Raw genomic sequence first — 57079 nt, 5'->3', positions numbered from 1 at the left:
ACCATTGCGCTTGCTCTATAAATGCCTTACCGCGCTGTTCCAGTTCTTCTCTGCTGATGTAATCAAATGCTTTTCCATTCCATGTTTTATCGAATACAACAATTGCCCCGGAGAAACGTGCACCAGATGGAACTTGAGTTTCATCGGCGGGGTTAAACCATTCAGGGAGTTCAAACCCAAGACGACCCCGAATAAAGCAAACATGATCTGCATTTTCTGGCCACCACGCTTCGCTCATCGCTGCCTTTAATAAAAAGACGTATCTGCCACCTTTTTCACGCATTGAAAACGCATGATTCATGATGTGTCCTACACCTGTAATGGCTTGTTTTTCATGATAAGTACTACGTGAATATGGAGGGTTTCCATAAGCTGCGCCATCGATCTCTTTCAGCTTTTCTGACCAATCTTGTGTTAATGCATTATCTTCGGCTGTATAGAAATGAGGGCACTTGCTATTCTGTCCATCAGTGAATAGATCGAGCGTAAACGGTCCATAGATAGAGTTAATACCCCAAAATAATTCCTCGGGTGTTCTCCACTGATCCCCAACCTCTTTAAGTTCGTGAGCTGATTGCAGTTTCAGAGTATTAAGCTTTTTAACGTAATCACTTTGCGGAATGGCCTGCGCTACAGCATTGCAAATACGCTCACCAATCCAACGCATAACCGGTACAGCCATTGAATTTCCTAGAGCGCGATAACGGTGACCATCCGGGCAATCATCAATAGATTTATTGTTGAAAGGCACTTTAGTGTGATTGTCAGGAAAGCCCTGTAGGCGTTCGCATTCAATGGGGGTTAATCTGCGTACGATGTTATTAATACTAACGCCATGACGACCTACTTTCGTTAATGTGTATAAGATATCGCTTTCGTTATAGCCATTTCCATTACCGCCATTTTCAGGCTTGCGACCAATTGTATTACCAGCTAATGCGATAGCAGGTTGCTGAGAGGCCTGTAAACAACCTACAGTTTCTGAGCTAGCACCAAGTGTTGATGAAGTTTTTCCACCAGCTTGTGGGTTAAAAACAATTAAATCAGTCGCGCTTTTATCGTCACGGCTTCTTAACGTTGATGCGGAATCGTCTTGGGTATATTGACCAAATGACTGTAAACGGAATGTATCAATGATATGGAAATCACCCGTGAATGCTTCTTGGTTGCCTAGCCAGTGTTTAGCACCGCAATTTGCTAAGATTGTTCCTGTTGTTTGATTGCCACTAGCAAGGCATTCTCCAGCATCGCTGGTAATTGTTTCTTCCTGCGTTCTGCTCGTCTCAATATCCCCTCGCATGCCTGCTTGCTCAAATAGAATTTCGGCGACACTGATGTCTTTTCTAGCAGTTGCGACAACGAAGACACGACGACGGCGTTGGGGTACTCCGAAATATTGAGCGTCGAGGATTCTCCAAGCGATAGTTCTTTGTGGTCCAGACACAACACCAGCGTTTGACCATTTTGCCCCTGGCGGCTTAAGTTCTTCACTTTCTCCGGCAAGTCCAGCAAGAAAGCATCCAAAGGCATTGTCTTTACTGCTGAGGACGCCAGGGACATTTTCCCAGACGATGACTGACGACTCTTTGCCTTCGTTTTTTCTGATTTCATCAATACAATCCGCTAATTCAACAAATGATAAAGTTAATTGCCCACGCTCATCACTTAGACCACCACGTAAACCCGCTACGCTGAACGCTTGGCATGGAGTACCACCCACCAACACGTCTGGCGCGGTTACTTCACTAGCTTTCAATTTTTCAGCAATGGTGGTCATGTCGCCTAGGTTTTTAACGTCTGGCCAGTGGTGATTTAATACCGCGCAAGGGAATGGCTCTATTTCACTAAACCACTCAGGTTTCATGTTTAATGGTTCCCACGCAACGCTTGCCGCCTCAATACCAGAGCACACCGATCCGTATGTTAATTTCATCAGATAGCACCTCGCTGCTGGTGGGATTTAACATACTCGCGCATATGCTTATAACGCTGCTGAACTTGAAAATGGTCAACATAATGGTTTAAGTGGCGAAACTTCCTGCAGGTCACTAAGTCACGACGGGATTGATTCCATCTGTTACGAAGCTTGCGGATAGTGCGCCATTTTCGTAGCTGTTTGAACATGGCAATCATGCTTAGCACGTCAACGCCATAAATTGTTTTAGCTTCACTACGCATCATGCTGTCACCTCACGCGCTGCTTGTTCTGCCGCCTGTTGCCAAATACCAGCCCATGCCTTGCGGCCTACAAAGTCCGTCATGCGACGAACGCCCGATTTACCCGCTAGTTCGCTTGCAATTTCCTCAATGCGATTTTGAGGTTTTGAACGGGAACCGATGATCCGAGTAAATGCCTCATCACGCTCAACAGCGTCGACTTTCACCTTTTGCTCACCAGCAAGGCGCAATGTGAGGTCATCCCACTGGCTACGTAGTGTTCTTGGACACTGAACGTTTTTCTTCCAGAACTCGTCTTGGGTAACACGCTTGTAGAATTGGCAAATTTCTTTGTGGCTATGCCCGTCAACAGTGACCATCAGGCGAACTTCGTTAGCCCAGTCAGTGTAATTAGGCTCCTTAGGTGCTTTGAGCCCTAAGTCTTTGAATACCTCGCACTTGCGGTCAAATAACCATTCGGCACACTTGAGGTCATTAGCTGAGCCCCATTTCTGAAAGTTAGTGCTGTAAATCACTGCTTCTGGGTAACGATTTAAAAAATCAATTTTTGACTGGTCGCTGGATTCGCTAGAATTCTGCGACGAAGAGTTAGTTACTGATGGATCTTGTTTTGAAGTTACTGACGGATCGCCCCCAGATTCTGGCGGGTCAAAACGGTTATTTTTGCTCGATTCTGACGGGACAGAATTTGATGCGTCAGGATTTGACGTATCAGAAACTGGCGGTTGAGAAAGTGCAGCCATTGCCGCTGAAGCTAATTTATCAACATTTAATTGATAGATATTGCTCGCATTGCGGTTACCTTTACGGCGTTTTTCACTTGATAACCACCCTGCTTTTTCTAAGTTTTTAATTGCCGTGCGCACAGTACTTTCCCCTGCCCCAATTTGGCGGGCAATAGTCGGTACCGATGGCCAACAAACACCATCATCATTTGAAAAGTCAGCGAGACGGGCCATAATCGCAACAGCGGTTATTTTTAAACCTGCACTTGCGCAGCCATCCCATACATAACTTGATAGTTTTACGCTCATGCTGCTACCTACTTAACTTCTGTGTAATATTTTTTGAATTGTTCGAGGGGCTCAAAACAGGGGTGCTCATAGTCATCGAGCATGAAAATAACCCGCTGTTTCTGTTTATCCCATTCAACAACATGGACAACACGTCCGCGCCTATCTCGGAAGTAACGATTGAGGTTCTTATGTTTTTCATTGGACATGATCCTCTCTCCCGCAATTAGCATTAAATTCATCTACCAACCACTGCATAAATGGGTAGTTGGTTTCTTGGTAACCGTCTGGTAATTTAATCTCATAGACGAAACGGTTATCACGGATAGATGCACGTACTTGCGTTCTACCCCGTAAATTCGTTACACTGCTCATGCTAGTTACTCCACACAAGTTGTTATTAGCAACCGACGCTCGGGACCGCATATCCTGAGCGTCACCCTTTCTAACGATGCTCATCATGATTTAATCCCATAAACCGTTTTTAATGACTCAATAAACCCTGCAGCGTACCCAAACACCTTTGCTAACTTGCGATCTATTGCCTTAATTTCCTCGTCAGTAAGAACGCCATCAGAAATGCTGTTTTGAATCAGTACAGATAACGCCCCTTGCATAGCACCAAGATTCATGCGTATTTCAAAAAGTTCGACTGTATCTAAATTCTCAGGCTCTATTTTTGTTGCCGGTACAATTGAGTGTCGTTCCATGTGATAGGCCACCAGCAATTGAGTCCCTGATAACTCTTCCATAGCTTCCAACTCATCATGTTCAAAAAATCGACAGCCGTTTTTCTCATATAGCTTGTTATTGAAAGTAGTTTCAGAAATACCCAAAGCACCCGCCATCGCTGAACGCCCACCAGGGAATGCTTTACACATCTCTTTCACGACTTCTTTTAATGTTTGTTTGCACATATCTACAATTCCGTTGTTTTGTTGGTAGTTAACGCAGCTACTTTCCTCTGATAAATTTCATAACAACTTTTAATTGTTATGGGTATAAATCAGGACGTAATTTGCTTCTAGAAACCCCAGATGCTTGCTCAACAACTAGGACTTTGTCCGCTGGAACTCTTTTATTTCTATTTAGCCAATTCCATACTTGTTGCTGCTTAACTGGCTTATTTAGAAGTTCGCTAATGCGTTTTGCTAACTGCGTTTGCCCGCCAGCCGCATCGATTGCTGTTTGCAAGCCTAAAACTGATTCATTGGTTACATGCCCCATAACTCCCCCAAAGTTGTAAATAACAACTTTATCTTAATTCAATACAACAACTTTGACAACTTTTAGATGTTGGAAATATCAACACTTAAAGTTGTAAAATACAATTTCTAGGGAGGGGAACTTATGTCGATAGCTAAACGGTTGTTAGAAGCAAGAATTAAAGCAGGAATGAGCCAAGCGGATCTTGCAGAGAAAGTTGGTGTCAGCCAGCAATCTATTCAAAAAATTGAAGCTGGACAAACAAATGCCCCAAGAAGAATTGCAGATATAGCAAAAGCAGTTAATGTTTCGGCCCATTGGTTGCAATTTGGGGCTAGGGACGAAAATGGCAAAAAAACAGATTATGAAGTAAAGGAATGGGAAGAGATCCCAACTTATAGTGATACTGACTTTGTGGATATTCCCGTGCTTGATATTGAATTAGCCGCTGGTTGTGGCGCAAATGCTGAAGTTGTTGAGGCTGAAGAATATACATACCCATTTCGCAGAGATGAATTACGCAAATATGGCGTCAATGCAAGTAATGCCAGAATTGTTAAAATAGTTGGCAATAGTTTATTCCCAGTATTGAATGGAGGAGATCTGGTTGCAATTGATATTAGCAATAAAAAAATAAAGGATGGCGACCTTTACGCAATAAGAGATGGCGTTTTACTGCGAGTTAAGATCTTGATTTATAGACCTGATGGCGGGCTGATAATACGCAGTTTTAATAGGGATGAATACCCTGATGAGCAACTACCAAGAAGTGAAGCAGTCACCAGGGTTCATGTAATTGGCCGAGTCTTTTGGTCATCAAGAAGCTGGTAAAAATTTCATTAAAATATCTTCTGTAGTTATTTTAATACTAGACTTACCACTATCTCTGTCTTCAATCGCCTTCTCTATTTTTCTTCCGTGGCTGGAGTATCTCCAATCACGGGAGGATAAAGCTCCAATAACAAGGTAGTCAGCCGATTGAGTTACTCTATCTATAACTTTTCCACCAGCATCCTCTATCATTTTTGAAACTAATGACCTTTTTCCCGTTAAAAAATTACCAGTCAAACAAACAGTAACCCCAGACACATCAAAGGTATCAATATCATCGCATGGTAAGTGACATGACAATCCATCAACTACGCCGCTATCTAAATCTGTACCAGAAAAATCGACCAATGCCTTATAAAGCATTTCACTTTCATTTTTATCTATACTGCCATCCTCTTTAATGGCCTTGATTAGTTCATACAATTGTTTGCCAGGATAATTTCTTTTTAGCATTCCATTTTGAGTGAGCCACCAATCAAGATAATTAATCTCATCTAAACCTAGCTGCCTATCTGCAATAATTCCCTTACATAGGCCATTAAGTAGATTAATGTCCGACTCTTTTGAATACAGATCAATATTTGGCATATCCATTATTGATCGCTGAACTTCTAGTAAAGTGCTTTTCAGTTCTGCTCTTTCATCAGCAGTAATCACACCATCCTCCAGTACTCTAGCAATCCTCTCTTGCAAAAGAACCACAAATGGATTGTCTGAAATTTGTTCTGAATCTGAAAGCCATGTGGTTATGTAAAGAATCTCAGAGTCTGATAGCTCATTATCAGACAAGACACCATCAATGATGGAAATTAGGTTTGCGAATAACTTATCTCTATTCTGTTTATAGTTAAAAGCTGGGTTAATTTTCATAGTCTCTCCTATTTACCTATATCCTTTAATTTTCTTTAACTTAAATCAAACAACATAAAGTTGTTGACAAAGGTGTTTTATACAACTAAATTACAACTTAAGGATGTTTAGGGAAAAGCCACTAAATACAACTTTCACAACTTAAGGGTGAATTATGCAAACCAATTCAAATGAACCAATCGTTACTTTTAGTGTGCCAATGTCGCAGGATGATGTGCGCGAATGGATACTATAAAGGCTAAATTGATTAATCGCCTTAAGCAATTACAGGCTGACCGCGATACCAAGCAAGCTGAACTCGAAAAACTCGACGAAGAAATCGCAGAGTACTTGGATATGTGTGCAGTTACTGTTAGTGCTTAACTGAATTCAATCGTGTGGAGTGCTTAGTATGGGAATGCTTATTTTAACTCGCCGAGTCAGTGAAGAAGTCATGATCGGCGATGATATTAAAATTAAAATCTTAGGGGTCAAAGGAAACCAAGTGCGGATTGGTGTCGCTGCTCCTGAAGATGTATCAGTACATCGTGAAGAAATATACCAGCGTGTTTTAGCTGAAAGAAATAATGCCACTGCTAGTGAATGACCTTTGTAGTTTTTGGCGGTGTAGTGCCGCCCTTTTCATAATACATAAGGCCGCTGATTTTATGTCAGTCCATACTAGGTAATATGTCTTTATATATTGTCAGTGGTCTTATTTATTGTGTGGAGTATTGATAATTATGCGGAGATTAACAGATGAAGCGTTTTCCAATTACTAGCTGTGTTATTTTTAAGGCTGAATTACCCAGCGCTGAAGTTTTAGAAGAGCATTTAAAAGAATTACCTTTTGTTGATATTTTAGAGTCGCATTACTTTAGTAATGGTTTTACTCCAAATAAGGTCACGGGCGAATTAGTTACACCGATTGAGGGTGGTTTTATCATACAGTTTCGTATTGATGAAAAAATATTACCTGCTGCTGCCGTTGCTTTTGAAGTAAATAAGCGCATAGCTAAACTGCAAGAGCAAGATATTGAAGAATATTCAGTGATGGATATCAAACATGGCGTAATTGCTGAACTGTTAAAAATTGCATTAACAAAAACAAAAGTAATTACTGCACTTTATCATGTGCAAAAAGGCTTTCTTATTGTGTCCACAACAAATAAAGCGGATAGCCAAGCGCTCGTTGGAGGCCTTATTAAAGCCTGTGGTTCAGTAAAAACAGAAACCATTCATGTTGATGATGTAAAAAATGGAGTCACAACCCGACTAAACAATTACATTAATGACCGTTCACCAGATGAGTGCTTTGGGTACCACTTGTTCCCCGGTAACTTTTATCTCCTTCAGCGTAAAGTTGAGAAAAAGCCAGAGTCTATAAAGTACGATGCTGAGCTAGATTATATTAAAGAAGAATTGACCGAGACGTTATCAAATAATTTTAAAGTGAGTTTAATGGAGTTATACACTCGCGATATTAAATTCAAGTTAAATGAAAATTTCCAATTTAAAAGCATAAAACCAATTCATGACATTGAGTGTGACGGTGATAGCGTTTATCGCTATAGACATATGAATGCTATTTTCATGTTTCATATTACAAATACTATCAGCTTGCTAATTGAATTATTAAAATACAAAGAAAAATCAGAGTAACTATTTAGTCAACACCAAGGAATTTAATTCTCTTTATTAAGAGACGGAATCTTATTATCTAAATTTTGTGTGGAGTATTAATTATGTCTTATATTTCAACCTTTACGGGCAGGCGTTTTGATTTTATCAATATCAGTGCGGATGATATCGATATTAATGATATTGCTCAGGGTTTATCTAATGAATGTCGCTTTGCCGGGCAAATTAGCCAATTCTATTCTGTTGCTCAACATTCTGTTTATGTGAGTCAAATTGTACCGCCTGAATATGCGCTAGAAGCATTACTGCACGATGCTACAGAAGCTTATTGCAAAGATATCCCATCACCTTTGAAATCATTGCTTCCTGAATATAAAACTATTGAAAAACGGATTGATGCGGTAATTCGTCATAAATGGGATTTCCCTGAGTTAATTAGTGAAGTTGTTCATTATACCGATTTGGTTTTACTTGCAACTGAAAGGCGCGATCTGGAAGTTGATGGTGATAATTTCTGGCCTATTTTAGAAGGTGTTCCAGCAACTGATTTAATTACAGTTAGCCCACTATCCCCTATACAAGCGCGAGCAATGTTTATTTATCGCTACAACCAGTTAACAGGAACCATGCCTGAATTCGATGCAGATATAAGATTAAGCACAATCCGTGGTGAATGCGCTTGGGGAGACATTTATTCAGATAAGAAAAAACGCTTTCAAGATGGTGACCCTATTCAAACATCACGAGTTATCAATATCGATACTTATTTAACCGATGGCTATATACAAACAGTTAATTCAGTTTACAGAATTATTGTTTAGGTGGCTGATATGAAAGAGCGCGGAATTATTTTTAATGCTGAAATGGTACGCGCCATCATTGATGGCCGCAAAACTCAAACTCGTAGCGTAGTTAAAGGCGCGACAAGCAATCATATCTTTCATGGTTGGGTAACATCAAGCATACACTCAAAGGATGAAGGTGGGGCCTGCTGGTCTAATAACACCCTGTCCATGCGTGGAAACTCTATTAGATTGCATTGCCCGTTTGGTGAAATTGGTGATCGCCTTTGGGTTCGTGAAACATGGCAAGGGCCATTGATTAATTACACAGATGATGAGCCACCGTTCAAGGGGCATCATATATTCGAGAAATCAGATAATTGCGTTTACAAGGCTGACGGTGTGGCGACACCTGAATTTATTGACAGTGATGATAATTTTCGGCAAGGCTGGAGACCATCAAGCAATATGCCTCGCTGGGCTTCACGTATCACACTAGAAATTACTGATGTTCGAGTGGAGCGCCTACAAGAAGCTAGCGACGATGATTTTAAAGCTGAAGGCTATCCGCTGGAGAGAGAATTAACTGGTGGTAGTACTGATGCGTTTTGTTGGTTTCGTCACTTATGGGATTCAGTTAGTAAACCTGACTGTAATTTTGAAAGTAATCCGTGGGTGTGGGTTATTGAGTTTAAGCGAGTGTGATTATGAATAATGAAATGCTTGAATTAGCCAAAGAATTGAAAGCAGATGCGTTATTAACCCGCAGATATCAAATTGCAAAATGCTCTGTATGGAGTGACCAGTTAATTAATCTGTGTGAGCATGTTGAGAAAATATCTCAAGCAAACGAAGATAGCACTAAATTGATAGAAGCCTTCTGTGCTGATGATGCGGAGTGGCACAAGTTACTTGATACAGTGGAGCAAGAAAACTCAAAACTAATCCGTTTAGTAGTTAAGTTAGCGGATAAGTGCTCTGAAATGAAACAAGAATTAGAGCGTATTAATAAATTGCAGCCTGTAGCTTGGATGTATCCTGTTTTTCATGATGAGAAAATGCAATTCACAACTGATGCGATTGCATCTGAAAATATTGATATCCATTTTCAATCTCATGGTTCGCCACTTAAAGTCACACCACTTTATAAATTAGATAAATAAGGACTAACAATGAAATATAAACACTTAATGGTAGACCTAGAAACTATGAGCAATAAAGGTAATGCCGCTATTGTTTCTATTGGTGCAGTTGCTTTTGAACCCTCAACGGGTGAATTAGGTCCTGAGTTTTACCTAACGGTTGATCTGGTTAGTTGCGAAAAGCTCGGACTGCATATTGATGCCGATACAGTGCTGTGGTGGATGAAGCAAGGTAGTGAAGCTAGAGCTGGTATCGTTGCTGATGGGGTTAATTTACGTAGAGCATTACATGATCTTAACTGCTTTGCTGAAGATACATTAACTAATGATGTTCAGGTGTGGGGTAATGGCGTTGATTTTGACAATGTTATTTTGCATAACGCATATGGCGCGGTCGGTTTAGATCCATTCTGGAAACATTGGAATAATCGCTGCGTTAGAACGATTGTAGAACTTGGTCGCAGTGCTGGTATTGATCCTAAGCGTACACTCGAATTTGAAGGAGAACAACACAACGCATTAGCTGATGCAATCCATCAAGCTAAGTATGTGTCTATTATCCACCAGCATTTAATTAAACCAGTTAACGACGATATCTAATTTGTAAATCTGTATGCGGCAGATGTGGAGATAATTATGAATACAATGTTTTTATTATTAGCTGAATTTGAAACGTCTCAAATACCTTTAGCTGATATAGCTGAGAGATATTTAAAAATGAACCCTACGACAGCAGAAAGAAAGGCTAATGCTGGGGAGTTACCAATACCGACATACCGATTAAATGATAGCCAAAAGTCACCTCGTATAATCCACATCAACGACTTGGCGACATACATAGATAAGCAACGCAACGATGCTATTATTGAATTCAATAGAACCAGATAATAAAAAGGTGCTGATTTTCAGCACCCCTATAGCACCCCTAGTCTTAATAACTAGTTGTTTTTATGTCTCATTCCATCCATTCAGTATGGAAAACGCCTTCTTTATCCGTACGTTTATAAGTGTGAGCACCAAAGTAGTCACGCTGCGCTTGGATTAAATTTGCAGGCAATACCGCCGAACGGTAGCTATCATAGTAAGAAATAGCCGCAGAGAATGTTGGTGTTGGAATACCATTTTGTACACCATAGCAGACAACATCACGCAGCGCTTGCTGGTATTCGTCAGCAATTTGCTTGAAATATGGCGCTAATAACAGGTTGGCGATTTTCGCATCTTGGTTATAAGCATCAGTAATTTTTTGCAAAAACTGTGCACGAATGATACAACCCGCTCGGAAAATTTTCGCAATTTCACCGTAGTTCAGGTCCCAATTGTATTCATCTGACGCTGCTTTCAACTGCTGGAAGCCTTGCGCATAAGAAACAATTTTACCTAAATACAGAGCACGGCGAATTTTTTCGATAAAGTCTTTTTTATCGCCTTCAACCGCTTTCAATACTGGGCCCGTTAATACTTTTGAAGCTGCAACACGTTGATCTTTTAAGAAAGAAATATAACGTGCAAATACTGACTCGGTAATTAAAGTCAAAGGAATGCCTAAGTCCAGAGCGCTCTGGCTAGTCCATTTACCTGTGCCTTTGTTTGCTGCTTCATCCAAAATCACATCAACCAGATATTTACCATCTTCGTCTTTCTTCTTGAAGATATCGGCTGTAATTTCAATCAAATAACTGCTCAGTTCACCTTTATTCCACTCAGCAAAAATGCCAGCTAATTCTTCATTGCTCAGGTTTAGTGAGCCTTTTAGCAGTGAGTAAGCTTCTGCAATTAACTGCATGTCGCCGTATTCAATACCATTGTGAACCATTTTCACATAGTGGCCTGCGCCATCTGCACCAATATAGGTAACACACGGCTCACCTTCTGCTTTCGCTGCAATCTCTTTTAAAATTGGCGCAACCAGTTCATAAGCTTCTTTTTGGCCACCAGGCATAATTGAAGGGCCTTTCAGTGCACCTTCTTCACCACCAGAAACACCTGTTCCGATGAAGTTAAAACCTTGCGCTGATAATTCGCGATTACGACGAATAGTGTCAGTAAATAGCGTGTTACCACCGTCGATTAAAATATCACCTTTGTCCAAATGAGGCGTCAGCGAGGCAATGGTTTTGTCCGTTGCTTCGCCCGCTTTAACCATCAACAAGATACGACGCGGCTTTTCCAGAGAGTCAACAAACTCTTCAATTGTATAGTTAGGAACTAATTTTTTTCCTGGATTTTCAGCAATCACTTCGTCTGTTTTATCTTTAGAACGGTTAAAAATAGACACTGAATAGCCACGGCTTTCAATATTAAGCGCAAGATTACGCCCCATGACAGCCATACCGACAACACCAATCTGCTGCTTTGACATGAACAACTCCTGTCTGATTAGGACCAAGTCAGCCTCGACCGTGCTGACATTCTGTTAACGGGATCACATATTAACCTAGGATTGTGCAGCATGGTAGTTATTGATGCAATCGATGACGTATTCCCCCTTTTTTTGTTAAGAATTATCCAACTAAAGTGAATTTTTATTGATATTTCGTTCAACAAACCGCATTATTCACCAGTCGGCATAAGCCGTCATATCAGAAGGTAAAACAAACTGTATGGAATGGATCGCAGATCCTTCGATTTGGGCGGGCCTCGCTACCCTTATCGTTCTAGAAATCGTTCTTGGTATAGATAACCTCGTCTTCATCGCCATTCTGGCAGATAAGCTCCCGCCAAAGCTGCGTGATAGAGCCCGTGTAACTGGACTTTTATTAGCCTTAGTTATGCGTGTCGTGCTTCTATTCAGCCTGTCATGGCTTATCACCCTAACAAAGCCAATATTAACGCTTTTTGAGCACCCATTTAGTGCCAGAGACTTAATCATGTTGGTCGGGGGGCTTTTCCTCTTGTTCAAAGCCACGATGGAATTGAACGAACGGTTGGAGGGGAAGGACGAACACGCAAATACCCAAAGAAAGACATCAAGCTTCTGGGCCGTTGTTGCGCAAATTATTGTGCTTGATGCGGTATTCTCGTTGGACTCGGTGATCACTGCGGTCGGTATGGTTGATCATATCGGTGTAATGATTGCTGCTGTGACCATTGCAATGGCATTAATGATTTGGGCAAGTAAACCGTTAACTAGCTTTGTTAACCAACACCCAACCATTGTCATACTCTGTTTGAGCTTCTTACTAATGATTGGTTTCAGCTTAGTTGCCGAAGGGTTTGGCTATGCCATACCGAAAGGTTACTTATACGCTGCAATTGGCTTCTCTATCATGATTGAAGTCCTAAACCAATTTGCCCAATTTAACCGTCGTAAATTCCTTAAAGGCTCTCGCCCACTACGTGAACGTACAGCAGAAGCGGTATTACGTATTCTTAGCGGTAATAACGAGCGTGGAGAGTTAGACCCGCATACCTCTGATCTTATCGCTGATAATCAATCTGTTTTTGACCCTCAAGAGCGTTTGATGATTGCTCGAGTGTTAGGTATGGCGCAACGTAACGTCGAAAGTATTATGACTTCACGTCATGATGTGGATTACCTCGACATTAATAAATCTTCTTCAGATTTACTGCAACTAATGGAGAAGAACCCACACTCACGTTTAGTTGTCATTGATGAAACCATCAGTGATGAGCCGGTCGGTGTTGTCCACGTCATGGATTTAGTTAAGCAACAGTTAAGTGGCCAACCACTGAATTTACGAGCGCTAATTACTCAACCATTGATTTTCCCTGAAGGGCTATCACTGTTGAAAGCACTTGAGCAATTCCGTAAAGCACATACACACTTTGCTTTCGTGGTAGATGAATTTGGTTCTATCGAAGGTATCGTCACATTGACTGACGTGATGGAAACCATCGCGGGCAACCTGCCGGTTGGCGATGAAGAAAATGACTCACGCCACGACATTCAAAAATTGGATGATGGCACTTGGATTGCCAACGGCTTTATGCCACTTGAAGATCTGATCATGTTTATTCCTATGGAGTTAGATGATAAACGTGAATATGAAACTATAGCAGGTCTATTAATGGAAAACTTACAAAGGGTTCCTGAAGTGGGTGAGCAAGTCACTATCAATGGTTGCATCTTCCAACCTCTTGAGGTGAACAGCCACCGAGTCAATAAAGTATTAATCACACCTTCCGCGCCTAAAAGTGATGGCTATGATAATGAAGATGACTAGCCGATAGATTCTATCACTTTGCTATTAATACCGGCCCATTGGGTCGGTATTTTTTTATCCAAATAAAACTAAACTCATTCATATTTTTATAAAGCAACCTAAAAATAACTAGGTCATTAATGATAAATAGAGTATCGATTTATTAAAGAAATAATACTTTCATTCATACATAATTTAAATAACAAAAGATAATTAAATTACAGATGAAATATAACCATGAAAACAATCCAAAACATAACCTTAAATCAAAGAATAGTGAAATACATAAACAGTCATAATGATAAAAGTCCTATGACACAAGCCATTAAGAATATTAAATTTTTATCCGATAACCTACCCAAAATAGATAATAATAATAAAATAACCACAAAAACAATCATCTATAAAGATTTAAAAGCGATATTAAAACAAATAGATAGCGTAATTAAAGATACTAAGATATTTCTAGCTAAATCTGACGACAATAACGCAAGCATAAGACCCTCTCAAGAAGAATCTATGAATATGCAGGAAAATTTAAACCTCCTGAAGGAACAAATGATTGACTATAAAACCACTGTATTTTCTATAAGCACTTACGAACATAATACTAATAAAATAAAAGCACTATACAATGCAACAAATAAAATCGAGGATATAACAACAAAAGTCACTCAAAGTAATATTAAAAATAATCAGCTAACAAAACAACCTGAAATAGAAAAGAACAAACGTACGCAAGAATTAAACGAGAGAGCTATTAAAAGAACCGATTACGAAAATAGTCTAAATAATAGATAATTTTTCTAAGATTTATTTAGCCCCCTAAAGTTGTCATCCCATGATAGGGGGCTAATTCAATGATATAACAGCGTTTTTTATAATGCATTCAATAAATCATTGAGCCCTTTATTTTCTTCTTTCTTTAAGAAATTACCAAGGGCCTCTTTAGCTTGAGTTCGTAGCTCATTGCGTAATAATTTTTCTACATCTAGCTGATATTGCAAACTATTCCAACTACCATAAATACGTAGCGGGATAGTCATCGCTTGCAGCTGTTTAACTAAACGGGAATCACCGCCCCAGCCATTCGCAATATTCACACCTAAATTCACATCGATGGTTTCATTAGGGACATTTAAGCGCCCTTGACCACTAATATTAACCAGTGAAGACGTGGCCCGTAGAGTAGAAATATTCAAATTACCTTTATTTAAATTCCCTACGACGGTAAATAAATCCACTTCAGTAAAATTACCCGTATTCACTGGAGCATTAATTTTATTGGTAACCCGAGACACTGACTGCTGAATTAGCTGTGGAATATTCAAGCCCTGTAATTTTGCATTTCTCAATTCAAAATTAACAGGCCCCTGCCATTGGTTTTTCACAGCATAGCCATCATACCCAACACCGGATAATGCCGCATTAAGTGAAATAACCCCACTTAATTTTTGTGGCATATCAAATGCTTTTAATAATGGCGTTAAGTCGATATTTTTAAAATTAGGTTTTGCAGAAACATAAGCGGGTGTTGAACTGTAATTTAAGGTCACAGGAAGTGAGAAATCACCTCCAAACGCTTTACCTTGTAATTTAGCAACAGTTAAACGTGGTGCCTTATTTTGTGCTTCAAATATCACCTCATTAATCTGCATGCCACGGTAAATAAGCTGGTTAATCGTTAAATGAACATTAGCTGTAAATGCACGTAATCCAGATAAATCATATTGCTGAGCATTTGAGCCAGAAATTACAGGTTTTACACCAACACGATTATTGTTAGTGTCAGTTTCCGAATTATGCTTCGATGGTGCCATTCCCAGTAAATTATCTAAATCGAGTTTCTCTGATACTAATTCGATAGACAACTGTGGCGTGTCAGTCAATTGCATTGTTAAACGACCAGATAACGTACTTTCATTCGCTTTAATCTGCAAATTACTCAAACTGACATTTTCTTCTTTCCCTTTCGAATATAAAAAATCGGTCGTAATTTGACCATCAATACCACTTTCAGGCAAATCAACACCACTTAATTTATAGTCAAACTGGGTCAGTTGCCCCCTAATTTGTTGATTAATATTAGATAGGTCGACATCGGCTCGGGAATCAAACACAAGCTCCTGTTGGTTTTTGTTCAAATTTCCACTGAATTTAACAGCAACCTGCTTTTCATCACTTTTTTTCAAAGAGACATTAATATTTCGCAAGTTAAACTCATCTTTGGCTGTTTGCCAAATAACTAAACTATTAGAGATATTGATTTTTTCAATATCTAGCAACCAATTACTTTTATTTGCTGAGGGTGTTGATGTGATAGTTCCTTCAGGGGCAACGGGGGCGCTATGGTGAACCTGTGGATCACTTTCAGGGGTTTTTCGGATCACTGCACCATCAATAACGATTTGTTCGACAGACAGTTTATGGGAAATAAGCGGCCATAACTCAACATCTAAACGCATATTTTCAGCACTGAGAACAGGTTTTGCCGCATTGGGTGCTGTGAGTGAGAATGGTCCGGTAATGATGCTTAATGTCGGCCAAACATGCCACCGCATATCACCATTAAATTCAAGCTGATAACCACTTTTTTTCTCTACTTGTTCAACAATGTAGTGACGAAAATCGTTTGGGTTCACTAACATGACTAATGTTGTTAGCCCCGCCACAATCACTACAAGTAAAATAATCAGTGTCGTCAAAAAACGTTTCATGTTTCCCTCCCCTAACCCCAAACTGTGCCCATTAATAAAATGAACACAACACCATTATTATCCCTTAAAGTAGGCGGAAACTGCTTCTTAGCTCCATTAAAGAATAACAATTTCCGCAAGCTTACCTAAAATTAATCTTCGCTAATTCGGCTACCAACAGCGCCCTGCTGGTTTTTGTATTTCGCATCTTGGCGGCTGTTATAAGGGCGATCAGCACAGCCAGATAGCGGTTCAAAACTCAGCGCGCCAATTACCATACCTGGGCGCAACGCCAAAGGTAATTTGCCTGAATTATAGAATTCTAGCACGATTTGTCCATGCCAACCCGGATCAATTCGGTGGGCTGTAACATGCACCATCAAACCGAGTCTCGCTAATGAAGAACGGCCATCTAACCAACCGACAAGGTTATCAGGGAGCGTAACAGACTCAAGCGTCACTGCAAGTGCTAACTCTCCAGGGTGTAGGAAGAATGGCTCATCTTCATCGAGAACAATTTCATCGCTCATCACGCGGTCTAACGCAGCATTAACCTCATCTTTCGGGCCACTAAGGTCAATAAATGCGGCTGTATGCCCACGAAAAACACGGAATTGATTCCCTAAACGAACATCAGCTGTTGCACCATTGATCCGTTCAATTGGAGGGCGCGGACTAATAACTAACTTACCATCATCCATCCATTGAATAATATCGCGGTCACAAAGACGCATGGTTGTTTCCCCCTTCATTATTATAATTTCTGCGCAATTAACTAATCTTGACAGAACTCACCGATTTTCGCTTTTAAGATATCTATAGCAACACGGTTTTTTCCTCCGCGAGGAACAATAATATCTGCATATTGCTTAGACGGCTCAATAAATTGCAAGAACATTGGGCGAACCGTTTTATTGTATTGATCAATGACTGAATCTAATGTTCTCCCCCTTTCATTTACATCACGTTTAATGCGCCGCATCAAGCAAATATCGAGCGGAGTATCAACAAAAATAGAAAAATCCATTTCTCCACGTAAGCGTTTATCTGTCAGTAGCAAAATACCTTCAATGATAATCACTTTTTTCGGCCTAAACGTGATGGTTTTTTGTTTACGTGTGTGGGCGACATAGTCGTATTGTGGAATTTCTACTGCTTGACCACTTTTCAGTGATTTAAGATGTTCATAAAGTAAGCTATGATCCATAGAGTTAGGATGATCATAGTTCACTTTAAGCCGTTCTTCCATTGGGATATCTGCTTGATCTTTATAATAACAGTCCTCTGGAATAACACCGATATTATGATCACCGACCTGTTCTCTGAGTTCTCGATATAGAGTACTGGCAATTAAGCTTTTGCCAGATGCAGAGGCTCCCGATATACCCACAATGGTACAGTGATGCGCTATGTCAGTCATAAAATGATAACCTGGTTAAATATTTTAGAAGTGAAAATACATAACATCTAAATGTTACGTTGGCGGAATTATAGGAGGTAATGACGTGTTGTTCCAGCGTCCCTAGATAAAGTTCGCTAAAAAAAACGCCAATAGGCGATGAAAAACCGTCAAAGAATACGTTGCGTAATTATTTTTTCCTATTAAAACTGTTTTTTTCCTTCTAAAACCGCAATGCGGTTTTCGATAGAGGGATGAGTAGAGAATACCGAATCGCCCTTATTAAAAATATACGCCGCTTTTCGATAAGCTTGGCCAGTGCTTGTTTCATCGTAATCATGTGTTTCATGTTTCCCTGATATTTTTTTTAATGCACTGATCATCGCTTGGTTATCAGAGGTCAAATCTACCGCCGCCGCATCAGCCATATATTCACGGGTGCGCGACAAATAAAAATACAAAATTTGAGTGATCCACGGTAATACAAAATTCAACACTAATAAAATGACTTGGGCTTTATTTGCGGCATTGTTGCGACTTCTTCCTGCCGTACGAATAAAAATCTGACTAAATATGTTAGTTACCGTTAAAATCACATTCGCTAGAATGCCAACATACAAAGTTAATTTTGAATCGCCATGAATAATATGCCCAACTTCATGAGCCAAAACAGCTTGAACCTCTTGGCGATTAAGGCTTTGAAGTAAACCACGAGTCACGCCCACAAGTGCGTTACGTTTATTCCATCCCGCAGCAAAAGCATTCGGTTCGTCAGTCTCTAAAATATACAAACGAGGAATATAGCCCAAACTTGCGCTTAAACTGAGTTCTTCAATAATATTAAAAAGTTGTTTTTCTTCAGAGCTTGTCGCATTTTCTTGGGTAATTTCCCTTGCATTCATTCCTGCTAACATCATTTTATGACCTCTAAAATGAATATAAATCAACCCAAGGAATGTCAGACCTAACACAATCAAAGTTGCTACTGGCAATTCTTTTAACGTCAAAAACGCCATCGCATTATCAAATAAATCTAATTGCTCATTTGGATGAGTAGCAATATCCGCTAATAACCCAATGACTAACATTAAAAATATATAACTCATCACAACTAAGCGAGTACGAATATTATTTTTGCGAATGACGTTTCTAAAATCCATAAAATGACCTGCTCTCTATAACAACACCTAAAATATTGGAGTGCTATGAGGAAATTAATTCCTTAGCACACCAATAATTTTTAACATTATGAATTAAAAAACATTTAATCAAAGTTAATACGGCGAGACTCTTCAGTCTTAATCGTTTCTTCATCAAGACGCCAGTATTCCTTAGTAATTTTCAAGCTAGGAATAATGCCAACAATAAGTGCGGCAGGCATGGATGCTATATAGGCATTATAGGTTTCTAATGAACGGTTATAACCACGTTTAGCAAAAGAAAGTTTATTTTCTGAAGAAACAATCTCTTCTTGTAAGTTAGCCATGATCGCGTCAGATTTCAGTTCCGGGTACGCTTCAACCGCAACGTTAATTGCGCCACTAGAAACCATCTTAGACAAAGCATCCTCTGCTTCACGGGCTTCATTCCCAGTTGCATTACGTGCTTGAGTACGCAACTCAGTGATTTTGCTGAAAACTTCAGTTTCATGGCTTAAATATTTCTTAACCGTCGCTAATAAGCTGTCGAATACTTTTCCACGGCGATCTAATTGCACTGAAATTTCTGTTTCGCTGGAAACTACGGCCTCACGTAGCGCAACGATACGGTTATAAAAATAAATGACAATTAGCACTAATACGACAATAAAAATTAAAAATTTCATAATCACCTTTTAGGGTTTACCCGACAGGAAGAAAACTGATTAAATATAATATTCCCCTATTCTACGCGAATATAAAGCAATAAAGAAATGCTCAGTCAATAAATCAGAAAAAGAGAAAATTGAGAATAGAACTGAAGTAATGGAAGTTTAAAAATAAACAAGGCTACTTAGCAGTTAAGCATAAATAGCCTTGTTAAGAATAACTGTTAATTAAACAGCACGGAAAGAAATTTCCGTTGGGATTTTATCCCCTTCCCAATACATCAGAGCTGAAATACCTGACGCAATTTCACGGTAGATATCCGCAAATTCACCTTCAGGATCGCGCATTACCGTTGGCTGTCCACGGTCAAGGTCTTCACGCAAAGAGATATGAAGAGGAACTTGGCCTAGCAATTTAGTATGGTATTTTTCAGCGAGTTTTTCTGCGCCGCCCGTACCGAAAATAGGTTCAACATGGCCACAATTACTGCAAATGTGGGCACTCATGTTTTCAACCACACCCAGTACAGGAACGTTTACTTTCTTAAACATCACGATGCCTTTCATTGCATCAACCAAGGCGATATCTTGTGGAGTTGTTACCACAACAGCACCGGTTACAGGGATATTTTGAGAAAGCGTCAGTTGGATGTCGCCTGTTCCTGGTGGCATATCGATGACCAAATAATCCAAATCTGGCCATAACGTATCTTGTAGCATTTGCATTAATGCTTTGCTCGCCATTGGGCCACGCCAAACCATTGCGTTATCATCGGTCACTAAGTAGCCGATTGAATTTGTCGCCAAGCCATACGCCATAATAGGTGCCATATGCTGACCATCCGGAGAGGTTGGGCGCTCTAACGTAGTACCTAGCATGTTTGGAATCGATGGACCATAAATATCCGCATCCAAAATGCCGACTTTTGCCCCTTCTTGTGCCAATGCTAACGCTAAGTTGACAGAAGTGCTTGATTTACCAACACCACCTTTACCTGAACTCACAGCTAAAATATTACGTACGCCATTAATGCCTGGCAAATCATTAGCACGTTTTAACGTCGTAATATCGTGACGAAGCTTCCACTCAACCGCATGAGCACCAGTTAATTTCTTCAGTTCTGCCGTTTTTTCGCTAATCAATACTTGGAATGGCCCTTTCCAGACGAAAGGCATTACTAACTCGACATGCAGCACATTATCCAACATTGCGCAGTGATGTAATGCCTTGATAGAGACCAAATTACGCTGCAATGTTGGGTGTGTAAATGAAGCCAAAACTTGGGAGACTTGTTCAGTCAGCAATTCTGGTTTGTTCTGCTCGGGGGATTTATCGTTCATCCCGGCTCCTTTATTTATATTTTTGAACGCCATCTTTTTGAACTGTATATTCTAGACAAGTTACATAAAATTTCATCTATATACATTGACTGGGATTAATCATAACAGAGAACACAAAAAATAGTGATTGCAAAGCATAGGAAAAGCCATGAAAGATAAAAATTTCTTTTTCAAACAAATTTCCAATTAATCTTTTATACCCCTAGCAGCGATGGTTTTGATCGGTTAACATCAAAGACCCTTTTCAAATAATGGAAGTAAGAAAGTTACTATGTCTCAAGTCGCGAATAAATTACTGGTAACCTGTGCGTTACCCTATGCTAACGGTTCAATCCATCTCGGTCATATCCTGGAACACATTCAGGCTGATATTTGGGTCCGTTATCAGCGAATGCGCGGCAAAGAGGTTCACTTTATCTGTGCCGATGACGCGCACGGAACACCAATCATGCTTAAAGCACAGCAGCTTGGCATTTCGCCAGAAGAAATGATTGCAGCGGTGAATCAAGAGCATCAGAACGATTTTGCTGATTTTGCCATTAGTTATGATAACTATCACTCTACGCACAGCGAAGAAAACAAAGTGTTATCAGAACTTATTTATGGAAAGCTGAAAAACAACGGTTTCATTAAAAATCGGACTATTTCACAGCTTTTCGACCCAGAAAAAGGCATGTTCTTACCTGATCGCTTCGTTAAAGGCACTTGCCCAAAATGTAAAGCAGAAGATCAGTACGGTGATAACTGTGAAGTGTGTAGTGCAACCTACAGCCCGACTGAATTAATTAATCCACGTTCGGTGATTTCCGGTGCCACACCTGTCATGCGTGATTCAGAACACTTTTTCTTTGACCTTCCTGCATTTAGCGACATGCTACAAGCATGGACTCGCTCAGGCGCACTGCAAGAACAAGTGGCCAATAAAATGCAAGAGTGGTTCGAGTCTGGCTTGCAACAATGGGATATTACCCGTGATGCACCTTATTTTGGTTTTGAAATTCCAAATGCACCGGGTAAATATTTCTATGTATGGTTAGATGCACCGATAGGCTATATGGGGTCATTTAAAAACCTGTGTGATAAACGCGGTGATCTTGATTTTGATGAATTCTGGAATAAAGACTCGAAAACGGATCTTTACCACTTTATCGGTAAAGATATCGTGTATTTCCATAGCTTGTTCTGGCCTGCGATGTTAGAGGGCAGCCAATTCCGTAAACCAACGAATCTATTCGTGCATGGTTATGTCACAGTTAATGGCGCAAAAATGTCTAAATCTCGCGGCACATTTATCACCGCACGTTCGTATTTAGATCATTTAGATGCTGACTGCTTGCGCTATTATTACGCAGCAAAACTGTCTTCTCGTATCGATGATATCGATTTTAACTTAGAGGATTTCGTACAGCGCGTAAACAGCGATATCGTCAATAAAGTGGTTAACCTTGCCTCACGTAATGCGGGTTTTCTTGCTAAACGCTTCGATGGCAAATTATCCGCTCATTTAGCTGAGCCAGAGTTATACCAACAATTTGTTGATGCCGCTAAAGTTATCGGTGAAGATTTCAGCAACCGTGAATACAACAAAGCTATCCGTGAAATCATGGCATTAGCTGATATTGCAAACCGCTATGTTGATGAAAAAGCACCTTGGGTTGTCGCCAAACAAGAAGGGAAAGATCAAGAACTGCAAGATATTTGCTCAATGGGTATTAATTTATTCCGTGTTCTGATGACTTACCTAAAACCGGTTTTACCAGGCCTAACAAAACGTGCAGAAGCATTTTTAAATACTGAGCTTTCATGGGATGCAATCAACACGCCATTGCTTAATCATAACGTTGCTCCATTCAAAGCGTTGTTTAACCGCATAGAAATGGCAAAAGTGGATGCGATGGTTGAAGCCTCAAAAGAAAGTATCAAACCTGTTCAGCAAGTTACGGGACCGCTGGCGGATGATCCTATTCAAGAAACCATCTCTTTTGATGATTTTGCGAAAATCGATTTGCGTATTGCCTTAATCAAGCAAGCTGATTTTGTTGATGGGTCAGATAAACTTCTAAAATTGCAATTAGATATTGGTGGTGAGACTCGCCAAGTATTTTCTGGCATTCGCTCTGCATACCCAGACCCAAAAGCACTAGAAGGTCGCTTAACGGTTATGGTAGCCAATCTCGCGCCACGCAAAATGCGTTTTGGTATATCAGAAGGCATGGTAATGGCTGCCGGCCCTGGCGGTAAAGATATCTTCTTACTGAGCCCTGATAGCGGTGCACAACCGGGTATGCAAGTTAAATAAGCCATACTCGTTTTAATGGGGTTTAATTTCAGGTGGGAAGCTAAATACTTCCCACTTTTTTATTGCCTTTTTATTGTGATCGGTAGCACAATAATAAAGTTAATTGTATGATGAATAGATATTACGTAACAGGACAACTCCCATGTCATTTAAACAGGTACTGATAACTGGATGGCAATACTTGCGTGCTTTCGCAATACTTTACCTTTGTCTCATTATCGGAAACCTTATTTCTACCCTACTTCCTTTTGCCATTCCCGGCAGTATTGTCGGCATGTTAATTTTATTTATATTGCTTGCATTGCAAATCATTCCAGCCCATTGGGCGCAACCAGGTTGCAGTATTTTATTGAAAAATATGACTATCCTTTTTGTGCCTATCGGTGTTGGCATCATGAATTACTATGAGCTACTTAGCCAACAGATGCTCCCAATTATCGTTTCTTGTGTGGTGAGCACGTTAGTCGTTATGGTCGTTGTCGCGATCAGCTCTAACTATATCCATAAAGAACGCCCCGTTGTTGGGGCAACACCCGATGAAGTCCCCCTTCCCCCTGAAGACGCAATTTCTTCAGTGATTAATGATGATAAAACTAAGGGGAATGAATAATGTTAGAGCATATTTGGTGGTCTTTACCGCTAACCATTGTCGTATTTTATTTAGCACGCCAGCTATCTGTAAAATTTAAATTACCTATTTTAAACCCGCTACTGATCACGATAGCGGTACTTATCGCGCTATTAGTGCTGACCAACACATCTTATGACCATTACTTTGCAGGGAGCAAAATACTCAATGACTTACTGCAACCCGCCGTTGTCGCACTCGCCTTTCCTCTCTACGAGCAAATGCACCAAATTCGTGCACAATGGAAGTCATTATTTAGTATTTGTTTTGCAGGTAGCTTAGTTGCTATGTTTAGCGGTGCAGCTATAGCACTCTGGCTTGGCGCAACCCCTGACATTGCGGCATCAATTTTACCTAAATCGGTTACCACGCCTATCGCAATGGCTGTTGCAGATTCCATTGGGGGAATACCTGCAATTAGCGCCGCTTGCGTCTTATTTGTGGGTATTTTAGGGGCCATGTTTGGGCACAGTTTATTTGATGTTTTGCGCGTTCGTACTCATGCTTCTCGTGGACTTGCTATGGGGACAGCCTCTCACGCACTAGGAACCGCACGCTGCGCTGAAGTCAATTATATTGAAGGCGCATACAGCTCTCTGGCACTAATGACCTGCGGCGTGATAACCTCATTGATTGCACCTTTTATATTTCCTGTCATTCTGCATCTTTTTGGCTAAGCTTATTAATAAATACCATTTAGTATGATGAGTAAAAGAAATAAACTATTTTTTACTCATCATCACACAGCAAAAACATGAGACACATCTCTCAATTAACAAATTCGTTTCACTAATTTCATTATAAAAGTGATTTATGTCACATATTATTGTAGGCATTATTGAATAGAATAAAAACAATTAAATAGGGAGGGTAACTCATGCATTCAAGATTTAAGACCGCTTTGGCCGAGCTTCCAGAAAAACTACAGTTGATACTTAGACCTATCATTGATAAATCTGATTTTCCGGGTATGTTAACTGCGGAACAAGTTAACCATATAAAAGCAGAAAGTGGTGTTAGCACCTCTGAATTGGCCTTTGCGTTATTACCTTTTGCCGCTGCTTATGCTATCACGCCAATCTCCCATTTCCACGTTGGTGCAATCGCTTGCGGTGCGAGTGGTAATTTATACTTCGGCGCCAATATGGAGTTTAGCCATGTCTCTATGGGGCAAGTGATCCACGCTGAGCAATGTGCTATCACCCATGCATGGATGAAAGGTGAAACTCAAGTCACCTCTATTACAGTAAACTACACACCTTGTGGCCACTGCCGTCAATTTATGAATGAACTCCGTGAAGGCGGAAAAATAATGGTGAACTTGCCGGGTCGCGAGCCTGCGGTATTACATCATTACCTACCTGATTCATTTGGCCCTGCGGATTTAAACATTACGACTTTATTATTAGACCCTACTGACAACGGGTATAAAAACCAAAGTCGCGATAGGTTGCTCAATGCTGCTATTGAAGCGGCAAACCAATCTCACGCCCCTTATAGTGAGTCCCATTCCGGTATTGCATTACAGCTGAAAGATGGATCTTTATTTACAGGCCGTTACGCAGAAAATGCCGCATTCAACCCAAGTTTGCCACCACTGCAGGCCGCTTTAATTATGATTAACCTTGCAGGTAAAGATATTCACGCTATTGAGCAAGCTAAGTTAGTTGAAAAGCAAGATGCGATAGTGAAACAATGGTGTACCACTGAAAATACTTTAAATACACTCGGCTGCCGCCAAGTGGAATTGGTTTATCTCGATTAATTTTATATTGATTTAAGCATAACGGTTATTGTGAGTTGTATGCACAGACAGCAATAACCGTTTATTATTATGTGCCATGATAAATACTTGTTCTTTATTATTATCGCTATTTAATTTTAATTAAAACCAAATGAGTTTCCGGAAGAATAGCCACTATAGCTAAACTCAGGTATACTCGGCATTGAAGGCATTGAGTATCTGTCATCAAATGAGCTCATTGAATTATTCATTGATGACATATTGTCTCTTAACTGACCAATCATATTTTCAAAATGACGGTTATGTTGAAAGGTATCTTCAGGGAAGTCTTTAAATCCATGTGTTTCTGGTAATACAACACTAGGTCTCTCTAGATAATGATTTTTAGGTTCTTCCGTATTCTCAGTTTTCAACGTATCAAATAGATGTGTTGTTAATGGGGCTAGCTCTCTATGCGGTTCAATTTTTGGATAATTATGATCTAATATCGATTTATCTACCATATTGTGAGAGTGTTTGATTGGTGGAGTGGATAGCACTTCCCTGTTTATAGACTGCGTTATACTTGGTGATGTTGTGCTATCAACACCATAAATATCTAAATCGCCTTTAGGGAGAACCTTTTTTAACTCATCTACGTAAGCTGCTATATGTTCTTTGAGTGTTATTCCTCTTCCAGCAAGGTGTTCACCAAAAACAGCCCCTATTTCTTTTATATTATCAATTGTTAATAATGTCTCCCCCCAATTAACGTAGGTCTTTATCGATTCCATCTTTGGATTTTTAATTATTTCAAGAAATATTTCATCATTTAAGTAAATAGAGAATTCCAATTCAGCCTGATCATTACCCGCAGATTTTAACATTTGAAGGTGAATTTCTTCATGTTTATTTTCTGGCAAAATCTGGTAAGGGATTGTTAATGTCCACCCATACCTTGATATACCATTACGTTTAAAAGCATTATAATGAATACTTTGTACTTCTTGTGATGTTAAATCTCCTCGTATAACACCATCACTATCACTTCTTGATATCAATGTTGTCATAGTTTCATCTGCTAAATCAAGTTTTAATTTATCCAAAATAATTTCACTTTTATTTATTCCTATTTCACTTAACTCTTTAGCTATAAAATTATTTGCAACCCTTCCAGATAAAGATTTATCTTTAACTAATCCGTTTGCAATAATAGCATAATGAGAACCTGCACTTTCCAAATAATCATAAATAAATTCAGGTTTTTTTATTTTTTTAAACTCCTCATGTATTCTAATAGCATCATCTTTCTTTGCAACAAACTCATCAGTATAATTATCAACTGACCTTTTTTTCTCCTATTTTCAACATCTACCTCCGAATTTTTTAACATAATTTCATTTTTTAAACTAATCTTATCAGAGTGCAACACTTTATTTTCTTGGAAATCTATCAAATCATACACATTCCCTATTTTAATATTTATTTCATCTTTGTACTTAGCATACTTCATATGTACAGTATATATTAAATCACAAATCTCTTTATCTTTTAAAATTATATCTTTTTGCTCTTCAATTAGCTCACGCCCCCTTTCATACATAAATAAATTATAATTATTTTCCAAATACTTAGCTATAAAAGAATTTTTTTTATCCGTATAACTTTCATAACTATCCAACAGGTAATTTATAGTTTTAAAATAATGCATCACTTGGCCTTTGAAAGAATCACTATAACTTAATTTACTTTCCCAAAAAACCTCTCTTCCTTCTGAACTGAAAAATAACATTGCGATATTAGTATCCCAATATCTAATGAACATATCACTTCTTTTGAAGACATTAACATAATGATTATAGAGTTCCTCACTAAATATATTTATAATGACTTCTTCACCATTGTTGTTTTTTAATTCACGTTCTAAAAAAAACATATACTCTTTAGCTAAATCATACTGAACCTTATATAATTCATATCTTAAGTCCATATAATCTAACTCATAACTATATACATCTAAATCATATCTGAAGCATAGTCGACTCAAAAAACTATGCTCATTATTACTCCCAGGCGCTGTTAATGAATACATGTCCCCCTTATCCGAAAGATATCTATAGAATTCCTCTAAATCCCTTTCATTTAAAATAGACTTCAATCTTGTGATATCATTATAGTTAATTAAAAAACCACTAATCCCATTACTCATAACCTCCCCCCTTAATAAATTTGAATACAAAACCCTTAACTTCACTCATTATATTCCTCCATTGATTGTACTTATCAAAACTAAACTTAACCTCGGCTAGTATTCCTACTTCCAATATTGAAAAACTCATATTGCAACTTAAATATTTATTTTCCAATGGTAACCATAAGCATTCTAAGATAGTAATAACTTCATTTTCACTTTCGAACCAAAAAAAAGCTCTTTTCTTTTTAGGCTCTTCCCTACTATACAACTTTTCTGTTACGTTATAATCATCAAAGTATTCAACATATTGAAGTTCATGTTCATCGTCATAAAAAACTTGCCCCCTCTTTCCTAGATATGATGAATTTAGATAATTATTCATTTTTTGTGTTAATGAATAATCCTTATCTATAATTGGCCTCAATATAATTCTTATCGTTTTTTCATCTATTTCAAAATGGAATTTATTTTTTAAATCAACAATTTTCATATAAGGCCAAGTCGTGGTTAGTGTTAATTCTCTAAAGTTAGCCTCACACCCCTTTTTATTTTTAATAAACCTTGGGTCAAAATAACTATACCCCTCATATTCAGCAAATGGGAAAACATAATTAGCAGGAACTTCAATAACATTGCCATTAAACTTTCCACAGACAAAACCAGGGCGGTTTTCCCCATTGGCCATACAAGAAAATAATAACAATGGTAAAATCAAACTAAAATAATATCTCATCGTAACCAGTACCTTAGTTTTTATACAATATTTAATCATTAGAGCTATATTAATTAAATATTATTTAGCTGCAGATAACACCTTATTCATTCTCTCATACCATGTATTAATAATCATTTTTTGCTTCTTAGTTACCTTTTTTTCCTTTTCTAGCATGACTTTCATCAAAATGTATATTACAGATAATTCATGACCTCTATCTCCTGATGCCTCCATGATTTTTCGCCAATAAAATTCTTTTTCTTTTTCATCTAATACAGAAAATACAACACCTAAAACCCAAGCTTCTTCCGGTATTTTATTACGTAACATAACTAGATAATGTAATTCATCTGCTTCCTTATAAGTCATATCACGCGATACATTTTCACCTGCACTTTGTTTACTAATTTTTCGGTTTAAAACCCCAAGCATTTCTAATGCATGGTCATAATGTATTTTTTCCATCAATTCTTTATTGATAGTTTTTCCTTTCTCATTCATCACCAAATAAAAATAATCGGTTACTACCCGCCCAAAAATTGATGAACCATATTTTTTTTCATAAAAATAACCGTCAACTTCTCTGAGTGTTTCTATTGCATTCAAACCTGCTTTTGATGAACTAAAAACCCCAAAAAACATAATAAAAAATAAAGGAAACAGTCTTATACTTGAAAAAACGTTCACTATCCTCATAGAAAATCCTCAATAAAAATTAAGATACAAAAATAAAATTTAAATTTATATAAATAAAAAACTTGCAGCAACATATGATATTTAAAAATATAATTTTAATTATTGCTATTTATTCGTCAAAGTTTCTAAATAGCCACAATAATAATTCATTAAATTAATTAATAATTAATAGCTATCCATCCAACTTCGTTTGCTGCGAATAGAACAAAACCGGTCATCATTGAGCGAATCGTGATCTATCCTCCGTAATGAGCACACCGCTGACGGCTTTCATTCCCTTTCCCTCTTAAACTCCTTATCATATGCACAATATTTTTCAGTAAATTTTTTAACGCTTTTTTATCATTATTTGCTGTACATATTTGCTATTTAGCTTAGGATCTACCCTGACTTTGTTGATTAATCGTCCGAAGAGTGATATTTCATGGAACATGAATACGAAACAAAACGCCCTCTCTATATCCCCTATGCTGGCCCAATTTTGCTTGAATTTCCTTTACTGAATAAAGGAAGCGCGTTCACCGAAGAAGAACGTGCGAATTTTAACTTACATGGGTTATTGCCTGAACAAGTTGAAACTATTGAAGAACAAGTTGAGCGCGCTTATCGCCAATTAATTGATTTTAAAACAGATATTGATAAGCATATCTATTTAAGAAATATTCAAGATACCAACGAAACCTTATTCTATCGCCTTATAGATGCCCACCTGACAGAAGTCATGCCAATCATCTATACACCAACAGTTGGAGAAGCTTGCGAGCATTTCTCTGATATTTATCGTCGTGCGCGGGGTTTATTTATTTCTTATCCAAACCGTGAATACATCGATGACATGCTACAAAACGCAACCAAGCAGAATGTTAAGGTGATTGTTGTCACTGACGGTGAGCGTATCTTAGGCCTTGGTGACCAAGGTATCGGGGGGATGGGTATTCCTATCGGTAAGCTTTCTTTATATACCGCTTGTGGGGGGATCAGCCCTGCCTATACTTTGCCTATTGTTATTGATGTGGGAACGAATAACCCTCAGCGCCTGAATGACCCTCTGTATATGGGCTGGCGCCACCCACGCATCACTGGTGATGAATATAACCAATTCCTAGATGAATTTGTTCAAGCGGTAAAACGCCGTTGGCCAAATGTTCTGTTGCAGTTTGAAGATTTCGCTCAGAAGAATGCCATGCCATTGTTAAACCGTTACCGCGATGAGCTGTGCTGCTTTAATGATGATATTCAAGGGACTGCATCTGTTGCATTAGGAAGTTTAATTGCCGCAAGCCATGCTGCGGGGAGCAAACTAAGCGACCAACGCGTCACGTTCTTAGGTGCAGGCTCCGCAGGTTGTGGCATCGCTGAACAAATTATCGCACAAATGAAGTCTGAGGGGTTAAGCGACGAAGAAGCTCGTTCGCGCATTTATATGGTTGACCGCTTTGGTTTGTTAACTGATAAACTGCCTAATTTACTCGACTTCCAAGCTAAACTGACCCAAAACAGTGGGAATTTAACTAATTGGGATGTTAACAGTGATTCAATCTCCCTGTTAGATGTGGTGCGTAATGCCAAACCAACCATTTTGATTGGGGTATCGGGTCAAGCAGGTCTATTCACAGAAGAAATCATTAAAGAAATGCACAAACACTGTGAACGTCCTATCGTGATGCCATTGTCTAACCCAACCTCACGAGTTGAAGCGCGTCCTGAAGATATTATTAATTGGACCGATGGTAAAGCATTAGTAGCAACAGGCAGCCCGTTCAGCCCTGTGTCTTACAAAGACCAAGTTTTCCCAATTGCCCAGTGTAATAACTCCTATATCTTCCCAGGTATTGGACTTGGTGTGATTGCATCAGGGGCTAAACGTGTCACTGACGGCATGTTGATGGCAGCAAGCCGTGCATTAGCCAGCTGCTCGCCTCTGGCGAAAAATGGTGAAGGTGCTCTATTGCCTCTGCTTTCCGATATTCAAGATGTTTCCCGTATTATTGCTAAGCAAGTTGCCAAAGAAGCGCAAGTTCAAGGGGTGGCAACAGTCACTTCAGACAGCGCTCTCGATGAAGCCATTGAGCGTAATTTCTGGAAGCCTGAGTACCGTACCTATAAACGTACTTCATTCTAATCACTGAATATTTAAGTAAATAAAGGGCACTTCGGTGCCTTTTTTATTTAAGCGTTAGTTTGAAAATAGCGTAAATGGTGTTAATTAGATAATGGTAAATTGCACCAACACATAAACTTAATTAATATAATAACCATTATCCCTTTATAGGATGTTAAAATGACGGCTGAAATAGCAAAAACACCTAAATTTTCTCTTTGGGCAATGGCTTTAACTCTTTTTATCATTGCTATCAATATTACCGTATATTTTTACCAATTAACCTATGCCGCCCCCCTTGATTCCCAAGAAAATAATTTGTTGTTATTTGGCGCCAATGTCTATCAATTGTCTTTAACAGGGGATTGGTGGCGCTATCCTATGAGTATGGTGTTACATTCAGGAGGTATTCATCTCGCCTTGAATACCTTAGCTTTATTTGTAATTGGTATTGAGTGTGAACGCAATTATGGCAAGTTCAGATATTTGGTTATCTACCTATTTTCAGGTATCGGGGCTGCCTTTTTTAGTGCGTATTGGCAGTATAATGAAAGTATCAAGGAAGCCGCTAATCGAGCGTCAATGAGTTCATGGGGTAGTTTGTATCTCCAAGATAATACGGTTTATATTACGGTCAGTATTGGTGCTTCAGGCGCCATTATGGGGTTAGCAGCCGCTTGCGTTATTGACCTCTTAAAAGCTATCAATAACCCTAACCTATCCATTGAAGAACGTAATCAACTAAAACGTCCTTTGTATAATATTATTGGGATGATTGCCTTAACGTTAGTCAATGGTTTACAGTCAGGTATTGATAATGCAGCACATATTGGTGGTGCGATTTTAGGTGCAATAATCAGTGGCGCATTTGTCCTTGCACCACAATCAACTGCGCGCCTAAAACACCTTTCCAGTTTATTCATCACACTAATTGCTACTGCCGTTCTCGTATTTACAATGTATCAATTTTCGTCATCCGAAGACGAAAACCTCAAGTTTGAACGCCAGTTTATTTATCAAGAAATGGAAAAAGAACTCAGTCATTTAAAAAAATGGGATCTTGAGTAGTTTTAATCGCTTCCTGTTATTCACAGTACAAATATCAGGAAGCAACGCATTAGAATTATGGAAATAGATTTAGAGTCATCATGACGGCACTACAGCTAATTAATAGCAAAGTGATATATTGAAAGGTTCGCTCAGATAAATGCACTAATAAATATTTAGCAATCGGCATCACTATTAATGCTCCCACACACAGTATTAAAGCTAATTTTAAATCGGTATAACCGTCTTGTGCATAGGCTAGAGCCGATGACCCTGATAACACCGTAGTGACAAAAATTGAGGTACCAATTGCCTGTTTTATATTAAGCTCCATATAACGCAGTAACATCGGTAAGACAACTACACCGCCACCAACTCCCGTCGCGCCTAATACAACGCCTGCTAAAATTGCAGGAATAGCCATCGCTTTTAGTTGGTTTGTTTTCACTTGCCCACTTTTTATTTTGTTAGCAAAAAACATTCTTTGAATAAATAAATAGAGCGAGAAAATAATTGCAGCTGCAACAAGAAGGTTAATCCCCCATTCCACTTGCTTTTCATATCTAGGAAGCCCTCCCAGCCACGTCACCAACAAACTCGATAAAAAGGTACTGGGTAACATAATAGCAAGGACTATCATGGCGCCTTTAAATGGAATATTGCCTAATCGAAAATGCATATATGAAGAGGATACTTTCATCAACATAGACAGAAAATTGGCGGTAGCCACTGCCGCTAATGCATTAAGCCCAAAAAAATAGGTTAAGATGGGTAAAACAATAACCCCCCCACCGACGCCTGTTGTGCTGATAATCAGCCCAATGAGTGCCCCTATTGCTAACTCCGTTACAATCATTATCTCTTGCCTTGTATCAGTGCTCGCCGCCCTTTTTGCAATGCAGTATCTGCATCGCTATCTGCTAACGTCAGGTATTTAAAAAACAACGTATCAAAAATAATCATCTGCAATACTTGGGGAGTAATAACCCCTAATTGAGTATGCTGTTCGTCATAAAAATAAGGCAAAGTCAGGTCAGCTAATTTAGCCGCCTCATCTTGTCCAAAACGCGTTAACGTAACCGTTGTGCAGCCTGACTCCTTCGCTGCTCGCAACATATTGTTGATCTCTTGGGTATTACCACGAGCCGTTACCGCAATGGCTAAATCATCAGGACTCAGATTAGCTGAATAACTCAGTTGCACATGTAAATCATAACTGAACAATGTATGTTTATTAATACGAATTAATTTATGAAAAATATCACTGGCAACAATGGCTGAAGAGCCGATCCCAAATAAAACAATGCGCTTTGCATTCTTCATTTTCTGTGCAACATCATCCACCACGAGTGGGTCTAGCAAGTCTAGCGATTTTTCAATGGTTGAGATAAACATCTGCCCCGTTTTGGCAATAATTTGAGCCGTTTCATCATTGCGACTCAAATTGCCATATAAGCTTTCTGCTTTATGCTGTTTCTCATCGGATAAATAATCAACTTTAAATTCAGGATAGCCACGGTAACCCATTTGGCGTGAAAAGCGGATGACCGATGCACTACTTACCCCTGCGGCTTGCGCTAATTCTGCTGCATTCATTGCAATCAAACTCTCACGATTATCCAGCAAAAACGTTGCAATACGCTGTTCGGTGCCTTTACCTCTAGTCTGTAAGCTTTCCAGTTTTACCGTCAGTGTCGACATGGCTATTCCTTCTAATTATTTTTCTGGATCAGTGAAGCCTATTATCATACTGGCAATGAATCCGACAATCCATGCGCCTGCAACCGCAATCAGAAAATCCAATATTTGGCCATCACCGACCAATGGAATTAATGATAAGCCTGCTGTTCCGAATGGAATAATAATCCCAACATGGAAGAAGGCCATTAATGCGCCACCCGCAGCACCACCAATACAACCTGCGATGAATGGTTTACCTAATGGTAATGACACACCGAATAGCAATGGCTCACCCACACCAAAGATCCCCACAGGCAATGCACCTACTAATGTCTTTTTCAAACGTGGATTTTTGGTTTTTAAATAGACCCAGAAACAAGAACCTACCTGCCCCATTCCGCCCATCGCTAAGATTGGAAATAAATAATTCAGGCCAAAAGTTTGTAAGATTTCCGCATGAATGGGGATCAAACCTTGGTGCAAACCTGTTAAGAGTAAGAATAAGAAGCTACCCCCTAAGATCCCACCAGTAGCCACGGCACCGCCACCACTATTTAACAGTGCAACAGAAACCCCTTGCGCCAAAATTTGGTTTAAGTAATACCCCGCAGGTTGGAATACGATGATCGCGACCATGGCAGACACTAAAATGGTCACAAAGGGCGTTACGATCAAATCCAAACTTTCTTTAATGATGCTTCTAAACCACACTTCGAATTTTGAAGAAAAGACGACCACCATCAAGACGGCAAAGATCCCGCCACTATTTGGCTGCAACTTTTCGCCAAATAAGGTGATATCCGCAAGCCCCGGCATCGAAAGTAGCCCTGCCATTACGGCACCAATTGATGTCGATGCGCCTAACTCTTTAGCTGTATTCACCCCAATCATAATGGAGAGGTAGGCAAAGACAGCGCTACCGATTAGCTTTAATAATTTGAATAACTCAGGGAATTGGTCGACAACACCCTGTGCAACCAAGCGAACAATATTGATCAGCCCCATAATAAGACCGCAACCAATCAGTGCAGGAATAGTAGGAACAAATATAGCCGCTAAGGTATTCAACGTACGGCGGATAGAGAAGCCTTTTTTCGCTGCGGGCTCGCTCGTTTCTGTTGTTGCAGATGCGCTACCTTGCATGCGTTTATTCATGACTGAAAACACTTTTGCCGCAGTGCCCATCCCCACAATGACTTGCTGTTGTTCACCATTAAATACTACGCCTTTTACCCCCTCAATTTGTTTCAAGGCATCGGCATCGAATTTACTGTTATCTTTTAAAACTAAGCGAATACGAGTCATACAGTGAGTTAATGTTGCTACATTCTCAAAACCGCCCGCGTATTTTTCTATTTCTCTGGCGAGTACTTCCAGATGTTCTATCTTATTAGCCATATTATTCCCCCGGTGTTGGTTAAGCTATTTGCTAGCTCTCCTTCACGCAATCCCCATTTATTAACGGTGTGTGTCTAACATACTATCCAGTGTGGTATTTGGATGCTGTTGAACCATGTCCGTCGCTTGCTGTGCGTTTATTTGTAATTCATACATTAAAATTGCGCGTCGTGGGTGATAATCCACTTGCGCCAATAATTCCGCTGCTATTTGCGTATCAATACCGCAAACTTCACTGACAATACGTTCTGCTCGGCGTCTTAATTTAATATTACTCGCAACCACATCTATCATTAAATTGGTATGAATACGGCCTAAACGCCCCATAACACAGGTGCTCAACATGCCTAGGATCATTTTTTGTGCCGTACCACTTTTCATGCGAGTTGAACCCGATAAAACTTCAGGGCCAACATCCGGTGCAATGGAAAGCTGGGCAACCTCACTCAGTAGCCCACGCCCGCGCGTTGTAATCGCGACCGTTAATGCCCCTATTTCATTCGCATATTCGATACCTGCTAATGTAAAGGGAGTACGGCCACTGGCCGCGATCCCCACTAGCACATCTTTTTTACAAAACTGGCGCTTTTTCAGTTCATCGATTGCGGCATCTGTTGAATCCTCAATATTTTCAACGGCTTTCAACATTGCCTCTTGTCCACCAGCAATAATGGATTGCACCATATCAGGTGAGGTTCCAAATGTAGGCGGACATTCCGCACTATCTAATACTGCCAGTCGCCCACTCGTTCCTGCCCCGATATAAAATAAACGTCCACCTTGTTTTAAGCACTCAGCAATGGCATCAACCGCTTGTGCAATAGCGGGTAAAATATGCTCAATCGCCCCTGCAACTGTGCTATCAGCTTGGTTAATCGCTGTGACCATCGATAATGTCTCCAAACGCGAAAACTGGATGGTTTCCTGATTGAATTCATTTTGTAGGCAATCACTCAAAGTACTTTCGGCTAGAGACATTGAAACGTCCTTTTTGAAATTTAATTTCATCAAAAATTACTACAAATGAATTTTTATTTCAATTTAAACGGCAATTAATAGACCAACTAAGTTGATGATTATGATCTTTCTCACAATTAATTTATCGAAGTCCTGAATATTTGAGAGGCAAAAACCAGTGACTTAACGCCACCGGATGCAGTGCTATTTAACAAATTTACATGTACCAAATGCGGATGGAATATGAAAATCAGGTTTAACAGAGTCAGGTTTGATCCAGCTAATCCACTTACGAACTTGCTTAGGCTCACCCGCGCTGAATTCACCGCGTAATATCGCGCACATTAGAGTTTGCTTGTCTTTGTCTTGCCATAAATTTAATTTGCTAAATTCATCAAGGTCAATTTTCCCTGTAAGCACATAACCAGTTGGCGTTATTTCACCAACCGTTTGCAGTGTTTCCCAATTCCAACTTGGGTCCACTTCACGATAGAAATTGGCTTTCGCGTCAAAAATGCGTCCTTTCGGGTCCATTTCCGCAGTGTAATACGGTTTAAGTTCAGGGCTAGTCGCAAAAAATAGCTCTACTCGATCTGAATCTAACACCGCTTGGTCTTTATCTGGATCATCGCCTAACTGGATGTCTTTATCATCCGCAATAAAGCGGAAATATAAAGCATCATCACTCCATAATGCGCGAAAATCGGTTTTAGGTGGCGCTTCTTTTTCCCATGGATATGTAAAGTCAGTCAGTACTTCCGCTTTTTCCCATACTTCAGCACTTTTAGTTGCATCATTGAGCGATTTAAACTGATCGGTATGATTAATTTGGTACTCTTTCGCCGCCACGCTTGCACTAAGTAGCATGGCACTGGCTGTGAATAATGTGGTTAGTTTCATATTTTCCTCACGTATCAGATAAGCATATTATTAATAGCTATTTTTGATGCAGTTTTACTCAAAAAGAAATTAAATTTCACAATAAAAAATAAATATAGAATTAAAATTTCATAATAAATAGCTTGATTGTGAAAAAACTGTGGCTCTGTGAAGCAGCTCACTTTTTGATAGGTGGGCGTACTATTTTTCATCCTAACTCTGATTACTTTGCATTCAAAAATTAGCTTTAATATTCGTCAACTTTAAACGAAGAACTAACATTGACATGACTTTACGTTACGCGACTTGCGTCACTAATTTAACTCAAGTAGCCTAGAAGAAGACATAGTTAAGGCAAATAATCTCGAATGATGACACTTTATTATCAAGGCAGGACATGAGGAAACGTCTGTTTTTTGGTCTTATTATTTTTGCAGGGATCGCATTTATGACCATTATATTGCTTGATCGCTGGATAAGTTGGGATACGGCCCCCTATATCTATGAAGATGTAGAGAATTTACCTGCTCGCGATGTTGGTATGGTGCTCGGCACATCCAAATACTATGCTTCCGGGGCTAACAACCTCTATTATTCTTATCGTATCAAAGGTGCAGCAGAAGCCTATCATAGTGGAAAAGTGAAATACTTATTGCTCAGTGGGGATAATGGAGCTCATAACTACAATGAACCTATCAATATGCGCAAGGACTTAATTAAAGCAGGGGTTCCTGCCTCTAAAATTGTCCTCGATTTTGCAGGCTTTAGAACACTAGACTCAGTTGTACGTACAAAAAAAGTCTTCGATACCGATAATTTCACCATTATTACCCAACGCTTTCACTGTGAACGCGCAGTTTTTATCGCTAAACATAAAGGGATTGATGCCCAGTGCCTAGCGGTACCTACACCATCAAGGATGTTTAGAGTCAGAATACGTGAAGCATTCGCACGTTTAGGGGCACTTGCAGATCTGTATATTCTTAAACGCGAGCCCAAATTTTTAGGTGAGCAAGAATCCATCCCTGCACCAATAAAAATGCCAGAGGGTATTAAAGGTTATCCGGCTGTGTCGCCAGATGAAGTGAATAAGCTAAATTAACTTGCTTATATAAATGGGTGAAGATACACCATTCACCCATTCTATTACTGACGACCATCATTATATTAGCGGTACAACTTATCCGTGAGTTTTCGCCAGACCCACTCAAGTGGCCCTTGCTGAAATAATTGCAACCAATAATAGGAAAACAACAGATTCACCAGCCAAATAATGGGAATAAAGATTAGTAATTCTGATCGAGTAAATTGGTTAAAGTAGCCTAATTGATAAAACACGGTAGTGCAGATTAAGGTTTGTAAAATATAGTTACTCAGTGCCATCCGGCCAACATTTTGTAACCAACCTAATGCTTGGCTGTATTGAATTTTATCCCAAAATCCATACACCAACGCAATATACCCCAACGCCTGAAAAGGAATCGCAAGCTCATTAATAATATAGCCAACAATTGAGGTGGAAAAATAGCTCCAATGATATTGGCTCTGGATATATAAGGCTATTATTTGTACTGCTAAGGCAGGGACGATAAACACCACTGCGATTTTACGATAATGTTGTGGGCTAAATTGCCCACTTAACCAACCATTTTTAATAAGCAAAGAGCCAATTATCATTAAACTTAATAGCTGCCAGCCATACTGGATCACTAACATTTCAACCATACCCAACATTTCTGTGGTGCGATAAATAATACCGTTTATTCCACCCGACACTTTGATTATTTGCTCATCGTTAATTTGCTGCTCTGAAAGTTGCCAAAACTGACTGGGGTCAACCATACTCCCAAGCACAAATAAAATGACTAAACCAACCAAGTAAATCGTAATAGAAAGAGCCAACAACGTGCGGTTACTGTAATGTTCCAATAAATAAACAGCGACCAGCCCCGTTAGCGCATAGGCAAGCAGAATATCACCATCCCAAAAAGCGACGCTGTGCAGAACACCAAAAATGGCTAAGATAAACAGCCGACAATGATTCCAACGCAACGTTCGCTGCTGTAATAGCGCTAAAGTTGCCCCAAATAAAATGGAAAAAATCGCCAGTACTTTTCCTTGGAATAGCACATTAAAGCCAATCCAAATATTAGCATCCAAGGCAGAGACATTAAGTGTGTAATAAGGATTAAGGTAAGCCGATTGTGGCAAAGCAAAACCAAAGATATTCATCAAAAAAATACCTAATATTGCCATGCCACGTACAGCGTCAAGCTGCGCAATACGCTTTGACGACGTGGTTGTCATAAATTACAAATGACGAACAGCACGTAAAAACTCTTGTCGTGTATTTTGACTCGACTTAAATAACCCCCCTAAAGAAGTCGTCGTCGTAGCGCTAGTTGCATCTCGAATACCGCGCGCTTTTACGCAATAATGGACGGCATCAATACTAACGGCAACATTGGTTGTCCCTAGTAATGCTTGCAGTGCAACTAAAATTTGCTGTGTCAGGCGTTCCTGCACTTGTGGTCGCTGGGAGAAAAATTGCACAATACGGTTAATTTTAGATAAACCAATGACTTTATCTTTAGGGATATAAGCCACGATAGCTTTACCATCAATCGTCACAAAATGATGTTCACAGGTGCTGGTTAGCGTGATATCCCGTACTGTCACCATTTCATCTACTTTCATTTTATTTTCAATTAATGTGATTTTTGGGAAATTAGCATAGTCTAAGCCTGAAAAAATCTCATCAACATACATTTTAGCAATACGCCGCGGGGTATCCGCTAAGCTATCGTCTGATAGGTCAAGATTCAGTAGCTTCATGATCTCTGTCATGTGCCCTTCAATCAGCTGCTTACGTTCTTCGCCAGATGTCGGCTGGATGCGCAAAGGGGTTTCTAAGCCTCTAGCTTCTAAAGCGGCATGAACTAATTCGGCCTCTTTACTTAGAGATGACATGTGATCCTCCACAAATGGTGTAACTATTTTTATAAAAATGCAGGTGTCGCAGTACTCTAAAACAGCAGGTACAGATAATCCAGCACTACCTTGGCAATTCGTGTGAAAAATTCGCATCTATAAAGACAATTTTATTCACGATACCTATTTGTCCATTAAAAGGTCTTCCCCATTTGTGCAGCCCACAGCCTATAAAACCATAGTCAAACCCGATAAATCTGACCAAAAGCTATCTGTAATCAATTTCTATTCATTCACCCATTCGGGGATTTCTGCCATAATATGCATTACGAACACATTTTAAGCCTCAAGGCATATAACAATAATGAGGGTCATTATTTATGGATCAGTGTCATACTAACGATTTGATTTCTCTAGAGCTTGCATTAGAAAAACTACTCTCTAACACGAAAATAGTGACAAGCACTGAGATCATTCCACTGACCAGTTCAGCACAACGCATTATCGCCACTGACCTGATTTCCCCAATCAACGTTCCCCCATTCGACAATTCCGCTATGGATGGATACGGCCTACGCTTCGCTGATTGGGATGGTAAAACGCCGATGCCAGTCGCAGGTAAATCCTTCGCAGGTAACCCTATGGAGGGCGAACTTAAAGCAGGTTGCTGCGTCCGCATTATGACTGGAGCCCCTATTCCACAAGGTGTTGATACCGTTGTCATGCAAGAGTCCACTGAGCAAACTGAGCAAGGTATACGATTCACTCACCCCATTATAAAAGGTAGCAATGTCCGTAAAGCGGGGGAAGATATCGCCCAAGGCAGCCCAGTGTTCCCTGCTGGAACCTTACTTACAACTGCTCAACTTCCTTTAATTGCTTCATTAGGCATTTCAGAAGTCACCGTGTATCGCCGTCTAAAAGTGGCTGTTTTCTCTACCGGTGATGAGCTGCAAGCGGTTGGCCACCCACTAGCTGATGGGCAAATTTATGATACTAACCGCTTTACCGTTCGCCTGATGCTTGAAAAGCTTAACTGTGAAGTATTAGATTTAGGCGTGCTCCCCGACTCTCCTGAAAAGCTCAAGCAAACATTTATTGAAGCCGACCAGCAAGCCGACTTAGTGATCAGCAGTGGAGGCGTTTCTGTTGGGGAAGCGGACTATACTAAGCAGATCCTTGATGAAATTGGCACTATTGGCTTTTGGAAATTGGCAATTAAACCGGGTAAACCCTTTGCTTTCGGCCAATTGAGTTCTTCATGGTTTTGTGGACTACCGGGTAACCCAGTTTCTGCCGCATTAACGTTTTATCAGCTCGTGCAACCACTCATCGCCCGTCTTTCAGGTCACAGCCAATGGCGCGCACCACAGCGTTTTAAAGTGCCTGTCACCACACCATTGAAGAAAACACCGGGTCGCCTTGATTTCCAACGCGGTATTTTAACGACGAATGACCAAGGCCAATTGCAGGTCGCCACAACAGGGCACCAAGGATCACATGTGTTTAGCTCATTTAGCTTAGCCAACTGCTTTATCGTATTAGAAAGAGAACGCGGCCGTGTCGATGCAGGTGAGATGGTTGAAGTTGAAATGTTTAACTATTTATTGAAAAGCGAATAATCACCGTGCAAGAACTTACTGATGAAGAAATGCTGCGCTACAACCGCCAAATCATTCTACGTGGGTTTGATTTTGACGGACAAGAAAAACTGAAAGCCAGTAAGGTGCTTGTTATCGGCCTTGGTGGATTAGGTTGCGCGGCAACTCAGTACCTTGCTGCTGCCGGTGTGGGTTATCTAACACTTGTTGATTTTGATACTGTGTCATTATCGAACCTACAACGGCAAATTTTGCATCGCGATGCCACTATTGGTGAGCCTAAAGTCGATTCCGCTAAAGCGCAGCTTTGTGCTATCAATCCCCATATTCATATTGATACCGTTAATGCGCAATTAGATGATCAGCAATTTGATAAATTAATTGTTCATCATGATGTGATAGTAGACTGTACCGATAACGTGGCAATACGCGAGCAATTGAACCGATTATGTTTGCCCCATAAAAAACCGTTAGTTTCCGGAGCTGCAATTCGTATGGAGGGGCAACTGTCTGTTTTTACTTACCAAGACGATACGCCTTGCTACCACTGCTTGAGCCGTTTATTTGGTGAAAATAGCCTGACTTGTGTTGAAGCTGGCGTGATGTCCCCTTTAGTCGGTACGATTGGGACTTTAGAAGCTATGGAAACCATTAAATTATTAACCAACTATGGCAAGGTAAATTCGGGGAAAGTGTTGTTATTTGATGCGATGAGTATGGATTTTCGGCAATTCAAACTGAGTAAAGACCCACTCTGTGAAGTCTGCTCTAAAAATCAATAAGTACATTTACTCGTTAGGCGGAATTCTCCGCCTTTCATCTTAAAAATTAAGAATAATCCGAAAAAATATTTTTTTTGCCCTTTCACCTTATACTATCTCTCTTTTGCGGCACCAACGAGTAAAACTGTTACGGCCGTTTATTTTTGATTTGTTACTGAGAGTATAAATATGCAATTCCCTCCTTGCCCTAAATGTCAGTCTGAATACACCTATACTGATAACGATATGTATATTTGCCCTGAATGTGCGCATGAATGGAACGATGCCGAGCCGGTTGCTGATATTGACGAATTAATTGTTAAAGATGCCAACGGCAATCTTTTAGCTGATGGTGACACGGTGACTGTCATTAAAGATCTAAAAGTCAAAGGCAGCTCATCAATGCTAAAAATCGGTACCCGTGTAAAAGGCATTCGCTTAGTCGAAGGTGACCACAATATCGATTGTAAAATTGACGGTTTTGGCCAAATGAAGCTGAAATCTGAGTTTGTGAAAAAGAACTAAGTCAATACAAAAACACCAAGATAAAAGCTCCTACACTTGGGAGTTTTTATCTTTGACTTTCCCCCTAATTTCCCCTCCCTCACCCTAGTTCCTCGCTTAACTTCAAAAATAGCGCATCACTGAATGAAAAAACACCCAATAGAGGCTATCAGGTGTTTAGAGATGAAAAGTACTTTAATTTATCGCTAGATAAAATAATGATTAAATAACCACGCCTTGGCTTGTCAGGTACTCGTCATAAGTTCCTTTAAAATCAATCACTTTATCTTCTTTTATTTCTAAAATACGGCTAGCCAATGAACTCACAAACTCACGGTCATGAGAAACAAAGATCAGCGTACCTTTATACAGTTCAAGGGCTAAGTTCAATGACTCAATGGATTCCATATCCAAGTGGTTGGTTGGCTCATCCATAATCAAAATATTTGGCTGTTGCATCATTAACTTACCAAATAACATACGTCCTTGCTCACCACCAGACAATACTTTAACTTTTTTCTTAATGTCATCTTGCGAGAACAATAAACGACCTAAAATACTGCGTACAGCTTGCTCGTCATCCCCTTCATTTTTCCACTGACTCATCCAGTCGAAAACATTTAGGTCAGTTTCAAAATCTTCTGCATGATCTTGGGCATAGTAACCAATACTGCTATTTTCTGACCACTTGACCATACCGCTTGTCGCAGGGTGCTCACCCATCAAGGTTTTTAAGAAGGTGGTCTTACCGATACCATTAGCACCAATAACCGCCATTTTCTCACCGACTTCAAGCAGCAAGTTCACATTTTTAAACAGGAGGTTTTGATCATAACCGTTCGCAACGCCTTCCAGCTCAAGCGCATTACGGAACAATTTTTTCTCTTGTTCAAAACGAATGAATGGGTTTTGACGGCTAGACGCTTTCACTTCATCAAGCTGAATTTTATCAATTTGACGAGCACGAGAAGTGGCTTGTTTCGATTTAGATGCGTTAGCACTAAAGCGACTAACGAATGATTGTAGCTCAGCGATTTGCGCTTTTTTCTTTGCATTATCAGCAAGTAAACGCTCGCGCGCTTGCGTTGCCGCAATCATATACTCATCATAGTTACCCGTGAATAAACGTAATTCACCGTAATCTAAATCTGCCATATGCGTACATACGGTATTTAAGAAGTGCCTATCATGGGAAATAATGATCATGGTACAGTTACGATCGTTTAAAACTTGTTCTAACCAACGAATGGTATCAATATCCAAGTTGTTCGTCGGTTCATCAAGTAACAGAATATCAGGATCAGAAAATAAGGCTTGAGCTAACAGTACTCGTAGTTTCCAACCAGGAGCGACTTCACTCATCGGCCCATAATGTTGCTCAACAGGAATACCAACACCAAGCAATAATTCACCAGCTCGCGCTTCTGCACTGTAGCCATCCATTTCACCATAAGCGACTTCTAAGTCAGCAACACGGTAACCGTCTTCTTCGCTCATCTCGGGTAATGCATAAATTCTGTCGCGTTCTTGTTTTACGTTCCACAATTCAATATGGCCCATAATCACGGTGTCTAGTACTGTGTATTCTTCAAATGCGAATTGGTCTTGGCGCAGCTTACCAATACGTTCATTCGGATCAGTGGTGCTGACATTCCCCGCTGTTGGGGTTAAATCACCACCTAATATTTTCATAAACGTCGATTTACCCGCCCCATTCGCACCGATTAAACCATAACGGTTACCAGTTCCAAATTTGACTGAAATGTTTTCAAACAGAGGCTTACTGCCAAACTGCATGGTGATATTATTCGTTGTTAACACTGCGATGCCTTTAATTAAACGGTGTAGAATTACCTAGTCTTCAATATTGTTCATAACTTGCAAGGCGAAATAATCAAAAGTCATTTGAATAACAATTCCACCCTTTGTATATGCCACTTGCTACACGACTGGTATAAATAGCCGCGTATTATGCCATATTAAGATGCTTAGATCTTGTGCTGTTTTGTATGAGGAATGGAATAATTGCCGATGTTCGAGAGGTATTAATTCGATTAGCTAAGGTAATAGCGAAAACCCTACCATTGCATTTAGCTTCAACTTGGTAGGGCTTTGTTTTTATTATGGCGTAAATGTCACTACTGCAATTGGACTTCGAGTGGTCGTTGTTGTGACCCAGATACTGGTGTTGCCGGTGGCTGTTTTAGCTCTTTCACTCGTTTTATCACAAGAAATACTGTCTTCACATTTTTGCTTGATATTGCTCAGTATTTCTTTATCAAAGCCATTGTTCAATAAAAAGTCGGCCTCATAATTGAGCTTTTGTTTGAAATTTTCAAAGCTCGGGTTTTGTCCATCTGTGCCCGCAAAGACAGAAACCGCCTCAACAAGCTTGTCATTATCAAATTTGAGCTCATTAGAAAATGACCATGTGTTAAAGGGTTTTTGATTATCAAACGTACAAATGGCCGTGCTATCTTTTTTCTCACATTTGCCATTTTTGATAAAGCTAACACTGTCCATCGTTTGCCCCCATTTTAAACCAAATGGAGCATCCGGTTTACTATCACAACCGTATAGCACTAATAGTGTGGCAATTAATAATATCTTTTTCATTCCACCCTCACATGAATTCATTTACTATTATTTGGGCGATGAAACCCCAGTTTAACAACCCATTACGTTGTTAGCCGATAACTATCATCAATTAACAGTTTTAGCTCATCATCTTTAAAGCCGCCCCCTAACTTTATAGTTACCCAATGCTCTTTGTTCATGTGATAAGCAGGATAAACATCAGGTTGTAGCCGCAAAGAACCCACGAGTTCAGGAGCTGCTTTCAGGTTAATGATATCCACTGTCTCTTCACTATCACTTTCATACAGTTTCGTTGATGCAATAGTCATCATCACAGCAAACCACTTTGCGTTATTTTTATGTCTAAAAATAAGATAGTTAGGATACTTAGCCCACGGATACTCAGGCGCTGAACCATAATTACCCTGAATGTAATCCATCAATTCATTTTTATTCATCTCGCCATCCTATCAATGGAATGTATTCATCATCACCTAATATCTATTAATATGCTAACTAATTTAGCAATGATTTTTGGTGTTTTTTTATTATTTTCAACGCCCAATCATAATGTGACGATGTCGCAGAAATAGCAAATGCCCTGCCTTAGCACCACGAAAGTTAGGGTCAACCACAAGATCGAATACATAACCAAAATTACGGGGTACCATACAACTATAAGGCGCACTTGCTTGCTGTTGTGCGATACAAAACCCTTTTATTTCACCATTAAACTCAGCAACCAATAGATGAAATATGTCATTACTGATAGCATCTTCAACAAATTCTCTCGCCTGCTCGGCAGGTCTCATACGTTCACTATCTAGCACCGCCATTTCCGCAAATAGGGTTTGATAAAGAGAGAGAGAGAACAGCATCTATATCCTTTTGTATCGCGGGTCTTATCATTTATTTTCTCAATTTATTATTCAGCTAATCATAAGTTTTTACAGGCGGTGCTATATAGCTTTCGAAACTATCGAGTAATGCACTTGGAGAATCACTGACAATTGCCATATGGCGATATTTTTCATGTAGAAAGCCTTCATCGGCCATTTTATTAGTCATATCAATGAGTGGCTGCCAATAATCATTAATATTAAACAGTGCGCAAGGCTTGGTATGTAAGCCAATTTGGCTCCAAGTAAACACTTCCGCATATTCCTCTAATGTGCCATAGCCGCCAGGTAAAGCCACAAATGCATCAGCCAGTTCAATCATTTTGCTTTTACGTTGATGCATAGTGTCAACTTTATACAACTCAGTTAGGTTTTTATGAGAAATTTCACGTTCCTCAAGAAGTGATGGGATCACGCCAATTGCCTTTCCACCTAAAGACAAAATAGTATCTGCAATAGTCCCCATGATCCCCACACTTGCGCCACCATAAACTAACGTGATATCACGTTTGACCATTTCTTTAGCAAACTCTATCGCTTTTTGCTGATAAATCTCATGGTTACCCATGCTTGAACCACAATACACCGCAATACTTTTAACTTTTCCCATTTGATCCTCATTTTCTATTTTAATATGGCTTTTTTAGAAAAAAGAATTATACGAACCTCCCTCTAAAGCTCAACTTACATTATGCGCCATAATAAAATTATACTAATCAATGTTTATAGCATCACAAGACTCATAAGCCAACAAACCCACACCTATAGAGCACATAATTCTCTTTCCTTGAAGACAATTGAACAATAAAGAAATATAAAGCGCTTCTCTTTTATGAGATAATCACTATGAAATTATTTTTTACCAACAAATACCTATTTTTTAAATATTTATTACCAATTAAGTCACGTTTTCTGAGGTTTACTTATTTATGTCTGCCGACACTAAAAAGAGCGCATTTCCGTTATTACCTATAGGGTTATTATTACTTGCAATGACCTCTATTCAAAGCGGGGCTTCTTTAGCTAAAACTTTATTCCCTATTATCGGCGCTCCCGGTGTTACTGGTTTACGTTTATTGCTTGCTACAATTATATTGTTCATTATTTTTAAGCCATGGCGTTTAAAATTCAGAAGAAATTCACTTGTCCCATTACTGACTTATGGTTTGTCTTTAGGAACAATGAATTACCTCTTTTATTTGTCCCTTGAGCGTATTCCACTAGGAATTGCGGTAGCACTTGAGTTTACAGGGCCTTTGGCTGTTGCCATGTTTTCATCCCGTCGCCCTATTGATTTTCTCTGGATTGTACTTGTTATTGCTGGGCTACTGTTTTTATTGCCTATTGGTGACAATATCAACTCAATTGATCCACTTGGCGCCATTTACGCTTTAGGTGCAGGGGTTTGTTGGGCGTTGTACATTATTTTCGGTCAACGTGCAGGAGCAGGATACGGCGCATCAACTGTGGCTATTGGTTCGTTTATCTCTACATTAATTTTCTTTCCTATAGGATTAATGCAGACTGGGTTTGAAGTCATGTTTGACCCATCAATTTTACCTGTCGCATTAGCTGTTGCCATTTTGTCGACCGCTTTTCCTTATACATTAGAGATGATCGCATTAACCCGCTTACCAGCGAAAACATTCGGGACATTAATGAGCCTAGAACCTTGCATGGGGGCATTTTTAGGTATTGTATTCCTACAAGAACACCTCACTATGACCCAATGGCTTGCATTACTCTGTATTGTATGTGCCTCAATTGGCTCAACTTCCACTTCAGTGCCAAAATCAAAAATCGAAAAAGTTTCATAGCAGGTTGAAAAACCTGCTAACAATGATGAAATTTACTAGGTTAATAAATTTTCACTGACAAGTTTATTAACCTTTTTCATGTAAAAATTTATTCACCCATTTGACATAATTATTTGTTATTTTAATTTTATTATTTAAATATTATTTTTCCTACCGCACTTATTGCAAAAAAAATTAATGCTCAAGTTCCACAATGATTAGAAGCAGCTGACAACATATCGAATAGACCTATTAATTTAATCGTTTATTACGTTATGACAAATTAATTTAAATACTTTATCTTTATTAACAGATAAGGTTACTACACAAATTCATATTTAAGAGAGGATGAATTATGAGTACAGCAAAATTATTTAAAGCATCTTCAACTGAACTTTTATATACCCGTAATGATTTGGATGATAGTGTAAAACTGGAAACCATTGGTATTCTTAATGTTATGGTGGTTCATTTTACAGACCTATCTTTAATGACGAAACAAGCACACTGGAATATGCGTGGCCGTAATTTTATTGCAGTTCATGAAATGCTTGATGGCTTTAGAACAACGTTAGTCGAGCATTTAGATGAATTTGCTGAGCGTGCAGTTCAGTTAGGTGGCGTAGCAATTGGTACGACTCAAGAAGTGAACCGTTATACCTCTTTAGAAGCCTACCCTATTAATATTCATAGTGTACAAGACCACTTGAAAGCTTTAGCAGATCGCTATGCGGTTGTGGCAAATGATATACGTAAAGCTATTGATGAAGTTGAAGACGAAGACACCGCAGATATGTTTACCGCGGCATCCCGTGATATGGATAAATTCCTTTGGTTCTTAGAAGCTAATATTGAGTAATGTCGTTCCATAGAGTCAATTTTAATTGACCATAGGCCAGCATCGCTGGCCTATCTTTTATTTATTAATAACAATATTTAAAACCAATCTTATTTATTATTATCACTCTACGATATTTATCGCCGTGGTATACATTATTTTTATTCTTGCTTTTCAGGCATTTTGGGCTGCTCAATAGGAAATACAGGTAATGCACTTAATAGACGTTTACCATAATTTTTCGTCAGCAGCCGTTTATCATAAATAATAATTTCACCATAACATTCATGGCTACGAATTAGCCTACCCGCTTGCTGAATAAGATTAAATGAAGCGCTTGGTAAGCTTTGTACTTCAAAAGGATACCGTTTTAATGATTTTAACCAATCACCTTCGGTGATGATCACAGGATTAGTCACAGGTGGAAACGCAATCTTATGGATATGAACTTGTGTTAAATACTCGCCCTTAAGGTCTAAACCTTCTGCAAAAGATTGCAATCCAATCAAAGCACTAGATTGCCCCTGATTAATTCGTTCACAGTGTGTTTCCACTAACCGATAACGAGGCTGGTCGCCTTGCACTAAAAGTTGTAAACGCAAGTCTTTGACATGTTGGAGAAAACCATCCATCGCCCGCTGACTACTAAATAAAACTAAAACCCCACGGTGTATACCTGTTTTAAATTGTTCTCGAAAAAATAGCGCCATTTCCTCTAAGTGCTCAGCTTCAGTGGTAATAGTTGGCTCATATTCCATTTGCGGAATAATAATTTTTCCTTGCTCAACATGATTAAACGGTGAATCAAGCGTCACAAACCGGTCATCACTTTTTTCTGACAGCCCCGTAAGCTCCATAAAACGTGAATAGCTATTTAAAGAGCGTAAAGTTGCCGATGTGATCACGATATGTGGAACATTACGCCATAGTAGATGTTGTAGCTGCTCACTTACACGGAGCCCTGCACAATGCATGCAAAAGCGTGATTGATTTTTTTCATAACGTCGGCTTAACCACTTCGATATTGGCGCTCCTGAGCTTTGGTCAAGAGAAGCTAAACGCCACAGTTTTGCCATATTTTCAAAATACCCCATCGCTCGGCTTGTCATTAAAATAGAGCGATGTAAACGCACAATATCTTGTTTTGCCGTTTGCTCCGTTAAATCATTGAGTATGGCTTCTGCTAAACCTTTCAATGCATCCGTCTGTTTAAACAGTTCTTGGCAACTCAGCTGCATTGCCTCTGGTAACACCCCCAGAGGAAATAGATATTCCGCGTCTTTTGAGCTTTCAGGCAATAATGCATTTGCCAATAATGAAAAATCACGGAAGGTTTCACGTAATTTTTCTGCATGTTGTTGTAAACGCTCAGGCTTAGCTAATTTAGGAGGCTTAACTGGGCGAAATTGCCCCATATATTGCCCTACATGCTGAATAAAGTTATCCAACTGCGCTGTCAATTGAACTAAGGTGATTTCACCTTCGACTTCAAGAGCATCCCTCGCAACATCAGGCACATGGTGCCCTTCATCAAGAACCAATAATAATTTTTTAGGATCAGGTAACACGGACTCACTCTCCATCGCCGCCATCACCAAAGCATGGTTTGCTACCACAACATCCGCATCTTCAATTTCTCGCCTTGCAATGAAAAATGGACAGCGTTGGTAAAATTGGCAGTTACGCCCTAAACAATTCATTTTGTCGGTACTAACTTTGCGCCATAAATTATCACTGAACGCACGTTTATGATGATCACGTAAGCCATCCCACGCAAAACTATTAAAATCATTACGCAACTGCTGGCAAATCACGCGCTCTTCACTATTAGCAATTTCTGTTTTATCTTCCACCAGCAGCATTAAGTCAATTTGTTCTCCCTCTGCTGCGCAGATTGCCTCTAAATTACGTGGGCAAACATAACGTGCGCGCCCAAATGCACCGGTATACTTCAAATCAGGAATAATTTTACTCAGTAATGGCAAATCCTTACTGTAAATTTGATCCTGCAATGCCACATTGGCCGTACTCACAACCAATGTTTTGCCTTCTGCTCTCCCTACAGCAATACCGGGTATTAAATAAGACAAGGTTTTACCCACTCCCGTCGGCGCTTCAATCACAAGATGACGCCCGTCTTCATCAGCGAAATTTTTGGCTACTTCTGCAATCATTTGACGTTGTGGAGTTCGGGAAACAAACCCATCAATTTGTAATGACAGCCCTTTATACCACTGGGTTATTTGTTCTTTAATTTTATTCGACAGGGACATAAATTATGCAGATGACCAAAGTTAAAATGAAAAATAAGGATATTCGCAATGGGTGAAAAGGCGAAAAAAAAGCTTTTGCCAACCGATTCGCAAAACTACTGTATTAAAACCCATTATACATAAAAATTGGGAAGCCTTTTGCAAAACACCAACTCTTCCTGAGAAAAATTCGCTTTTAACTTGTTTGCAACAGTCATCCGGTTATACTTTGAGTTCTTATTACTATGCAGGCTATAAAAAATGAAAAAGGTTGTTATTGCACTTTGCGCATTATGCGCTTTTGGCTCAATAGGTGGTATCGTTTTAGCTGGGATGAACATCTATACCCGTTCAACCACACCACTTGAACAAGGGCAACCACAATCCCCTTCAGCATTACCAGCACCAAACCAAGCTCAATAATTTATCAGCGGAAGATGGAGATAGCTTATGTACAACGATTACTTTGTAACCCCAGCGTGGTTAAATTCGCATCTACTTGATGATAACCTCATTGTACTTGACGCATCCGCCCCACCACCAACCGCCCCTTATGATTGCCAGCAACGTTATTTAGAAGAACACATTCCAAATGCTCAGTTTTTTAATCAAGATGAAGTTGCTAACAAAACCTGTGATCTTCCCCACATGTTGCCAAGCGCTGAAGAATTTAGCCAAGCTGTCAGTGCTATGGGGATAGATAATGACACGCTCGTAGTTATCTACTCGCAAAATAATTTATTTTCATCTCCTAGAGCGTGGTGGACATTCACCACAATGGGCTGTAAAGACGTTAAGATCCTTGCCGGTGGCATTGATGCATGGAAAGCCGCTGGGTTTGATACTCAATCAGGGGAAGTTACTCCAGTAAAAAATAAATACTTCAACGTTTCGCGTCAGCAGCATAATGCTCTAAACAAAGAACAAGTGCTTGAAATTGTTCACGAAGGAAAAATTCAGATTATTGATGCACGCGCAGCGCCTCGCTTTCTTGCCCAAGCTCCAGAGCCTCGACCAGGCTTACGTATGGGGCATATACCTGGCAGTAAAAACGTACCGTGGGATCTACTCGTTGAAAATGGCATGTTCAAATCCCCCGAACAGTTAAAAGCCGTATTTTTACAGCAAGGTGTGGATATTGAAGCACCATCAATGACAACGTGTGGCTCAGGTATGACAGCGGCTGTGGTATTGATGGCTCTACTCCTTTTAGGTAATCACAACGTACGTTTATATGATGGTTCATGGGCCGAATGGGGTCAAGATAATGGTTTACCAATAGAGCCCTAATAAAAACAGATAAGCCGCGGTAAAATTCACGCGGCTTATCTAATGATAAAGTTATTGGGAAAACACTGCTATTTCGAAAATAATCCTGCTAAGAACAGCACGACGATGGCACCGATAACCGCGACAACAAAGCTACCAAAATTAAAACCATCAACCTTTCCTTTACCAAAGAATGTGCTGATATACCCACCAACGACAGAACCTACAATACCGAGCACTGTGGTCATAATAAAGCCCATATGATAAGTACCTGGCATCAACCACTTAGCTAAAACACCTGCAATTAAACCAAAAATAATCCAAGCAATAATACCCATCTTACGCCTCCCTAAACTCGTTTTGCACAATAATGCTTCAAAATTTTTTATACAGTAATCGCTAATTAACGAAACAAACAACCACCATATAGAATATAGTAAAGACCTTGTGAGTTAATTTCGCAACTGTAAATACCCGATAATCATTATTATTCTTAATTAATAACTCACCATTTGTGTAATGACTTGTGCGATCTGCGGTGCTTTTTTTAACGCCCTAATTTGGGAAAATAACTCATCCGCTTGTTGATATTCTTTGCGTAAATATCCCAACCATTGCTTAATGCGAGCAGCATGGTAATTTCCTGTATCCTTTTGTTTTTCAAGCTCAGTATATCTTAATAACAACTGACCAACTTGGTCCCACGGCATTTTATTATGATTATGTTTTATTACACGACTGAGATTTGGTGTAATCAGTGCCCCTCGGCCAATCATTACTGCATCACACCCTGTTATTTCAATGCAACGCTGAGCACTCTCAAAATCCCAAATTTCACCGTTTGCGATGATAGGGATTGATAACCTACGACGGATTTCACCAATTGCATGCCAATTTATACGTTCGGCTTTATAGCCATCTTCTTTTGTTCGACCATGAACAGTTAACTCCGTAGCGTTCGCTTGTTGTACAGCATCTGCAATATCATGAGCAAATTCTGTATTATCCCAACCGAGTCGTACTTTTACAGAGACGGGTAACTCTTTAGGAACAGCTTCACGCATCGACTTTACAGCACGATAGATTAATTCAGGTTGCTTTAATAAGGTTGCACCTCCCCCATGGCCATTCACCGTTTTTGATGGACATCCGCAATTCAAATCGACGCCATATGAACCCAGTTCTACAGCTCTAGCCGCATTTTCAGCTAACCATTGAGGATGCTGCCCTAATAGTTGTATACGAACTAAAGTCCCTGAAGGTGTGCGGCTATTAAATTTCAACTCAGGACATAAGCGGTAAAAGGTTTTCGTGGGTAACAACGTATCAACTACGCGAACAAACTCGGTGATACAAAGGTCATAGTCATTAACTTTACTCAGTAAAGAACGAACCAGAGGATCTAAAACTCCTTCCATCGGAGCTAACAAAACACGCATAGGGACTCACAAAAAGATGGTATTAAGATAAAAATTTCCTTATTTCAAACTAAAATAAGGTTATTAATCGTCGCATTAAACCCTTTGAATGGCAGTTATCTATAATAACAGTCTTCATATCCACATGGGAAATTAGTCTAAAACGATTTGGAAGGAATAAGGCCATAAAAACGGCTCAATCTATACAGATGAGCCATTTTTATCTATCTATTGAGCAGAATTAACCATCATTGTGCCCTTGTTTAACTTTTTTCTGGGCGTTTTTCCAAGGTGAGCTAGAAGCTTTTCCAGAGCTCGCTCTTGCCGATGACGGATTGCTACGACGAGGTTGGCTATTTCCACTTCTTTCGCCGGAACGTCGCTCATTGCGTTGTGGCGTTTTTTGGATAGGCTCAGCTTTAATCGATGGATCAGGTTCATAACCATCTATCGATATTTTAGGGATCGGCTTTTTGAGTAACCTTTCAATATCTTTAAGTAACTTCGCCTCATCAATACATACAAGCGAAACAGCCATTCCTGTTGCCTCCGCACGGCCTGTACGACCGATACGATGTACATAATCTTCTGCAACATTTGGCAGTTCAAAGTTCACAACATAAGGCAATTGCTCGATATCTAAACCACGCGCTGCAATATCCGTTGCTACTAAAACTCGAATATCCCCTGATTTAAAATCAGATAAAGCACGAGTACGAGCACCTTGGCTCTTATTGCCATGGATAGCGGCAGACTTAATACCGTCCTTATTTAAATGTTCAGCAAGACGATTAGCCCCGTGTTTTGTACGCGTAAACACTAAAACTTGCTGCCAATTATCACGACCTATCATGAAAGAGAGTAACTCTGCTTTACGCTTTTTGTCGACTAAGTGAACATATTGCGTTATTTGCTCAGATGCAGAATTACGCGGAGCAACCTCAATAGTTACAGGGCTATTAAGCAGTTTATTCGCGAGTTGTTTGATTTCATCTGAAAATGTTGCTGAGAATAATAAATTTTGGCGTTTTTTTGGTAGTTTATTGATTACTCTACGAATATCATGAATAAAGCCCATATCTAGCATACGATCGGCTTCATCTAATACAAACACTTCCACTTGGGAAAGATCAACTGCATTTTGGTGTTCTAAATCTAATAACCGGCCAGGTGTTGCAATCAAAACATCCACACCACCTCGTAATTTCATCATTTGAGGGTTAATACTGACACCACCAAAAACGACAAATGAACGAATACGTAAATGACGGCTATATTCTTTCACATTTTCCGCAACTTGAGCCGCAAGCTCCCTTGTTGGAGTCAAAATTAACGCGCGAATTGGTCTGCGATTATTCCCCCGAGGATTTGTAATCAATTTTTGCAATATAGGCAATGTAAAGCCTGCGGTCTTACCTGTTCCCGTTTGTGCACTCGCTAACAGGTCGTTTCCTGCAAGTACAGCTGGGATGGCTTGTTGCTGAATAGGCGTTGGACTTTCATAGCCTAACTCATTTATAGCAAGCAAAATTTCCTCGTTTAACGCGAGGTCTGAAAATGTAGTCAAATTAAATTACTCCGGGCTTCACCGCTTCAAATTGATTGTGACAGTTATGGGGAAGTGAGTCAGAAGAAAAAAGCGCAAACTGCCGTGCGACATTGTAAAATTCTAACATTATTTGCGGACGATAAATATATTAATTTAGTTTGGGTAATAAATTAATATAAAATTCCCCTTAGATAGTATATATACTTATAAAACACTATGAGATGTCGTTTTTTATCCATTAAAAACATGAAAAGCCAATTAAGAGCTTAGTGATATTATTTTATTCTGATTTTTAAAAGGAATGTTTATGTATACAGGTTCATCGTCAACTTTGCGGGGTGAAAACGCAAAAACACAATTACTCCTTACTGCTGCTGATGTTTATGGAGAACAGGGTCTAGATGGCGCAACAACGCGTAAAATCGCGCAAGCTGCGGGGCAGAATATCGCTGCCATATCCTATTATTTCGGCTCAAAAGAAGGATTGTACTTAGCTGTTGCACAGCTTATTGTGAAAAATATCAAAAACAACTTTGATGAGGTATTTCTATCTATTGACCATTTTTTAAACCAGCCCCCCGCAATGCAAGTCCCAGAAGAGGCGTTAAAATTGCTGCACAAAACGGTGATTGCCTATAATTATTTCCAACTCGAAAAGAAAAATTTAAGCTTTTCGCGTATTTTAGCCCGAGAGCAACTTAACCCAACCGAAGCTTATACTATTATTCATGAACAAGCGTTAGGCCCTATCCACTCACGCCTAAATCGGTTAATTGCCATTTATATCGGCGCTGATCCCAACCACTTAACGACACTCATCCATACACATGCGATTTTAGGCGAAACACTGTCATTTCGTATAGCAAGGGAAACCTTACTGCGCCAAACCGGGTGGAAGCATATCAATGAAAATGAATTTAAAATTATTAATCAAGTTCTTATTGAACATACAAATATTTTATTAGCGGGTTTACGTCATCGCAAACAAATAGAAAAGTGATATGATTAATGCAATAAAGTATTCATATTAGCTATGACTAGAGGTTGGTGATTTTTGTCATATCTTGATATAGATATTATATTCTAAGAAATCAGCAACCTCTTACAACCATATTCGCTTTTCATACCATGAATTTTTTAAATAAGGTTAGCTATGAACAATAAAGGCCGTTCTGTTGTTATTTTAATTATTGTCATATTAATCGGTATTGCTGTTGGTGGTTACTCTTACTACCAATCACAACAAGATAAAACATTAACACTTTACGGTAATGTTGATGTTCGAACTGTTAACCTTGGTTTTCGAGTCTCAGGCA

The 57079-nt window shown here is 39.5% G+C and carries 61 protein-coding genes and 1 pseudogene (2 of these 62 only partly in view); 27 read left to right on the top strand and 35 right to left on the bottom strand.

The window, feature by feature from the left end:
* From ACLPIE_RS11215 to ACLPIE_RS11185, 7 genes are all read right to left on the bottom strand, one after another.
* Nucleotides 1–1936: the 5' portion of a phage N-6-adenine-methyltransferase gene (locus tag ACLPIE_RS11215; protein WP_430261720.1), read on the bottom strand. 29 nt of this gene lie to the left of the window's left edge; 1936 of the gene's 1965 nt are visible here — the first part of the coding sequence; its start codon is at nt 1934–1936; its stop codon lies beyond the left edge, outside the window.
* Nucleotides 1933–2181 carry a hypothetical protein gene (locus ACLPIE_RS11210; RefSeq protein ID WP_430261705.1) on the bottom strand — a complete coding sequence of 83 codons (249 nt, stop codon included), beginning with the start codon at nt 2179–2181 and terminating at the stop codon, nt 1933–1935. The genes ACLPIE_RS11215 and ACLPIE_RS11210 overlap by 4 nt, the downstream gene beginning before the upstream one ends.
* Entirely contained in the window at nt 2178–3212 is a 1035-nt protein-coding gene (locus ACLPIE_RS11205; RefSeq protein ID WP_430261704.1) for a helix-turn-helix domain-containing protein, read from the bottom strand. Before ACLPIE_RS11205 ends, ACLPIE_RS11210 begins: the two co-directional genes overlap by 4 nt.
* Nucleotides 3213–3220: 8 nt before the next feature.
* Nucleotides 3221–3400, bottom strand: coding sequence for a DUF4222 domain-containing protein (locus tag ACLPIE_RS11200; RefSeq protein ID WP_430261703.1), 180 nt, complete (start codon nt 3398–3400; stop codon nt 3221–3223).
* Entirely contained in the window at nt 3390–3566 is a 177-nt protein-coding gene (locus ACLPIE_RS11195; RefSeq protein WP_430261702.1) for a hypothetical protein, read from the bottom strand. The genes ACLPIE_RS11200 and ACLPIE_RS11195 overlap by 11 nt, the downstream gene beginning before the upstream one ends.
* Nucleotides 3567–3649: 83 nt before the next feature.
* Complete coding sequence (locus tag ACLPIE_RS11190) at nt 3650–4108, bottom strand: YmfL family putative regulatory protein (RefSeq protein ID WP_430261701.1); 459 nt, start codon at nt 4106–4108, stop codon at nt 3650–3652.
* 76 nt (nt 4109–4184) lie between these two features.
* Nucleotides 4185–4418: a transcriptional regulator gene (locus ACLPIE_RS11185; RefSeq protein ID WP_430261700.1), complete on the bottom strand. Its 234-nt coding sequence runs from the start codon at nt 4416–4418 to the stop codon at nt 4185–4187.
* 123 nt (nt 4419–4541) lie between these two features.
* Here ACLPIE_RS11185 and ACLPIE_RS11180 point away from each other — a divergent pair, with 123 nt between their 5' ends.
* A complete protein-coding gene (locus ACLPIE_RS11180; RefSeq protein WP_430261699.1) occupies nt 4542–5228 on the top strand; it encodes an XRE family transcriptional regulator in 687 nt (228 codons plus the stop codon).
* On the opposite strand, the gene ACLPIE_RS11175 is transcribed toward ACLPIE_RS11180, so the two are convergent.
* Complete coding sequence (locus ACLPIE_RS11175; RefSeq protein ID WP_430261698.1) at nt 5214–6098, bottom strand: BRCT domain-containing protein; 885 nt, start codon at nt 6096–6098, stop codon at nt 5214–5216. The two genes, ACLPIE_RS11180 and ACLPIE_RS11175, sit on opposite strands and share 15 nt — an antisense overlap.
* 222 nt (nt 6099–6320) lie before the next feature.
* Here ACLPIE_RS11175 and ACLPIE_RS11170 point away from each other — a divergent pair, with 222 nt between their 5' ends.
* The 8 genes and pseudogenes from ACLPIE_RS11170 (at nt 6321) to ACLPIE_RS11135 (ending at nt 10530) form a co-directional block, all read left to right on the top strand.
* Nucleotides 6321–6461: a hypothetical protein gene (locus tag ACLPIE_RS11170; RefSeq protein ID WP_430261697.1), complete on the top strand. Its 141-nt coding sequence runs from the start codon at nt 6321–6323 to the stop codon at nt 6459–6461.
* A 34-nt stretch (nt 6462–6495) separates the two neighbouring features.
* Entirely contained in the window at nt 6496–6684 is a 189-nt protein-coding gene (gene csrA, locus ACLPIE_RS11165) for a carbon storage regulator CsrA (RefSeq protein ID WP_239982585.1), read from the top strand.
* A gap of 152 nt (nt 6685–6836) precedes the next feature.
* Complete coding sequence (gene rdgC / locus ACLPIE_RS11160) at nt 6837–7739, top strand: recombination-associated protein RdgC (protein WP_430261696.1); 903 nt, start codon at nt 6837–6839, stop codon at nt 7737–7739.
* Between the two features lie 83 nt (nt 7740–7822).
* Nucleotides 7823–8338 (top strand): annotated as a pseudogene (locus ACLPIE_RS11155) (hypothetical protein); the annotation flags it as partial.
* Between the two features lie 210 nt (nt 8339–8548).
* The gene (locus ACLPIE_RS11150) at nt 8549–9205 is read left to right on the top strand and encodes a hypothetical protein (RefSeq protein ID WP_430261695.1); all 657 of its coding nucleotides are present in this window, start codon (nt 8549–8551) and stop codon (nt 9203–9205) included.
* 2 nt (nt 9206–9207) lie between these two features.
* Nucleotides 9208–9663: a hypothetical protein gene (locus ACLPIE_RS11145; protein ID WP_430261694.1), complete on the top strand. Its 456-nt coding sequence runs from the start codon at nt 9208–9210 to the stop codon at nt 9661–9663.
* 9 nt (nt 9664–9672) lie between these two features.
* Nucleotides 9673–10242: a 3'-5' exonuclease gene (locus tag ACLPIE_RS11140; protein WP_430261693.1), complete on the top strand. Its 570-nt coding sequence runs from the start codon at nt 9673–9675 to the stop codon at nt 10240–10242.
* Between the two features lie 36 nt (nt 10243–10278).
* Nucleotides 10279–10530 carry a pyocin activator PrtN family protein gene (locus ACLPIE_RS11135; protein WP_430261692.1) on the top strand — a complete coding sequence of 84 codons (252 nt, stop codon included), beginning with the start codon at nt 10279–10281 and terminating at the stop codon, nt 10528–10530.
* Nucleotides 10531–10597: 67 nt separating this feature from the next.
* Here ACLPIE_RS11135 and gndA read toward each other — a convergent pair whose 3' ends face one another.
* The gene (gndA, locus tag ACLPIE_RS11130) at nt 10598–12004 is read right to left on the bottom strand and encodes an NADP-dependent phosphogluconate dehydrogenase (RefSeq protein ID WP_430261691.1); all 1407 of its coding nucleotides are present in this window, start codon (nt 12002–12004) and stop codon (nt 10598–10600) included.
* 241 nt (nt 12005–12245) lie between these two features.
* On the opposite strand from gndA, the gene ACLPIE_RS11125 reads away from it, so the two are divergent.
* Nucleotides 12246–13829, top strand: a complete 1584-nt coding sequence (locus ACLPIE_RS11125) for a TerC family protein (protein ID WP_430261690.1) — start codon at nt 12246–12248, stop codon at nt 13827–13829.
* Between the two features lie 216 nt (nt 13830–14045).
* Nucleotides 14046–14609, top strand: coding sequence for a hypothetical protein (locus ACLPIE_RS11120; RefSeq protein WP_430261689.1), 564 nt, complete (start codon nt 14046–14048; stop codon nt 14607–14609).
* Between the two features lie 77 nt (nt 14610–14686).
* On the opposite strand, the gene asmA is transcribed toward ACLPIE_RS11120, so the two are convergent.
* The 6 genes from asmA to apbC all read right to left on the bottom strand — a co-directional run bounded on the left by asmA (nt 14687) and on the right by apbC (nt 21051).
* On the bottom strand, nt 14687–16525 hold the full coding sequence (gene asmA, locus ACLPIE_RS11115) for an outer membrane assembly protein AsmA (RefSeq protein WP_430261688.1): 1839 nt from the start codon (nt 16523–16525) through the stop codon (nt 14687–14689).
* A 131-nt stretch (nt 16526–16656) separates the two neighbouring features.
* Nucleotides 16657–17238 carry a dCTP deaminase gene (gene dcd / locus ACLPIE_RS11110; RefSeq protein WP_430261687.1) on the bottom strand — a complete coding sequence of 194 codons (582 nt, stop codon included), beginning with the start codon at nt 17236–17238 and terminating at the stop codon, nt 16657–16659.
* 41 nt (nt 17239–17279) lie between these two features.
* On the bottom strand, nt 17280–17924 hold the full coding sequence (gene udk / locus ACLPIE_RS11105) for a uridine kinase (RefSeq protein WP_430261686.1): 645 nt from the start codon (nt 17922–17924) through the stop codon (nt 17280–17282).
* A 182-nt stretch (nt 17925–18106) separates the two neighbouring features.
* Complete coding sequence (gene htpX / locus ACLPIE_RS11100) at nt 18107–19063, bottom strand: zinc metalloprotease HtpX (protein WP_430261685.1); 957 nt, start codon at nt 19061–19063, stop codon at nt 18107–18109.
* 104 nt (nt 19064–19167) lie between these two features.
* Nucleotides 19168–19728, bottom strand: coding sequence for a LemA family protein (locus ACLPIE_RS11095; RefSeq protein WP_430261684.1), 561 nt, complete (start codon nt 19726–19728; stop codon nt 19168–19170).
* A 210-nt stretch (nt 19729–19938) separates the two neighbouring features.
* Entirely contained in the window at nt 19939–21051 is a 1113-nt protein-coding gene (apbC, locus tag ACLPIE_RS11090; RefSeq protein WP_430261683.1) for an iron-sulfur cluster carrier protein ApbC, read from the bottom strand.
* A 271-nt stretch (nt 21052–21322) separates the two neighbouring features.
* Between apbC and metG the strand changes: the two genes are divergently transcribed.
* From metG to cdd, 4 genes are all read left to right on the top strand, one after another.
* On the top strand, nt 21323–23350 hold the full coding sequence (gene metG, locus ACLPIE_RS11085) for a methionine--tRNA ligase (RefSeq protein WP_430261682.1): 2028 nt from the start codon (nt 21323–21325) through the stop codon (nt 23348–23350).
* Nucleotides 23351–23492: 142 nt separating this feature from the next.
* The gene (locus ACLPIE_RS11080) at nt 23493–23960 is read left to right on the top strand and encodes a CidA/LrgA family protein (protein ID WP_430261681.1); all 468 of its coding nucleotides are present in this window, start codon (nt 23493–23495) and stop codon (nt 23958–23960) included.
* Nucleotides 23960–24655: a CidB/LrgB family autolysis modulator gene (locus tag ACLPIE_RS11075; protein WP_430261680.1), complete on the top strand. Its 696-nt coding sequence runs from the start codon at nt 23960–23962 to the stop codon at nt 24653–24655. The genes ACLPIE_RS11080 and ACLPIE_RS11075 overlap by 1 nt, the downstream gene beginning before the upstream one ends.
* Before the next feature lie 200 nt (nt 24656–24855).
* Nucleotides 24856–25743, top strand: a complete 888-nt coding sequence (gene cdd / locus ACLPIE_RS11070; protein ID WP_430261679.1) for a cytidine deaminase — start codon at nt 24856–24858, stop codon at nt 25741–25743.
* Between the two features lie 116 nt (nt 25744–25859).
* Here the strand turns inward: cdd and ACLPIE_RS11065 are convergent, their stop codons facing one another.
* The 4 genes from ACLPIE_RS11065 to ACLPIE_RS11050 all read right to left on the bottom strand — a co-directional run bounded on the left by ACLPIE_RS11065 (nt 25860) and on the right by ACLPIE_RS11050 (nt 29306).
* On the bottom strand, nt 25860–26942 hold the full coding sequence (locus ACLPIE_RS11065; RefSeq protein ID WP_430261678.1) for a hypothetical protein: 1083 nt from the start codon (nt 26940–26942) through the stop codon (nt 25860–25862).
* A gap of 26 nt (nt 26943–26968) precedes the next feature.
* Nucleotides 26969–27910 (bottom strand): hypothetical protein, encoded by a 942-nt coding sequence (locus ACLPIE_RS11060; RefSeq protein WP_430261677.1) that lies wholly within the window; start codon nt 27908–27910, stop codon nt 26969–26971.
* Nucleotides 27903–28580, bottom strand: coding sequence for a hypothetical protein (locus tag ACLPIE_RS11055; protein ID WP_430261676.1), 678 nt, complete (start codon nt 28578–28580; stop codon nt 27903–27905). Before ACLPIE_RS11055 ends, ACLPIE_RS11060 begins: the two co-directional genes overlap by 8 nt.
* 108 nt (nt 28581–28688) lie before the next feature.
* Complete coding sequence (locus tag ACLPIE_RS11050; RefSeq protein ID WP_430261675.1) at nt 28689–29306, bottom strand: hypothetical protein; 618 nt, start codon at nt 29304–29306, stop codon at nt 28689–28691.
* Nucleotides 29307–29730: 424 nt separating this feature from the next.
* Here ACLPIE_RS11050 and ACLPIE_RS11045 point away from each other — a divergent pair, with 424 nt between their 5' ends.
* On the top strand, nt 29731–31428 hold the full coding sequence (locus tag ACLPIE_RS11045; RefSeq protein ID WP_430261674.1) for an NAD-dependent malic enzyme: 1698 nt from the start codon (nt 29731–29733) through the stop codon (nt 31426–31428).
* 159 nt (nt 31429–31587) lie between these two features.
* Complete coding sequence (locus ACLPIE_RS11040; RefSeq protein ID WP_430261673.1) at nt 31588–32475, top strand: rhomboid family intramembrane serine protease; 888 nt, start codon at nt 31588–31590, stop codon at nt 32473–32475.
* Between the two features lie 55 nt (nt 32476–32530).
* On the opposite strand, the gene ACLPIE_RS11035 is transcribed toward ACLPIE_RS11040, so the two are convergent.
* From ACLPIE_RS11035 to ACLPIE_RS11015, 5 genes are all read right to left on the bottom strand, one after another.
* Complete coding sequence (locus ACLPIE_RS11035; RefSeq protein ID WP_430261672.1) at nt 32531–33310, bottom strand: sulfite exporter TauE/SafE family protein; 780 nt, start codon at nt 33308–33310, stop codon at nt 32531–32533.
* Complete coding sequence (locus tag ACLPIE_RS11030; RefSeq protein WP_430261671.1) at nt 33310–34155, bottom strand: MurR/RpiR family transcriptional regulator; 846 nt, start codon at nt 34153–34155, stop codon at nt 33310–33312. The genes ACLPIE_RS11035 and ACLPIE_RS11030 overlap by 1 nt, the downstream gene beginning before the upstream one ends.
* Nucleotides 34156–34170: 15 nt before the next feature.
* On the bottom strand, nt 34171–35532 hold the full coding sequence (locus ACLPIE_RS11025; RefSeq protein WP_430261670.1) for a PTS transporter subunit EIIC: 1362 nt from the start codon (nt 35530–35532) through the stop codon (nt 34171–34173).
* Nucleotides 35533–35592: 60 nt separating this feature from the next.
* Entirely contained in the window at nt 35593–36510 is a 918-nt protein-coding gene (murQ, locus tag ACLPIE_RS11020; protein ID WP_430261669.1) for an N-acetylmuramic acid 6-phosphate etherase, read from the bottom strand.
* Nucleotides 36511–36693: 183 nt separating this feature from the next.
* Nucleotides 36694–37389 (bottom strand): carbohydrate-binding family 9-like protein, encoded by a 696-nt coding sequence (locus tag ACLPIE_RS11015; protein WP_430261668.1) that lies wholly within the window; start codon nt 37387–37389, stop codon nt 36694–36696.
* Nucleotides 37390–37765: 376 nt separating this feature from the next.
* On the opposite strand from ACLPIE_RS11015, the gene sanA reads away from it, so the two are divergent.
* Nucleotides 37766–38470 (top strand): outer membrane permeability protein SanA, encoded by a 705-nt coding sequence (gene sanA / locus ACLPIE_RS11010; protein ID WP_430261667.1) that lies wholly within the window; start codon nt 37766–37768, stop codon nt 38468–38470.
* Between the two features lie 65 nt (nt 38471–38535).
* Here the strand turns inward: sanA and yeiB are convergent, their stop codons facing one another.
* A complete protein-coding gene (gene yeiB / locus ACLPIE_RS11005) occupies nt 38536–39675 on the bottom strand; it encodes a DUF418 domain-containing protein YeiB (protein WP_430261666.1) in 1140 nt (379 codons plus the stop codon).
* A 3-nt stretch (nt 39676–39678) separates the two neighbouring features.
* A complete protein-coding gene (folE, locus tag ACLPIE_RS11000) occupies nt 39679–40338 on the bottom strand; it encodes a GTP cyclohydrolase I FolE (protein ID WP_430261665.1) in 660 nt (219 codons plus the stop codon).
* 341 nt (nt 40339–40679) lie between these two features.
* Between folE and moeA the strand changes: the two genes are divergently transcribed.
* The 3 genes from moeA (at nt 40680) to ACLPIE_RS10985 (ending at nt 43186) form a co-directional block, all read left to right on the top strand.
* Nucleotides 40680–41921 (top strand): molybdopterin molybdotransferase MoeA, encoded by a 1242-nt coding sequence (moeA, locus tag ACLPIE_RS10995; protein ID WP_430261664.1) that lies wholly within the window; start codon nt 40680–40682, stop codon nt 41919–41921.
* Between the two features lie 5 nt (nt 41922–41926).
* Entirely contained in the window at nt 41927–42682 is a 756-nt protein-coding gene (gene moeB, locus ACLPIE_RS10990; RefSeq protein WP_430261663.1) for a molybdopterin-synthase adenylyltransferase MoeB, read from the top strand.
* Between the two features lie 168 nt (nt 42683–42850).
* Nucleotides 42851–43186, top strand: a complete 336-nt coding sequence (locus tag ACLPIE_RS10985; protein ID WP_369308295.1) for a zinc ribbon domain-containing protein YjdM — start codon at nt 42851–42853, stop codon at nt 43184–43186.
* A 201-nt stretch (nt 43187–43387) separates the two neighbouring features.
* On the opposite strand, the gene ACLPIE_RS10980 is transcribed toward ACLPIE_RS10985, so the two are convergent.
* The 5 genes from ACLPIE_RS10980 to ACLPIE_RS10960 form a co-directional block, all read right to left on the bottom strand.
* Nucleotides 43388–44986 carry an ABC-F family ATPase gene (locus ACLPIE_RS10980; protein WP_430261662.1) on the bottom strand — a complete coding sequence of 533 codons (1599 nt, stop codon included), beginning with the start codon at nt 44984–44986 and terminating at the stop codon, nt 43388–43390.
* 300 nt (nt 44987–45286) lie between these two features.
* Complete coding sequence (locus ACLPIE_RS10975) at nt 45287–45781, bottom strand: hypothetical protein (protein ID WP_430261661.1); 495 nt, start codon at nt 45779–45781, stop codon at nt 45287–45289.
* Nucleotides 45782–45843: 62 nt separating this feature from the next.
* Nucleotides 45844–46200, bottom strand: coding sequence for an MmcQ/YjbR family DNA-binding protein (locus ACLPIE_RS10970; RefSeq protein ID WP_430261660.1), 357 nt, complete (start codon nt 46198–46200; stop codon nt 45844–45846).
* A gap of 96 nt (nt 46201–46296) precedes the next feature.
* Nucleotides 46297–46620, bottom strand: coding sequence for a GNAT family N-acetyltransferase (locus ACLPIE_RS10965; protein ID WP_430261659.1), 324 nt, complete (start codon nt 46618–46620; stop codon nt 46297–46299).
* Between the two features lie 55 nt (nt 46621–46675).
* Nucleotides 46676–47251, bottom strand: a complete 576-nt coding sequence (locus tag ACLPIE_RS10960; RefSeq protein ID WP_430261658.1) for an LOG family protein — start codon at nt 47249–47251, stop codon at nt 46676–46678.
* Nucleotides 47252–47570: 319 nt separating this feature from the next.
* Here ACLPIE_RS10960 and rhtA point away from each other — a divergent pair, with 319 nt between their 5' ends.
* Together rhtA and dps are read left to right on the top strand one after the other, a co-directional pair.
* Nucleotides 47571–48458: a threonine/homoserine exporter RhtA gene (rhtA, locus tag ACLPIE_RS10955; protein ID WP_430261657.1), complete on the top strand. Its 888-nt coding sequence runs from the start codon at nt 47571–47573 to the stop codon at nt 48456–48458.
* A gap of 334 nt (nt 48459–48792) precedes the next feature.
* Entirely contained in the window at nt 48793–49296 is a 504-nt protein-coding gene (gene dps / locus ACLPIE_RS10950) for a DNA starvation/stationary phase protection protein Dps (RefSeq protein WP_430261656.1), read from the top strand.
* A gap of 140 nt (nt 49297–49436) precedes the next feature.
* Here the strand turns inward: dps and dinG are convergent, their stop codons facing one another.
* Entirely contained in the window at nt 49437–51548 is a 2112-nt protein-coding gene (gene dinG / locus ACLPIE_RS10945) for an ATP-dependent DNA helicase DinG (RefSeq protein ID WP_430261655.1), read from the bottom strand.
* Nucleotides 51549–51788: 240 nt separating this feature from the next.
* On the opposite strand from dinG, the gene ACLPIE_RS10940 reads away from it, so the two are divergent.
* Both ACLPIE_RS10940 and sseA read left to right on the top strand, forming a co-directional pair.
* Nucleotides 51789–51950 (top strand): hypothetical protein, encoded by a 162-nt coding sequence (locus ACLPIE_RS10940; RefSeq protein ID WP_430261654.1) that lies wholly within the window; start codon nt 51789–51791, stop codon nt 51948–51950.
* Nucleotides 51951–51977: 27 nt separating this feature from the next.
* Nucleotides 51978–52817 (top strand): 3-mercaptopyruvate sulfurtransferase, encoded by an 840-nt coding sequence (sseA, locus tag ACLPIE_RS10935; protein ID WP_430261653.1) that lies wholly within the window; start codon nt 51978–51980, stop codon nt 52815–52817.
* Nucleotides 52818–52885: 68 nt separating this feature from the next.
* Here sseA and ACLPIE_RS10930 read toward each other — a convergent pair whose 3' ends face one another.
* The 3 genes from ACLPIE_RS10930 to rhlE all read right to left on the bottom strand — a co-directional run bounded on the left by ACLPIE_RS10930 (nt 52886) and on the right by rhlE (nt 55781).
* Entirely contained in the window at nt 52886–53134 is a 249-nt protein-coding gene (locus ACLPIE_RS10930; RefSeq protein ID WP_430261652.1) for a GlsB/YeaQ/YmgE family stress response membrane protein, read from the bottom strand.
* A 159-nt stretch (nt 53135–53293) separates the two neighbouring features.
* The gene (gene dusC, locus ACLPIE_RS10925; protein WP_430261651.1) at nt 53294–54235 is read right to left on the bottom strand and encodes a tRNA dihydrouridine(16) synthase DusC; all 942 of its coding nucleotides are present in this window, start codon (nt 54233–54235) and stop codon (nt 53294–53296) included.
* Nucleotides 54236–54455: 220 nt separating this feature from the next.
* A complete protein-coding gene (gene rhlE / locus ACLPIE_RS10920) occupies nt 54456–55781 on the bottom strand; it encodes an ATP-dependent RNA helicase RhlE (protein WP_430261650.1) in 1326 nt (441 codons plus the stop codon).
* A 283-nt stretch (nt 55782–56064) separates the two neighbouring features.
* On the opposite strand from rhlE, the gene cecR reads away from it, so the two are divergent.
* Both cecR and hlyD read left to right on the top strand, forming a co-directional pair.
* Entirely contained in the window at nt 56065–56763 is a 699-nt protein-coding gene (cecR, locus tag ACLPIE_RS10915) for a transcriptional regulator CecR (RefSeq protein ID WP_430261649.1), read from the top strand.
* A 153-nt stretch (nt 56764–56916) separates the two neighbouring features.
* A protein-coding gene (hlyD, locus tag ACLPIE_RS10910) for a secretion protein HlyD (RefSeq protein WP_430261648.1) crosses the window boundary here: on the top strand, nt 56917–57079 show its beginning. It continues 833 nt past the right edge of the window; 163 of the gene's 996 nt are visible here — the first part of the coding sequence; it begins with the start codon at nt 56917–56919; its stop codon lies off the right edge, out of view.

Origin of the sequence: Providencia sp. Me31A (assembly GCF_050487165.1) — a bacterium.
Classification (GTDB): Bacteria; Pseudomonadota; Gammaproteobacteria; order Enterobacterales; family Enterobacteriaceae; genus Providencia.
Note: the sequence above shows the minus strand (reverse complement) of the source record. Positions and strands in the feature narration are given on the sequence as shown.

Excerpts from the sequence above, each read along its gene's own strand:
- ACLPIE_RS11210 (WP_430261705.1), bottom strand. The coding sequence starts at position 2,181 with ATGATGCGTAGTGAAGCTAAAACAATTTATGGCGTTGACGTGCTAAGC.
- ACLPIE_RS11205 (WP_430261704.1), bottom strand. The coding sequence starts at position 3,212 with ATGAGCGTAAAACTATCAAGTTATGTATGGGATGGCTGCGCAAGTGCA.
- ACLPIE_RS11200 (WP_430261703.1), bottom strand. The coding sequence starts at position 3,400 with ATGTCCAATGAAAAACATAAGAACCTCAATCGTTACTTCCGAGATAGG.
- ACLPIE_RS11195 (WP_430261702.1), bottom strand. The coding sequence starts at position 3,566 with ATGAGCAGTGTAACGAATTTACGGGGTAGAACGCAAGTACGTGCATCT.
- ACLPIE_RS11190 (WP_430261701.1), bottom strand. The coding sequence starts at position 4,108 with ATGTGCAAACAAACATTAAAAGAAGTCGTGAAAGAGATGTGTAAAGCA.
- ACLPIE_RS11185 (WP_430261700.1), bottom strand. The coding sequence starts at position 4,418 with ATGGGGCATGTAACCAATGAATCAGTTTTAGGCTTGCAAACAGCAATC.
- ACLPIE_RS11180 (WP_430261699.1), top strand. The coding sequence starts at position 4,542 with ATGTCGATAGCTAAACGGTTGTTAGAAGCAAGAATTAAAGCAGGAATG.
- ACLPIE_RS11175 (WP_430261698.1), bottom strand. The coding sequence starts at position 6,098 with ATGAAAATTAACCCAGCTTTTAACTATAAACAGAATAGAGATAAGTTA.
- ACLPIE_RS11170 (WP_430261697.1), top strand. The coding sequence starts at position 6,321 with ATGGATACTATAAAGGCTAAATTGATTAATCGCCTTAAGCAATTACAG.
- csrA (WP_239982585.1), top strand. The coding sequence starts at position 6,496 with ATGCTTATTTTAACTCGCCGAGTCAGTGAAGAAGTCATGATCGGCGAT.
- rdgC (WP_430261696.1), top strand. The coding sequence starts at position 6,837 with ATGAAGCGTTTTCCAATTACTAGCTGTGTTATTTTTAAGGCTGAATTA.
- ACLPIE_RS11150 (WP_430261695.1), top strand. The coding sequence starts at position 8,549 with ATGAAAGAGCGCGGAATTATTTTTAATGCTGAAATGGTACGCGCCATC.
- ACLPIE_RS11145 (WP_430261694.1), top strand. The coding sequence starts at position 9,208 with ATGAATAATGAAATGCTTGAATTAGCCAAAGAATTGAAAGCAGATGCG.
- ACLPIE_RS11140 (WP_430261693.1), top strand. The coding sequence starts at position 9,673 with ATGAAATATAAACACTTAATGGTAGACCTAGAAACTATGAGCAATAAA.
- ACLPIE_RS11135 (WP_430261692.1), top strand. The coding sequence starts at position 10,279 with ATGAATACAATGTTTTTATTATTAGCTGAATTTGAAACGTCTCAAATA.
- gndA (WP_430261691.1), bottom strand. The coding sequence starts at position 12,004 with ATGTCAAAGCAGCAGATTGGTGTTGTCGGTATGGCTGTCATGGGGCGT.
- ACLPIE_RS11125 (WP_430261690.1), top strand. The coding sequence starts at position 12,246 with ATGGAATGGATCGCAGATCCTTCGATTTGGGCGGGCCTCGCTACCCTT.
- ACLPIE_RS11120 (WP_430261689.1), top strand. The coding sequence starts at position 14,046 with ATGAAAACAATCCAAAACATAACCTTAAATCAAAGAATAGTGAAATAC.
- asmA (WP_430261688.1), bottom strand. The coding sequence starts at position 16,525 with ATGAAACGTTTTTTGACGACACTGATTATTTTACTTGTAGTGATTGTG.
- dcd (WP_430261687.1), bottom strand. The coding sequence starts at position 17,238 with ATGCGTCTTTGTGACCGCGATATTATTCAATGGATGGATGATGGTAAG.
- udk (WP_430261686.1), bottom strand. The coding sequence starts at position 17,924 with ATGACTGACATAGCGCATCACTGTACCATTGTGGGTATATCGGGAGCC.
- htpX (WP_430261685.1), bottom strand. The coding sequence starts at position 19,063 with ATGGATTTTAGAAACGTCATTCGCAAAAATAATATTCGTACTCGCTTA.
- ACLPIE_RS11095 (WP_430261684.1), bottom strand. The coding sequence starts at position 19,728 with ATGAAATTTTTAATTTTTATTGTCGTATTAGTGCTAATTGTCATTTAT.
- apbC (WP_430261683.1), bottom strand. The coding sequence starts at position 21,051 with ATGAACGATAAATCCCCCGAGCAGAACAAACCAGAATTGCTGACTGAA.
- metG (WP_430261682.1), top strand. The coding sequence starts at position 21,323 with ATGTCTCAAGTCGCGAATAAATTACTGGTAACCTGTGCGTTACCCTAT.
- ACLPIE_RS11080 (WP_430261681.1), top strand. The coding sequence starts at position 23,493 with ATGTCATTTAAACAGGTACTGATAACTGGATGGCAATACTTGCGTGCT.
- ACLPIE_RS11075 (WP_430261680.1), top strand. The coding sequence starts at position 23,960 with ATGTTAGAGCATATTTGGTGGTCTTTACCGCTAACCATTGTCGTATTT.
- cdd (WP_430261679.1), top strand. The coding sequence starts at position 24,856 with ATGCATTCAAGATTTAAGACCGCTTTGGCCGAGCTTCCAGAAAAACTA.
- ACLPIE_RS11060 (WP_430261677.1), bottom strand. The coding sequence starts at position 27,910 with ATGAGTAATGGGATTAGTGGTTTTTTAATTAACTATAATGATATCACA.
- ACLPIE_RS11055 (WP_430261676.1), bottom strand. The coding sequence starts at position 28,580 with ATGGCCAATGGGGAAAACCGCCCTGGTTTTGTCTGTGGAAAGTTTAAT.
- ACLPIE_RS11050 (WP_430261675.1), bottom strand. The coding sequence starts at position 29,306 with ATGAGGATAGTGAACGTTTTTTCAAGTATAAGACTGTTTCCTTTATTT.
- ACLPIE_RS11045 (WP_430261674.1), top strand. The coding sequence starts at position 29,731 with ATGGAACATGAATACGAAACAAAACGCCCTCTCTATATCCCCTATGCT.
- ACLPIE_RS11040 (WP_430261673.1), top strand. The coding sequence starts at position 31,588 with ATGACGGCTGAAATAGCAAAAACACCTAAATTTTCTCTTTGGGCAATG.
- ACLPIE_RS11035 (WP_430261672.1), bottom strand. The coding sequence starts at position 33,310 with ATGATTGTAACGGAGTTAGCAATAGGGGCACTCATTGGGCTGATTATC.
- ACLPIE_RS11030 (WP_430261671.1), bottom strand. The coding sequence starts at position 34,155 with ATGTCGACACTGACGGTAAAACTGGAAAGCTTACAGACTAGAGGTAAA.
- ACLPIE_RS11025 (WP_430261670.1), bottom strand. The coding sequence starts at position 35,532 with ATGGCTAATAAGATAGAACATCTGGAAGTACTCGCCAGAGAAATAGAA.
- murQ (WP_430261669.1), bottom strand. The coding sequence starts at position 36,510 with ATGTCTCTAGCCGAAAGTACTTTGAGTGATTGCCTACAAAATGAATTC.
- ACLPIE_RS11015 (WP_430261668.1), bottom strand. The coding sequence starts at position 37,389 with ATGAAACTAACCACATTATTCACAGCCAGTGCCATGCTACTTAGTGCA.
- sanA (WP_430261667.1), top strand. The coding sequence starts at position 37,766 with ATGAGGAAACGTCTGTTTTTTGGTCTTATTATTTTTGCAGGGATCGCA.
- yeiB (WP_430261666.1), bottom strand. The coding sequence starts at position 39,675 with ATGACAACCACGTCGTCAAAGCGTATTGCGCAGCTTGACGCTGTACGT.
- folE (WP_430261665.1), bottom strand. The coding sequence starts at position 40,338 with ATGTCATCTCTAAGTAAAGAGGCCGAATTAGTTCATGCCGCTTTAGAA.
- moeA (WP_430261664.1), top strand. The coding sequence starts at position 40,680 with ATGGATCAGTGTCATACTAACGATTTGATTTCTCTAGAGCTTGCATTA.
- ACLPIE_RS10985 (WP_369308295.1), top strand. The coding sequence starts at position 42,851 with ATGCAATTCCCTCCTTGCCCTAAATGTCAGTCTGAATACACCTATACT.
- ACLPIE_RS10975 (WP_430261661.1), bottom strand. The coding sequence starts at position 45,781 with ATGAAAAAGATATTATTAATTGCCACACTATTAGTGCTATACGGTTGT.
- ACLPIE_RS10970 (WP_430261660.1), bottom strand. The coding sequence starts at position 46,200 with ATGAATAAAAATGAATTGATGGATTACATTCAGGGTAATTATGGTTCA.
- ACLPIE_RS10965 (WP_430261659.1), bottom strand. The coding sequence starts at position 46,620 with ATGCTGTTCTCTCTCTCTCTTTATCAAACCCTATTTGCGGAAATGGCG.
- ACLPIE_RS10960 (WP_430261658.1), bottom strand. The coding sequence starts at position 47,251 with ATGGGAAAAGTTAAAAGTATTGCGGTGTATTGTGGTTCAAGCATGGGT.
- rhtA (WP_430261657.1), top strand. The coding sequence starts at position 47,571 with ATGTCTGCCGACACTAAAAAGAGCGCATTTCCGTTATTACCTATAGGG.
- dps (WP_430261656.1), top strand. The coding sequence starts at position 48,793 with ATGAGTACAGCAAAATTATTTAAAGCATCTTCAACTGAACTTTTATAT.
- dinG (WP_430261655.1), bottom strand. The coding sequence starts at position 51,548 with ATGTCCCTGTCGAATAAAATTAAAGAACAAATAACCCAGTGGTATAAA.
- ACLPIE_RS10940 (WP_430261654.1), top strand. The coding sequence starts at position 51,789 with ATGAAAAAGGTTGTTATTGCACTTTGCGCATTATGCGCTTTTGGCTCA.
- sseA (WP_430261653.1), top strand. The coding sequence starts at position 51,978 with ATGTACAACGATTACTTTGTAACCCCAGCGTGGTTAAATTCGCATCTA.
- ACLPIE_RS10930 (WP_430261652.1), bottom strand. The coding sequence starts at position 53,134 with ATGGGTATTATTGCTTGGATTATTTTTGGTTTAATTGCAGGTGTTTTA.
- dusC (WP_430261651.1), bottom strand. The coding sequence starts at position 54,235 with ATGCGTGTTTTGTTAGCTCCGATGGAAGGAGTTTTAGATCCTCTGGTT.
- cecR (WP_430261649.1), top strand. The coding sequence starts at position 56,065 with ATGTTTATGTATACAGGTTCATCGTCAACTTTGCGGGGTGAAAACGCA.